The 55005-nt window shown below is 43.6% G+C and carries 53 protein-coding genes and 1 pseudogene (1 of these 54 cut by a window edge); 44 read left to right on the top strand and 10 right to left on the bottom strand.

Translation table 11 applies throughout. The features are described from left to right. A pseudogene (locus D8872_RS11125) lies at positions 1-533 on the bottom strand (hypothetical protein); the annotation flags it as partial. A 123-nt stretch (positions 534-656) separates the two neighbouring features. Further along, positions 657-2363, bottom strand: coding sequence for a hypothetical protein (locus D8872_RS11120; protein ID WP_312023919.1), 1707 nt, complete (start codon positions 2361-2363; stop codon positions 657-659). Positions 2364-4927: 2564 nt separating this feature from the next. Here D8872_RS11120 and D8872_RS11115 point away from each other — a divergent pair. The 6 genes from D8872_RS11115 (at position 4928) to D8872_RS06205 (ending at position 11483) form a co-directional block, all read left to right on the top strand. Then, a complete protein-coding gene (locus D8872_RS11115; RefSeq protein ID WP_312023918.1) occupies positions 4928-5467 on the top strand; it encodes an LPXTG cell wall anchor domain-containing protein in 540 nt (179 codons plus the stop codon). Positions 5468-5857: 390 nt separating this feature from the next. Further along, positions 5858-7489 (top strand): Na/Pi cotransporter family protein, encoded by a 1632-nt coding sequence (locus D8872_RS06235; protein ID WP_125390322.1) that lies wholly within the window; start codon positions 5858-5860, stop codon positions 7487-7489. A gap of 301 nt (positions 7490-7790) precedes the next feature. Then, a complete protein-coding gene (gene nagA, locus D8872_RS06225) occupies positions 7791-8957 on the top strand; it encodes an N-acetylglucosamine-6-phosphate deacetylase (protein WP_125390321.1) in 1167 nt (388 codons plus the stop codon). A 217-nt stretch (positions 8958-9174) separates the two neighbouring features. Then, positions 9175-9363, top strand: coding sequence for a hypothetical protein (locus tag D8872_RS06220; RefSeq protein ID WP_005591029.1), 189 nt, complete (start codon positions 9175-9177; stop codon positions 9361-9363). Between the two features lie 11 nt (positions 9364-9374). Beyond that, positions 9375-10220: an aldo/keto reductase gene (locus D8872_RS06215; protein WP_125390320.1), complete on the top strand. Its 846-nt coding sequence runs from the start codon at positions 9375-9377 to the stop codon at positions 10218-10220. Between the two features lie 510 nt (positions 10221-10730). After that, on the top strand, positions 10731-11483 hold the full coding sequence (locus tag D8872_RS06205) for a DUF6261 family protein (RefSeq protein WP_185761402.1): 753 nt from the start codon (positions 10731-10733) through the stop codon (positions 11481-11483). Positions 11484-11575: 92 nt separating this feature from the next. On the opposite strand, the gene D8872_RS06200 is transcribed toward D8872_RS06205, so the two are convergent. Further along, positions 11576-12118 carry a hypothetical protein gene (locus tag D8872_RS06200; protein ID WP_125390318.1) on the bottom strand — a complete coding sequence of 181 codons (543 nt, stop codon included), beginning with the start codon at positions 12116-12118 and terminating at the stop codon, positions 11576-11578. A 295-nt stretch (positions 12119-12413) separates the two neighbouring features. On the opposite strand from D8872_RS06200, the gene D8872_RS06195 reads away from it, so the two are divergent. Then, a complete protein-coding gene (locus D8872_RS06195; RefSeq protein WP_260471679.1) occupies positions 12414-13187 on the top strand; it encodes a hypothetical protein in 774 nt (257 codons plus the stop codon). A gap of 310 nt (positions 13188-13497) precedes the next feature. Here D8872_RS06195 and lctO read toward each other — a convergent pair whose 3' ends face one another. Further along, positions 13498-14634, bottom strand: a complete 1137-nt coding sequence (lctO, locus tag D8872_RS06190) for an L-lactate oxidase (RefSeq protein ID WP_061911041.1) — start codon at positions 14632-14634, stop codon at positions 13498-13500. 216 nt (positions 14635-14850) lie between these two features. On the opposite strand from lctO, the gene D8872_RS06185 reads away from it, so the two are divergent. From D8872_RS06185 to D8872_RS06170, 4 genes are read left to right on the top strand one after another with little or no spacing between them, the layout of a single operon-like run. Then, positions 14851-15531 carry an amino acid ABC transporter permease gene (locus tag D8872_RS06185; RefSeq protein ID WP_125390316.1) on the top strand — a complete coding sequence of 227 codons (681 nt, stop codon included), beginning with the start codon at positions 14851-14853 and terminating at the stop codon, positions 15529-15531. After that, entirely contained in the window at positions 15491-16168 is a 678-nt protein-coding gene (locus D8872_RS06180) for an amino acid ABC transporter permease (RefSeq protein WP_015605355.1), read from the top strand. The genes D8872_RS06185 and D8872_RS06180 overlap by 41 nt, the downstream gene beginning before the upstream one ends. After that, on the top strand, positions 16169-16927 hold the full coding sequence (locus D8872_RS06175) for an amino acid ABC transporter ATP-binding protein (protein WP_125390315.1): 759 nt from the start codon (positions 16169-16171) through the stop codon (positions 16925-16927). A gap of 11 nt (positions 16928-16938) precedes the next feature. Beyond that, entirely contained in the window at positions 16939-17805 is an 867-nt protein-coding gene (locus tag D8872_RS06170) for a cysteine ABC transporter substrate-binding protein (protein WP_125390314.1), read from the top strand. Positions 17806-17925: 120 nt separating this feature from the next. Here D8872_RS06170 and D8872_RS06165 read toward each other — a convergent pair whose 3' ends face one another. Next, positions 17926-18738, bottom strand: a complete 813-nt coding sequence (locus D8872_RS06165; RefSeq protein ID WP_061911031.1) for a Cof-type HAD-IIB family hydrolase — start codon at positions 18736-18738, stop codon at positions 17926-17928. Between the two features lie 164 nt (positions 18739-18902). Between D8872_RS06165 and D8872_RS06160 the strand changes: the two genes are divergently transcribed. The 5 genes from D8872_RS06160 (at position 18903) to lytR (ending at position 23511) form a co-directional block, all read left to right on the top strand. Next, on the top strand, positions 18903-19505 hold the full coding sequence (locus D8872_RS06160; RefSeq protein ID WP_125390313.1) for a DUF1361 domain-containing protein: 603 nt from the start codon (positions 18903-18905) through the stop codon (positions 19503-19505). A 164-nt stretch (positions 19506-19669) separates the two neighbouring features. Then, a complete protein-coding gene (locus D8872_RS06155) occupies positions 19670-21091 on the top strand; it encodes an NCS2 family permease (protein WP_125372029.1) in 1422 nt (473 codons plus the stop codon). Positions 21092-21296: 205 nt separating this feature from the next. Beyond that, a complete protein-coding gene (tsaE, locus tag D8872_RS06145; protein WP_125372032.1) occupies positions 21297-21737 on the top strand; it encodes a tRNA (adenosine(37)-N6)-threonylcarbamoyltransferase complex ATPase subunit type 1 TsaE in 441 nt (146 codons plus the stop codon). Further along, positions 21730-22251 carry a GNAT family N-acetyltransferase gene (locus D8872_RS06140; RefSeq protein ID WP_125390312.1) on the top strand — a complete coding sequence of 174 codons (522 nt, stop codon included), beginning with the start codon at positions 21730-21732 and terminating at the stop codon, positions 22249-22251. The genes tsaE and D8872_RS06140 overlap by 8 nt, the downstream gene beginning before the upstream one ends. Before the next feature lie 6 nt (positions 22252-22257). Further along, positions 22258-23511: a glycopolymer--peptidoglycan transferase LytR gene (gene lytR, locus D8872_RS06135; protein WP_125390311.1), complete on the top strand. Its 1254-nt coding sequence runs from the start codon at positions 22258-22260 to the stop codon at positions 23509-23511. A 50-nt stretch (positions 23512-23561) separates the two neighbouring features. Here lytR and D8872_RS06130 read toward each other — a convergent pair whose 3' ends face one another. Next, positions 23562-24188, bottom strand: coding sequence for a TVP38/TMEM64 family protein (locus tag D8872_RS06130; RefSeq protein ID WP_125390310.1), 627 nt, complete (start codon positions 24186-24188; stop codon positions 23562-23564). Positions 24189-24384: 196 nt separating this feature from the next. On the opposite strand from D8872_RS06130, the gene D8872_RS11020 reads away from it, so the two are divergent. From D8872_RS11020 to D8872_RS06070, 12 genes are all read left to right on the top strand, one after another. Continuing rightward, positions 24385-25077 carry a hypothetical protein gene (locus D8872_RS11020; RefSeq protein ID WP_260471678.1) on the top strand — a complete coding sequence of 231 codons (693 nt, stop codon included), beginning with the start codon at positions 24385-24387 and terminating at the stop codon, positions 25075-25077. Between the two features lie 43 nt (positions 25078-25120). After that, complete coding sequence (locus tag D8872_RS06120) at positions 25121-25783, top strand: hypothetical protein (RefSeq protein ID WP_260471677.1); 663 nt, start codon at positions 25121-25123, stop codon at positions 25781-25783. A 183-nt stretch (positions 25784-25966) separates the two neighbouring features. After that, positions 25967-26494 carry a YqeG family HAD IIIA-type phosphatase gene (locus D8872_RS06115; protein ID WP_164549600.1) on the top strand — a complete coding sequence of 176 codons (528 nt, stop codon included), beginning with the start codon at positions 25967-25969 and terminating at the stop codon, positions 26492-26494. Between the two features lie 6 nt (positions 26495-26500). Further along, a complete protein-coding gene (yqeH, locus tag D8872_RS06110; protein WP_125390309.1) occupies positions 26501-27607 on the top strand; it encodes a ribosome biogenesis GTPase YqeH in 1107 nt (368 codons plus the stop codon). A gap of 108 nt (positions 27608-27715) precedes the next feature. Beyond that, on the top strand, positions 27716-28027 hold the full coding sequence (gene yhbY / locus D8872_RS06105) for a ribosome assembly RNA-binding protein YhbY (RefSeq protein WP_125390308.1): 312 nt from the start codon (positions 27716-27718) through the stop codon (positions 28025-28027). A gap of 28 nt (positions 28028-28055) precedes the next feature. Next, the gene (locus tag D8872_RS06100; protein WP_009659864.1) at positions 28056-28688 is read left to right on the top strand and encodes a nicotinate-nucleotide adenylyltransferase; all 633 of its coding nucleotides are present in this window, start codon (positions 28056-28058) and stop codon (positions 28686-28688) included. Further along, entirely contained in the window at positions 28685-29278 is a 594-nt protein-coding gene (gene yqeK, locus D8872_RS06095) for a bis(5'-nucleosyl)-tetraphosphatase (symmetrical) YqeK (RefSeq protein ID WP_125390307.1), read from the top strand. The genes D8872_RS06100 and yqeK overlap by 4 nt, the downstream gene beginning before the upstream one ends. Then, entirely contained in the window at positions 29279-29782 is a 504-nt protein-coding gene (locus D8872_RS06090) for a cysteine hydrolase family protein (RefSeq protein WP_125390306.1), read from the top strand. It begins immediately after the preceding gene. Positions 29783-29791: 9 nt separating this feature from the next. Then, positions 29792-30157 (top strand): ribosome silencing factor, encoded by a 366-nt coding sequence (gene rsfS / locus D8872_RS06085; RefSeq protein WP_002915774.1) that lies wholly within the window; start codon positions 29792-29794, stop codon positions 30155-30157. A 74-nt stretch (positions 30158-30231) separates the two neighbouring features. Next, positions 30232-30966, top strand: a complete 735-nt coding sequence (locus D8872_RS06080; RefSeq protein ID WP_125390305.1) for a class I SAM-dependent DNA methyltransferase — start codon at positions 30232-30234, stop codon at positions 30964-30966. Positions 30967-30981: 15 nt separating this feature from the next. After that, positions 30982-31725, top strand: a complete 744-nt coding sequence (locus tag D8872_RS06075; protein ID WP_125390304.1) for a hypothetical protein — start codon at positions 30982-30984, stop codon at positions 31723-31725. A 55-nt stretch (positions 31726-31780) separates the two neighbouring features. Further along, a complete protein-coding gene (locus D8872_RS06070; protein WP_125390303.1) occupies positions 31781-32875 on the top strand; it encodes a nucleotidyltransferase in 1095 nt (364 codons plus the stop codon). A 352-nt stretch (positions 32876-33227) separates the two neighbouring features. On the opposite strand, the gene D8872_RS06060 is transcribed toward D8872_RS06070, so the two are convergent. The 3 genes from D8872_RS06060 to rsmG all read right to left on the bottom strand — a co-directional run bounded on the left by D8872_RS06060 (position 33228) and on the right by rsmG (position 35377). Then, the gene (locus tag D8872_RS06060) at positions 33228-33614 is read right to left on the bottom strand and encodes a bleomycin resistance protein (RefSeq protein ID WP_125390302.1); all 387 of its coding nucleotides are present in this window, start codon (positions 33612-33614) and stop codon (positions 33228-33230) included. Between the two features lie 11 nt (positions 33615-33625). Then, positions 33626-34453 carry an exodeoxyribonuclease III gene (locus D8872_RS06055; RefSeq protein WP_125390301.1) on the bottom strand — a complete coding sequence of 276 codons (828 nt, stop codon included), beginning with the start codon at positions 34451-34453 and terminating at the stop codon, positions 33626-33628. A gap of 210 nt (positions 34454-34663) precedes the next feature. Beyond that, on the bottom strand, positions 34664-35377 hold the full coding sequence (rsmG, locus tag D8872_RS06050; protein WP_125390300.1) for a 16S rRNA (guanine(527)-N(7))-methyltransferase RsmG: 714 nt from the start codon (positions 35375-35377) through the stop codon (positions 34664-34666). Between the two features lie 291 nt (positions 35378-35668). On the opposite strand from rsmG, the gene D8872_RS06045 reads away from it, so the two are divergent. Further along, positions 35669-36226 (top strand): LemA family protein, encoded by a 558-nt coding sequence (locus tag D8872_RS06045; RefSeq protein ID WP_045500951.1) that lies wholly within the window; start codon positions 35669-35671, stop codon positions 36224-36226. A 9-nt stretch (positions 36227-36235) separates the two neighbouring features. Continuing rightward, entirely contained in the window at positions 36236-37132 is an 897-nt protein-coding gene (htpX, locus tag D8872_RS06040; protein ID WP_125390299.1) for a zinc metalloprotease HtpX, read from the top strand. A gap of 53 nt (positions 37133-37185) precedes the next feature. Here htpX and D8872_RS06035 read toward each other — a convergent pair whose 3' ends face one another. Next, positions 37186-38409, bottom strand: coding sequence for an MFS transporter (locus tag D8872_RS06035; RefSeq protein WP_062122998.1), 1224 nt, complete (start codon positions 38407-38409; stop codon positions 37186-37188). Positions 38410-38656: 247 nt separating this feature from the next. On the opposite strand from D8872_RS06035, the gene rsmH reads away from it, so the two are divergent. The 14 genes from rsmH to D8872_RS05960 form a co-directional block, all read left to right on the top strand. Further along, positions 38657-39607: a 16S rRNA (cytosine(1402)-N(4))-methyltransferase RsmH gene (rsmH, locus tag D8872_RS06030; protein WP_062123001.1), complete on the top strand. Its 951-nt coding sequence runs from the start codon at positions 38657-38659 to the stop codon at positions 39605-39607. A 5-nt stretch (positions 39608-39612) separates the two neighbouring features. Then, entirely contained in the window at positions 39613-39933 is a 321-nt protein-coding gene (ftsL, locus tag D8872_RS06025) for a cell division protein FtsL (protein WP_005591835.1), read from the top strand. Then, positions 39926-42211, top strand: coding sequence for a penicillin-binding protein PBP2X (pbp2x, locus tag D8872_RS06020; protein ID WP_125390298.1), 2286 nt, complete (start codon positions 39926-39928; stop codon positions 42209-42211). Before ftsL ends, pbp2x begins: the two co-directional genes overlap by 8 nt. Position 42212: 1 nt before the next feature. Then, entirely contained in the window at positions 42213-43196 is a 984-nt protein-coding gene (mraY, locus tag D8872_RS06015) for a phospho-N-acetylmuramoyl-pentapeptide-transferase (RefSeq protein WP_125390297.1), read from the top strand. Between the two features lie 100 nt (positions 43197-43296). Then, on the top strand, positions 43297-44640 hold the full coding sequence (locus tag D8872_RS06010) for a DEAD/DEAH box helicase (protein ID WP_125390296.1): 1344 nt from the start codon (positions 43297-43299) through the stop codon (positions 44638-44640). A gap of 208 nt (positions 44641-44848) precedes the next feature. After that, on the top strand, positions 44849-45655 hold the full coding sequence (locus D8872_RS06005; RefSeq protein ID WP_125390324.1) for an amino acid ABC transporter permease: 807 nt from the start codon (positions 44849-44851) through the stop codon (positions 45653-45655). Then, positions 45655-46398, top strand: coding sequence for an amino acid ABC transporter ATP-binding protein (locus D8872_RS06000; RefSeq protein WP_048764972.1), 744 nt, complete (start codon positions 45655-45657; stop codon positions 46396-46398). The genes D8872_RS06005 and D8872_RS06000 overlap by 1 nt, the downstream gene beginning before the upstream one ends. A 94-nt stretch (positions 46399-46492) precedes the next feature. Continuing rightward, a complete protein-coding gene (locus D8872_RS05995; protein ID WP_045500825.1) occupies positions 46493-46717 on the top strand; it encodes a DUF4059 family protein in 225 nt (74 codons plus the stop codon). Between the two features lie 68 nt (positions 46718-46785). Then, on the top strand, positions 46786-47697 hold the full coding sequence (gene trxB, locus D8872_RS05990) for a thioredoxin-disulfide reductase (protein WP_125390323.1): 912 nt from the start codon (positions 46786-46788) through the stop codon (positions 47695-47697). A 207-nt stretch (positions 47698-47904) separates the two neighbouring features. Further along, positions 47905-51357 carry a GBS Bsp-like repeat-containing protein gene (locus tag D8872_RS05985; RefSeq protein ID WP_125390295.1) on the top strand — a complete coding sequence of 1151 codons (3453 nt, stop codon included), beginning with the start codon at positions 47905-47907 and terminating at the stop codon, positions 51355-51357. A 1104-nt stretch (positions 51358-52461) separates the two neighbouring features. Then, complete coding sequence (glmU, locus tag D8872_RS05975) at positions 52462-53841, top strand: bifunctional UDP-N-acetylglucosamine diphosphorylase/glucosamine-1-phosphate N-acetyltransferase GlmU (RefSeq protein WP_125390293.1); 1380 nt, start codon at positions 52462-52464, stop codon at positions 53839-53841. 8 nt (positions 53842-53849) lie between these two features. Continuing rightward, positions 53850-54401 carry an NUDIX hydrolase gene (locus D8872_RS05970; protein WP_125390292.1) on the top strand — a complete coding sequence of 184 codons (552 nt, stop codon included), beginning with the start codon at positions 53850-53852 and terminating at the stop codon, positions 54399-54401. A gap of 12 nt (positions 54402-54413) precedes the next feature. Beyond that, positions 54414-54725, top strand: coding sequence for a cell wall synthase accessory phosphoprotein MacP (gene macP, locus D8872_RS05965; protein WP_015605302.1), 312 nt, complete (start codon positions 54414-54416; stop codon positions 54723-54725). An 81-nt stretch (positions 54726-54806) separates the two neighbouring features. Then, positions 54807-55005 carry the 5' end (the start) of a 5'-methylthioadenosine/adenosylhomocysteine nucleosidase gene (locus D8872_RS05960; protein ID WP_125390291.1) on the top strand. It continues 494 nt past the right edge of the window, so 199 of the gene's 693 nt are visible here — the first part of the coding sequence; the start codon lies at positions 54807-54809; its stop codon lies beyond the right edge, outside the window.

Genomic DNA, 55005 nt, shown 5'->3' with positions numbered 1-55005 from the left:
AGCAAGCACAAGCACTTCAGCGTCAGTAAGCCTGAGTCAATCAGTCTCAACAAGCGCAAGTGCTTCAGCGTCCTTGAGCTTGAGCCAGTCAGTCTCAGTAAGTGCCAGTGCTTCAGCATCAGTAAGCTTGAGTCAATCTGTTTCAACAAGCGCAAGTGCCTCAGCGTCAATGAGCTTGAGCCAGTCAGTCTCAGCAAGTGCCAGTGCTTCAACTTCATTGAGCACCAGCCAGTCAGTCTCAGCAAGCGAGTCTGCTTCAGCGTCAATGAGCTTGAGCCAGTCAGTCTCAGTAAGTGCCAGTGCTTCAGCATCAGTAAGCCTGAGCCAATCCGTTTCAACAAGTGCAAGTGCCTCAGCATCAGTAAGCCTGAGCCAATCCGTTTCAACAAGTGCAAGTGCCTCAGCATCAGTAAGCCTGAGCCAGTCAGTTTCAACAAGTGAATCAGCTTCAACGTCATTGAGCACCAGCCAGTCTGTCTCAACAAGCGAGTCAGCTTCAGCGTCATTGAGCACCAGCCAGTCTGTCTCAACAAGCGAGTCTACTTCAGCTTCATTGAGCGCAAGCCAGTCAGTTTCAACAAGCGCAAGTGCCTCAGCGTCACTGAGCCTGAGTCAATCAGTTTCGGTAAGCGAATCTGCTTCAACTTCATTGAGCACTAGCCAGTCTGTATCAGCAAGTGCCAGTGCTTCAGCATCGTTGAGCTTGAGTCAGTCAGTCTCAGCAAGTGAATCAGCTTCAACCTCATTGAGCTTGAGCCAGTCTGTCTCAACAAGCGAGTCTGCTTCAGCGTCATTGAGCTTGAGTCAATCAGTTTCAACCAGCGAGTCTGCTTCAGCATCATTGAGCTTGAGTCAGTCAGTTTCAACAAGCGCAAGTGCTTCAGCGTCATTGAGCTTGAGCCAGTCAGTTTCAGTAAGTGAATCAGCTTCAGCGTCATTGAGCTTGAGTCAATCTGTCTCAACAAGCGCAAGTGCTTCAGCATCAGTAAGCCTGAGCCAGTCTGTCTCAGCAAGCGAGTCAGCTTCAACCTCATTGAGCACCAGCCAGTCAGTCTCAGTAAGTGCCAGTGCTTCAGCATCAGTAAGCCTGAGCCAGTCAGTTTCAACAAGTGAGTCAGCTTCAGCGTCATTGAGCTTGAGTCAGTCAGTCTCAACAAGTGCCAGTGCTTCAGCGTCATTGAGCGCAAGCCAGTCAGTCTCAGCAAGCACAAGCACTTCAGCATCAGTAAGTCTGAGCCAGTCTGTCTCAGCAAGTGCCAGTGCTTCAGCATCAGTAAGCTTGAGTCAGTCAGTTTCAACAAGCGATTCTGCTTCAGCGTCATTGAGTTTGAGTCAATCTGTCTCAGCAAGTGCCAGTGCCTCAGCTTCATTGAGCGCAAGCCAGTCTGTCTCAACAAGCGAGTCAGCTTCAGCGTCATTGAGTACCAGCCAGTCAGTCTCAGCAAGCGAGTCAGCTTCAGCGTCAATGAGCTTGAGCCAGTCAGTCTCAGTAAGTGCCAGTGCTTCAGCATCAGTAAGCTTGAGTCAATCAGTTTCAACAAGCGAGTCAGCTTCAACCTCATTGAGCACCAGCCAGTCAGTCTCAGTAAGTGCCAGTGCTTCAGCATCAGTAAGCTTGAGTCAATCAGTTTCAACAAGCGAGTCAGCTTCAGCGTCCTTGAGCTTGAGCCAGTCTGTCTCAGCAAGTGCAAGTGCCTCAGCTTCATTGAGCGCAAGCCAGTCAGTTTCAACAAGTGAATCAGCTTCAAGCTCATTGAGCACCAGCCAGTCTGTCTCAGTAAGTGCCAGTGCTTCAGCATCAGTAAGCCTGAGCCAGTCAGTTTCAACAAGTGAGTCAGCTTCAACGTCCTTGAGCTTGAGCCAGTCAGTTTCAACAAGCGAGTCAGCTTCAGCGTCAATGAGCTTGAGTCAATCAGTTTCAACAAGCGAGTCTGCTTCAGCGTCCTTGAGCTTGAGCCAGTCTGTCTCAGCAAGTGCCAGTGCCTCAGCTTCATTGAGCGCAAGCCAGTCTGTCTCAACAAGCGAGTCAGCTTCAGCGTCAATGAGCTTGAGCCAGTCAGTCTCAGTAAGTGCCAGTGCTTCAGCATCAGTAAGCTTGAGTCAATCAGTTTCAACAAGCGAGTCAGCTTCAACCTCATTGAGCACCAGCCAGTCAGTCTCAGTAAGTGCCAGTGCTTCAGCATCAGTAAGCTTGAGTCAATCAGTCTCAACAAGTGAATCAGCTTCAAGCTCATTGAGCTTGAGCCAGTCTGTCTCAGTAAGTGCCAGTGCTTCAGCTTCGTTGAGCTTGAGTCAGTCAATTTCAGCAAGTGCAAGTGAATCAGCATCGTTGAGCTTGAGTCAATCAGTTTCAACAAGCGCAAGTGCTTCAGATTCAGCCAGCACAAGTTTGAGCACAAGTCTCAGTGCCTCAATTAGCGCTTCAGATTCAACAAGCACCAGCTTGAGCACGAGCCTCAGTGCCTCAATTAGCGCCTCAGATTCAGCAAGTACAAGTTTGAGCACAAGTCTAAGTGCTTCACTCAGTGCCTCAGATTCAGCAAGCACCAGCTTGAGTACAAGCCTCAGTGCCTCAATTAGCNCATCAGATTCAGCAAGTACAAGTTTGAGCACAAGCCTCAGTGCATCAATTAGTGCCTCAGATTCAGCAAGTACAAGTTTGAGCACAAGCCTCAGTGCATCAATTAGTGCCTCAGATTCAGCAAGTACAAGTTTGAGCACAAGTCTAAGTGCTTCACTCAGTGCCTCAGATTCAGNAAGTACAAGTTTGAGCACGAGCCTCAGTGCCTCAATTAGTGCGTCAGATTCAGCCAGCACCAGCTTGAGTACAAGCCTCAGTGCCTCAATTAGCGCTTCAGATTCAGCAAGCACAAGTTTGAGCACAAGTCTCAGTGCCTCAATTAGTGCCTCAGATTCAGCCAGCACCAGCTTGAGTACAAGCCTCAGTGCATCAATCAGTGCCTCAGACTCAGCAAGCACCAGCTTGAGTACAAGCCTTAGTGCATCAATCAGTGCCTCAGACTCAGCAAGTACAAGTTTGAGCACAAGTCTCAGTGCTTCACTCAGTGCCTCAGATTCAGCCAGCACCAGCTTGAGTACAAGCCTCAGTGNCTCAATCAGTGCCTCAGATTCAGCAAGCACCAGCTTGAGCACGAGCCTCAGTGCCTCACTCAGTGCGTCAGATTCAGCCAGCACCAGCTTGAGCACGAGCCTCAGTACCTCAATTAGCGCTTCAGATTCAGCAAGCACAAGTTTGAGCACAAGTCTAAGTGCCTCAATTAGTGCTTCAGATTCAGCAAGCACCAGCTTGAGCACGAGCCTCAGTGCATCAATCAGTGCTTCAGATTCAGCAAGTACAAGTTTGAGCACAAGCCTCAGTGCTTCAATCAGTGCTTCAGATTCAGCAAGTACAAGTTTGAGCACAAGCCTCAGTGCCTCACTCAGTGCGTCAGATTCAGCAAGTACAAGCTTGAGCACGAGCCTCAGTGCCTCAATTAGCGCTTCAGATTCAGCAAGCACAAGTTTGAGCACAAGCCTCAGTGCCTCAATTAGTGCTTCAGATTCAGCAAGCACCAGCTTGAGCACGAGCCTCAGTGCCTCAATTAGCGCGTCAGACTCAGCAAGCACAAGTTTGAGTACAAGCCTCAGTGCCTCAATTAGCGCTTCAGATTCAGCAAGCACTAGCCTGAGCACGAGCCTCAGTGCATCAATCAGTGCCTCAGATTCAACAAGTACAAGTTTGAGTACTAGCCAAAGTGCTTCACTCAGTGCTTCAGACTCAACAAGCACAAGCTTGAGTACAAGCCTCAGTGCCTCAATTAGTGCCTCAGAGTCATCAAGTGCAAGCTTGAGTACAAGCCTCAGTGCCTCAATTAGCGCTTCAGATTCAGCAAGCACTAGCCTGAGCACGAGCCTCAGTGCATCAATCAGTGCCTCAGATTCAACAAGTACAAGTTTGAGTACTAGCCAAAGTGCTTCACTCAGTGCTTCAGACTCAACAAGCACCAGCTTGAGCACAAGCCTCAGTGCATCAATCAGTGCCTCAGATTCAACAAGTACAAGTTTGAGCACAAGTCTAAGTGCCTCAATCAGTGCGTCAGATTCAGCAAGCACAAGTTTGAGCACAAGTCTCAGTGCCTCAATTAGTGCCTCAGATTCAGCAAGCACCAGCTTGAGCACAAGCCTCAGTGCATCACTCAGTGCCTCAGATTCAGCAAGCACAAGTTTGAGCACAAGTCTCAGTGCCTCAATTAGCGCTTCAGATTCAGCAAGCACAAGCTTGAGCACAAGCCTCAGTGCATCAATCAGTGCCTCAGATTCAGCAAGCACAAGCTTGAGCACAAGTCTAAGTGCCTCAATCAGTGCGTCAGATTCAGCAAGCACCAGCTTGAGCACAAGCCTCAGTGCATCAATCAGTGCCTCAGATTCAGCAAGCACAAGTTTGAGCACAAGTCTCAGTGCCTCAATTAGCGCTTCAGATTCAGCAAGCACCAGCTTGAGCACAAGCCTCAGTGCATCAATCAGTGCCTCAGATTCAGCAAGCACAAGCTTGAGCACAAGTCTAAGTGCCTCAATCAGTGCGTCAGATTCAGCAAGCACCAGCTTGAGTACAAGCCTCAGTGCCTCAATTAGCGCATCAGATTCAGCAAGCACAAGTTTGAGCACAAGTCTAAGTGCCTCAATCAGTGCCTCAGATTCAGCAAGCACTAGCTTGAGTACAAGCCTCAGTGCTTCAATTAGCGCATCAGATTCAGCAAGCACCAGCTTGAGCACTAGCCTCAGTGCATCGCTTAGTGCTTCAGATTCAGCAAGCACCAGCTTGAGCACCAGTCTCAGTGCATCGCTTAGTGCTTCAGATTCAGCAAGCGTAAGTGTAAGTACCTCTACATCACTTAGCGATAGCCTTTCAAGTAGCTTGAGTACAAGTGTGTCACAAGAGTCAAATTCATTCAGCTACAGTAAGGGTGATCCAACCAGCGAGTCTAAGCCAGAGTTTAACCTGCCAAGCTACCTCGCATCTGTAAGTGCAAGTACTTCAGCTTCTGTAAGTGATAGTCAGTCTATCTCTACTTCATTGAGTACAAGTGCAAGCATTTCAGGTTCAATCAGTGCCAGTCATGCTATCGCTGACGACTCACTTTCAGCAAGTGCCTACTTGAGCATGAGTGTCTCTGCTTCATTGAGCACATCCGCGAGTGTGTCACTGAGTGATAGCGCAAGCATCTCTACTAGTCTGTTTGAAAGTGCATCTGTATCTAGTGCTACAAATCATTCTCAAGCACCTAAGCCACAGCCTGCACAACCAGAAAAAGTCAAAGTTACTCCAAATGCTAAAGCTTTACCAAATACAGGAACTGCCAATAATCCATTAGCAGCGCTTGGATTAGGAATAGCAACGTTGGCATCAGCCTTTCTCAAGAACAAAAAGAAGAAAGAATCAGCGTCTGATGTCAATTTGGAAGACTAGTCTTAAATCTCAGTTAAAATGATAAAAACATTTTAGTGATGAAAAGCAAATCCCAGATAGTCATAGGCTATCTGGGATTTTTAATCTTTGTATGCGTAGAATGTGAATCGTGCTGAAATAAACTGAGGTAATTTCTATCTTTTAACTCTGAGCCTATAAAGCGGTGAGCTAAGCTAAATATTTTGAAATTTTGCTTTTCCTGCTTGTCTTTTATTGTGGTGAGAGGACCTTGCCGCCTGTTCTAGTTTGCTCTTAAGTGTGAAGAAAATAAAAGTTTCAAAATGAGCAAAAATAATTCGATTCTTTTTCAGAAAAGGCTTGTGAGATTAGGCTGGATGTTTTAAAATAGTATAGGAGATTATCCGCTATTTATTTTTCGGAGGAAAAGAAATGTCCATTAATTGGCAAGAAATTATATTTAGCTTTTTAGGAGGCTTGGGGCTGTTCCTGTATAGTATTCGTATGATGGGTGACGGCTTGCAGCAGGCAGCTGGAGACCGCCTGCGCTATTTCATTGATAAATACACGAGCAATCCTTTTTTAGGTGTGCTAGTTGGGATTGGGATGACAGCCCTGATCCAGTCTAGTTCAGGTGTGACAGTGATCACAGTTGGTCTGGTGAGTGCAGGTCTGTTGACTCTGCGTCAGGCTATCGGGATTGTCATGGGGGCCAATATTGGTACGACCGTGACTTCCTTCATCATTGGTTTTAAGTTGGGTGATTACGCCCTGCCCTTGCTCTTTGTCGGTGCGGTTTGCCTCTTTTTCACTAAGAATCGCTCAGTGAACAATGTCGGGCGCATCCTCTTTGGTGTCGGCGGGATTTTTTTCGCCCTCAATCTTATGAGTGGAGCCATGGAGCCTCTTAAAGACTTGCAAGTCTTTCGAGATTACATGGTTCAGCTGAGTAAAAATCCAGTCTTGGGTGTCTTTGTCGGAACAGGCTTGACTCTGCTCATTCAAGCATCTTCGGCGACCATCGGGATTCTGCAAAATCTCTATGCCAGCAATCTCATTGATCTGCAAGGAGCTTTGCCAGTCCTCTTTGGTGACAATATCGGAACGACGATTACAGCGATTATTGCTTCCTTGGGAGCTAATATCGCAGCCAAGCGTGTCGCTGGAGCGCATGTGGCCTTTAACGTTGTGGGAACAGTCATCTGTATGCTCTTCCTGCTGCCTTTTACATCACTGATTCAGTGGTTTGAGACAGCCTTGCACTTGTCACCAGAAATGACCATTGCCTTTGCCCACGGAACTTTTAATATTACCAATACCATTATCCAATTTCCTTTTATTGGCTTTTTAGCTTTCTTGGTTACCAAGTTGATTCCGGGTGAGGATGAGACCGTTAAATACGAATCTCTCTACCTAGATACGATTTTGATCGACCAAGCGCCATCACTGGCTTTGGGAAATGCTAAAAAGGAACTCCTTCACTTGGGTGGCTACGCGGCTAAATCTTTCGAATTGGCCTATGATTATATTATTAATTACGAAGAAAAATCCGCTGAGAAGGGTCATAAGACTGAGGAAGCCATCAACGCTATTGATGATGAATTGACTCGCTATCTGATTGTCTTATCTGGTCAACAGCTCAATCCAAAAGAGAGTGAAGTTTTGACTAGCATTTTGGACTCTAGCCGTGATTTGGAGAGAATCGGCGACCACTCAGAAGCTTTGCTGAATTTGACAGACTACTTGCACCGCAAGAAGGTGGAATTTTCACCAGCTGCCTTGGAAGAATTGGAAAATATTTATCAATTGACCTTGGACTTTATCAAAGAAGCTTTGACTTCTGTGGAAACAAATAATGTGGACTTGGCCAATAGTTTGGAGGCCAAACATGCGGAGATTGACAAGCTAGAACGCAGCCTGCGCAAGACCCACATTGCTCGTCTCAACAAGGGAGAATGTACGCCTCAAGCTGGGGTCAACTTCATCGATATCATTTCTCACTATACCAGAGTTGCTGACCACGCCATGAATTTGGCTGAGAAAGTACAAATGGAACAAATTTAAGACAGAAAGAGGCTGGGACAAAAGTCCTAGCCTCTCAATTGTCTTTGCATTATCGAGCAAGACGCAGTGGTTGAGTGGGCTCTATTACGCTGATTTCATCAGCTTTTACAGCCCTACTCAACTGTGCGGAGGTGGGACGACGAAAGCGAATTCTAACGAATTACCGATTTCTGTCCCACTCTCTTTTCTTGATTTAAATAATATAATAAATTTTTCTAAAAAAGAGGTATAGACCATTTACAAATAAAATAGAAAGCGTTATAATAGAGTCAATAGAAATAGAACAAGGGGAGGCAGTCAGATGCCTAAATATATAAAAGCCGATCAGTTCTTCTATCCTCAAGGGATTCGCAAGGGTGGATTTTTGGAAGTGATTGATGGAAAATTTGGAAAATTAGTAGAGGAAGTCTCTGCGGATGCAGAAGTGGTGGATTATACAGGCTACTCTGTCGCACCGGGTCTGGTGGATACCCATATCCATGGTTTTGGTGGGGTTGATGTCATGGACAATAACATCGAAGGTACCCTCCATACCATGAGCGAAGGACTTTTGACGACTGGGGTGACCAGTTTCCTACCGACCACGCTGACATCATCTTACGAGCAACTCCTAGCTGTGACGGAAAATATTGGTGCGCGCTATCAAGAAGCAAGTGGTGCCAAGATTCGTGGTCTCTACTTTGAAGGGCCCTACTTCACTGAAAAGTACAAGGGTGCCCAAAACCCAGCTTACATGAAGGACCCTCGTATGGATGAATTTCGTGCTTGGCAAAAGGCAGCTAATGGTCTGCTTAATAAGATTGCTTTGGCACCTGAGCGTGAGGGCGTGGAAGAATTTGTCCGCACCATCACTGATGAAGGTGTGACAGTTGCTTTGGGGCATTCTAACGCAACCTATAATGAAGCCAAGACTGCGGTCGAAGCAGGTGCTAGTGTCTGGGTGCATGCCTACAATGGTATGCGGGGCCTGACCCACAGGGAGCTGGGCATGGTTGGGGCTATGTACGAGCTGCCTCACACTTATGCAGAGCTGATTTGTGATGGTCACCATGTGGATCCCAAGGCCTGTGATATTTTGCTTAAGCAAAAGGGCCATGAACATGTAGCCCTCATCACAGACTGTATGACTGCAGGTGGGCTGGAAGACGGCGACTATATGCTGGGAGAATTTCCAGTGGTGGTAGCCAATGGTACAGCTCGTCTCAAATCGACTGGTAACTTGGCAGGATCAATCCTGCAGCTCAAAGACGGCCTGAAAAATGTGGTTGAGTGGGGCATTGCAAATCCTCACCAAGCAGTCATGATGGCCAGTCTTATCCCAGCAAAATCCGTCCACATCGACGATGTCTGTGGCCAGATCAAGGAAGGCTACGATGCCGACTTTATCGTGCTGGACGAGGATTTGGAGCTGGTTGCTACTTATCTGGATGGCGAAAAACGCTTTGAAGCTGCCTCCAGTGTTCTTTAATTGAGTCTCCTTATATTTTTAGAAAGGATGGGGTAACCTGTCCTTTTTAATGTGGAGCTACTTCTTTTTCCCTAGGATTTGCTAGAGGGACTTAGGAAAAGCTAGAATAGTTGGCGCAACTAGAAAGTCTCTGAGATATTTTTCTTAACAGATGGTAGGGCTTTCTCAATGAAAGAGAAGATGTTATAATAGGGTTATCACAGACGAGGAGGACAGGATGAAAAAGATTGATTATAAATTTATGGGAATGGGCTTGGTGTTCCTCTTCTTTGGATTGCTACTGCATCGTTTCTTGATATTTATTGCTGGGTTGGCCTTTATCATTTACAGTTTTTTTAGCCGAGGCATGGCTCCAACCAAGGAAAATATCTTTAAGCCAAAATTAGCCAAAAGAAAGAAAAAATAAGGAGAATAGATATGAAAAATTATACTCTTAACAATGGTGTCAAGATCCCAGTCTTGGGTTTTGGTACTTGGAAGGCTCAGGACGGAGAAGAGGCTTATGAGGCAGTCTTAGCCGCTCTGAAGGCTGGCTATCGCCACATTGATACAGCAGCTATCTATAAGAATGAGGAGAGTGTTGGTCGAGCAATTAAAGATAGCGGCATTCCGCGTGAGGAGCTCTTCATCACTACCAAGCTCTGGAATAGCAAGCATACCTATGAAGCGGCCTTGGAAGCCTTTGACAGCTCCATGGAGCGGTTGGGGCTGGATTATCTGGATCTCTACCTCATCCATTGGCCAAATCCTAAGCCTGTACGAGAAGACGGGGCTTGGCAAAAGCGCAATGCAGAAGTTTGGCGGGCCATGGAAGACCTTTATCAAGCTGGTAAGATCCGAGCGATCGGCGTCAGCAATTTCCTGCCTCACCATCTAGAGGCTCTGCTGGAAACAGCGCGCGTCACACCAGCTGTCAATCAAATCCGCCTAGCGCCAGGTGTCTATCAGACAGAGGCGGTGGACTTCTGCCGTGCCCATGATATCCTACTTGAAGCTTGGGGACCATTTGGCCAGGGCGAGCTCTTCCAAAATTCAGCTGTGCAGGCGATAGCAGATAAGTATGGCAAGACCATTGCCCAAATCGCCCTAGCTTGGAGCTTACAAGAAGGCTTCCTGCCCCTGCCTAAGTCAGTCACTCCGAGTCGGATTGCTAGCAATCTGGACTGCTTTGACATCGAACTGAGTCCAGCTGATCTAGAAATTCTTAAAAATATCAGCGGTTTGGAAGGCGGAGCACCTAATCCAGATGGGATGGATTTTTAAACCTCTGGCGGATATCTTTTTAGTTGAAATCAAGCTACTTGGTATCTTAGTGATTAGTATTTAAGGAAGTTTTATAGTGACCTAGGCCTCGGCCGGCCACTTTTCCTATAGATTCGTGGCAACCTAGGCCTCGGCTAGTCACTTTTCCTATAGTTTCACGGTAATCTAGGTCTCGGCTGGTTATTTTTCCTATAGTTTCGTGGTAATCTAGACCTCGGCTGGTCACTTTTCCTATAGATGCATGGTAATCTAGACCTCGAACGCTCTTTTCATTTCTACTTATAAGTTCCATCGCCCCTCGGTCATTTGTCGTCAAAAACAAGTGCCAGATGAGGGGTGATTTTGTGTCTTTTTCTTTTAAAAGGGAAGAAAAGGAGCTGGCAAGAGACTCCGTTTTTTGATAAAAATGCCCCTTTCAGGGATAAAAAATGACATTTTAGGGCAAGAGACACCAAGCTTCATCTCTACATGCTATACTTGCTTTATCAAACATATTGGAGAGGTTTTATGATAAACACTACTTACACCATTCGCCCCTTGTCTTATAGCAATCTGACTCACCGTGAGTTTGAGAGTCTAATGGTTGATTCCTATCAGGTGCTCACGATTTTTACAAGCTCCTATAGAGATGAGGATATGTATAGCAAGCACCTAGAAAGCTTTCATAGCAAACTAGAGCAGTTTCAGGTTCAATTGGCCAACGTAGAAAAGAAAGACTCTATGAGTCTCGTAGAACTAGACAAGGAGCGAGATAACGCTCTGGTTGGTCTGTTTACCTTGCATAAGGGCTTTGCCAAAATCAAAGATAGAGACTTGAAAGAAGCCCATGAAGTCTTGCTGCCAGTCTTTAAAAAGTATAAGGATATCACCAAACATACCAATGCTGTCGCAACGGCTGAGATTAAGAGTCTGCTCAAAACATTGCAGGAAGAGCCCTATCAGGGAGCTGTGACGAGTCTAGGCCTTTTCCCTATGCTGACGGCTGTGATAGCAGCCCAAGCGGACTATGATAAGGTAGAAGCAGAAGCGCGTGCAGCCAAGTCAGCCAAGGAAGTTGGTAAAACCAAACAGCTACGCAGTGAAATCTCCCGTACTTACGACCTCTTTGTGCGCTACACAGCAGCCGTCGCAGAAGCCTATCCAGAGAGAGCCCACTTGGCTAAGCTCCTCAAAGACCTCAACACAATCCGAGACAGCAAGCGCCGTTTAGTTGGCACAAATAAGAAAACAAAAACGGAAGAAGCAGGAGAGAAAACAGCATAAAGAGAGCCCCCTTAGAAGGAAGATTCTGAGGGGGATTTCTGTGGTTTTGTGATAGTTTTTTAGTAAGTAGAGACAATAAATTAAAAAATAACTTATTTCAAATTGTCAATATCACGGATGAAAAGTGAGCGTAACATTGTATTCTCTGTTTTTTTAACTCCTAAATCAGTCCTCATATGGTTCATTATTTCTTCTGATTTATCAAGTAGTTTTTGTCTATCAGTATTTTCGAAAGAAAGCAATATAAACTCAGACCATGATTTTACAACGTTTTTAGACCCCCATAAAGAAAGACTTTGATTAAGAGTTAGTATATCACTTTCTAATTCATGGTAATTTTGATCTTTATTTTTTGCTATTTTATAGATTATCGCTACAAATTGTTCATAAGGTTCTTCTCGTTTTTGCGTTAAATATTCTCTTTTTTGTTGTTGTCGTTCCCAAATAAGTTTGGCAATAGTAGACGCAATTGAGATTGTACCAGACACTAGAGCTACAATAATAACAGTATCCAGTGTTGGTAGGTTATTAAAAAATGTGATTGAGAATAGTATTGCTTTTACTAGTGCCCAAAGGCTAAAAATGAGAATAGCAATTGCAATAATTTGACCAATACGATATGAAATTTTTTCCATTATAGCTCCTTTAAATTAAAGATACTCTTATTTTACAGTATTAAGATTAAGGAATCAATATTTTTTAGATAGTTGTACATCTCCTATTATACTGAAAGCATAAGCTGAAGAAATTAAATATTTTTAAATATAGAAATATCAAAATAGTGTTATTTTAGTATAAAAATACTTTATGGTTCGTTGAGAAACTGATAAAATAGTTCGAAGATAAGCCATAAAATTATAACTAGGGATTGAATAAGGGAATTCAATTGTTGATTAGATATAATTTAGAGTATAGGAGATGAGGATTGTTATGGATAAGTTAGCTATTTTTCAAATATTGGGTGAGTTTTTAAATTCACAGTTTATCAGTTCAATGCTCGGTGCTCTTTTGGGTGCTGGGGTAGCGGTGTATATTGCAAAGCTTCAAAATAAGCAACAACTTAAACAGTTGAAATATGAACATAAGCTACAACGAGAATTTTTTGAAAAACAAGAAGAGAACGAAAGGGAACGTATATTTTTACAATATACTATTGAGCGTGCAGAGCGTTCGTATGAGATATTGAGTGATTTAAGAAGTGCTAAAAAGTTATTTGTAGATGCAATATTTGAATTGATGAAGAGCCTCCCTAATGATTTAGAATTAGATGAAGATATTGAATTTGAAAAACATTTTTCCTTGTTATATGCAGAGTATCTGATTCCTAAATACGACTCTATTATAAAATTAAGAGATATGTTATTACTAACTCTGGTTATCCAGGATGATATTGAACTATCTAGGTTAAAAGAAGAAGTTCGTAAGGAAGTTGCAATCTTTGTAGACTATCACAAAAAAATAAGTCAAGTAAAGATTCTTGAAGAGTATAAAGAAGTAGCTGATGATTTTATGAGTAAGTCAAAACTGACTGAAAAATGTGACGAATTAAGGACTTATTTAACGAAGTATATAACAGAAACTACATTTAGGCTAGTTTCTCCTGAGAGAATGGCTGAGAAGGTACTAAAACAAACAAAAGGGGATTTAAATATTCGATTTAAAGTTGTAAGAAAGGAGAATATGAAAGGGGCAACTGAAGATTAGATTTGAAACTTTTAATAGAAATTGGAGAAAACTTAGACAATGTATACTTGTCCTCCAAAAACTACACAAATAATTTAAGAAAAAGATTTAGTTCTGTATTGGACAGGGCTAGGTCTTTTTTGTTTAAGTAGTTTGTTCCTCTGTATAGTACTTTCTCGTTAGTTTGCTCGTTTCAAGTTATCCATTATTTCACGGATGATAGTTATGAATTATGCCCATATAAGTTAATTTCCTATTAAAAACACCCCAATCGTTAGATTTAATGCCTAACTTTTGAGGTGTGCTTTTTTATTGCAATCTGCTTTATTTATCAATACAATTTCAAATCACGAGGGTCAACTGGGAAGGTTGGATTGTATGGGTTGTGACGTAGTTTGAAGTGTTTGACATCTTCGATGGTTTGAGTTCCAGATAGTTGCATGACTGTTTTCAATTCGGCATTTAGGTGTTCAAAGACTTGGCGTACACCGACGCTACCACCAAGGGCTAATCCATAAATGACAGGTCGTCCAATGGCTACCAAGTCTGCTCCTGAAGCTAAGGCTTTAAAGACGTGTTGGCCGCGGCGAATACCAGAGTCAAAGACAATTGGTACACGTTTATCAACTGCTTCAGCGACTTCTTGAAGCGAGTCAAATGCAGCTGGTCCACCGTCGATTTGGCGGCCACCGTGGTTGGTTACCCAGATTCCAGAAGCACCTGCGGCAAGTGAACGTTCAACGTCTTCACGGCATTGAGGGCCTTTGACATACACAGGGAGTCCTGAGTATTCAGCGATAAATTCTACATCTCGTGGCGACAGGCGTTGTTTAGCTGATTTGTAAACAAAGTCCATGGACTTACCAGCACCTTCTGGTAAATATTCTTCAACGATAGGCATGCCAACTGGGAAAACAAAGCCATTGCGCTTATCAACCTCACGATTGCCTCCTACAGTCGCATCCGCAGTTAGGACAATGGCTGTGTAGCCTTCTGCCTTGACACGATCCATGATATGGCGGTTAATCCCATCATCTTTACTGAAGTAAAATTGGAACCAGTGTGGTGTTCCTTGGAGGGCTTGAGAAATTTCTGGAAGATCAACAGTGGAGTAGGAGCTGGTTGTATAAAGAGAGCCAAACTCATGTACACCACGTGCAGTGGCTACTTCCCCTTGCTCATTTGCTAATTTATGGGCTGCAACAGGCGCCATGATAATTGGTGAAGACAGCTTTTCTCCAGCAAACTCAATCTCAGTGCTTGGATTTTCTACATCACAGAGTGTATGAGGAACAATGAGTTTATGGTTAAAGGCTCGAATGTTCTCGCGCAAAGTGAAAGTGTCCTCAGCACCACTTGCAATATAGCCAAAAGCAGCTTTGGGAATGACTTGCTGTGCCATAGGTTCCAGATCATAGGTGTTAATAAAATCCACAGGGCCTTCGGCATTGCTTGTTTTGTATGACATAAAATGTCCTCCTTGATAAAAGTAAACGTTTACTTTTTTGATTTACAGGAACATCTTAACTCTTTTTCATGTCATTTTCAAAAATTTTGTCTGGAAGTTTCAGATTGCAATAGAGACGATAAATATTTTTTATCATTGTGATAGAAAATACATATTATCCAAACATGTCTTTTAGTGCTACAATAGCTGTATTATTCCTAGATGGGAGGTTCTCTTTTGGATTGGTCCATTGTTGAACAATATCTACCATTATATCAAAAGGCATTTTTTCTAACCCTACATATCGCAGTTTGGGGCATTTTAGGAGCTTTTCTAGTTGGTTTACTTGTTAGTATCATCCGACATTATCGCATCCCTGTTTTGGCACAGCTAGCCACAGCTTATATTGAATTGTCGCGAAATACGCCTCTTTTGATTCAACTCTTCTTTCTCTACTTCGGGCTTCCCCGAATAGGGATTGTCCTTTCCTCGGAGGTCTGCGCCACACTTGGTCTTATCTTTTTGGGAGGCTCCTATATGGCAGAATCCTTCCGAAGCGGGCTAGAAGCAGTTAGTCAAACCCAGCATGAGATTGGCTTAGCGATCGGTCTGACACCCGTTCAAGTTTTTCGCTACGTAGTCTTGCCGCAAGCAACAGCAGTGGCTCTGCCGTCCTTCAGTGCCAACGTAATTTTCTTGATAAAGGAAACCTCAGTTTTCTCTGCCGTTGCCCTAGCCGACCTCATGTACGTTGCCAAGGACTTGATTGGGCTTTACTATGAGACAGACATCGCACTGGCTATGTTGGTAGTAGCCTATCTTATCATGCTCCTGCCTATATCATTGTTCTTTAGTTGGATAGAAAGGAGGCTCCGCCATGCAGGATTCGGGAATACAAGTACTCTTTCAGGGAAATAATCTTTTGCGGATCTTACAGGGATTGGGAGTCACGATTGGTATTTCCATCCTCTCTGTCCTCTTATCCATGATTTTCGGTACGGTGATGGGAATTATCATGACCTCTCATTCTAGAGTCGTTCGTTTCTTGACACGTTTTTATCTAGAATTTATCCGTATCATGCCCCAGCTGGTACTACTTTTCATCGTATATTTTGGTTTAGCCCGAAACTTTAATATCAATATATCGGGAGAGACTTCTGCCGTTATCGTTTTTACCCTCTGGGGAACGGCAGAGATGGGAGACTTGGTGCGTGGAGCCATCACTTCCCTTCCTAAACATCAGTTTGAAAGCGGACAGGCGCTGGGCTTAACGACCTTCCAACTTTACTACCACATCATCATCCCGCAGGTCTTGAGAAGACTGCTTCCGCAGGCCATCAACTTGGTCACTCGGATGATCAAAACGACTTCTCTGGTTGTTTTGATTGGGGTTGTTGAAGTTACCAAGGTGGGACAGCAAATCATCGATAGCAATCGCTTGACCATTCCAACCGCATCCTTTTGGATTTACGGCACCATACTGGTTCTGTATTTCGCAGTTTGCTTCCCTATCTCTAAACTATCCACTCACTTAGAAAAACACTGGAGGAACTAAATGTCTGATACTATATTAGAAATCAAGGATCTAAAAAAATCCTTCGGAGACAATCCCATCCTCCAAGGACTTTCCCTAGAAATCAAAAAAGGGGAAGTAGTGGTTATTCTAGGACCATCTGGTTGTGGGAAAAGCACCCTCCTTCGTTGCCTTAATGGCCTAGAAAGCATTCAGGGTGGAGATATTCTTCTGGATGGCCAGTCTATTATTGAAAACCAGAAAGACTTTCACTTGGTTCGTCAAAAGATTGGCATGGTCTTTCAAAGTTATGAACTCTTTCCCCATCTGGACGTCCTGCAGAACCTTATCTTAGGTCCTATCAAAGCACAAGGACGGGATAAGAAAGAAGTGACGGAAGAAGCCCTGCAATTACTGGAACGCGTCGGATTGCTCGATAAAAAACACAGCTTCGCTCGCCAATTGTCTGGTGGACAGAAGCAACGGGTTGCCATTGTCCGTGCCCTGCTCATGCATCCAGAAATTATCCTTTTTGACGAGGTGACGGCTTCGCTGGATCCAGAAATGGTGCGCGAGGTCCTCGAACTCATCAACGACCTAGCTCAAGAAGGTCGCACCATGATCTTGGTGACCCACGAAATGCAGTTTGCTCAAGCCATTGCGGACCGGATTATCTTCCTCGACCAAGGGAAGATTGCTGAAGAAGGAACGGCTCAGTCCTTCTTTACCAATCCACAAACCAAACGAGCACAAGAATTTTTAAACGTTTTTGACTTCAGCCAATTTGGCTCATATTTATAAAGGAGATTCTTATGAAACTACTCAAATCACTCTTAACTGTTTTGGCACTTGCCTTTGCCCTTATCTTTGTCACAGCTTGTGGCTCAGGCGGAAATGCTACTTCTTCATCTGGCAAAACTACTGCTAAAGCTCGCACTATTGAGGAAATCAAAAAAAGTGGTGAACTACGAATTGCTGTATTTGGGGACAAGAAACCTTTTGGTTATGTAGACAACGACGGCTCTTACCAAGGTTATGACATCGAACTGGGAAATCAGCTGGCTAAAGACCTCGGTGTTAAGGTGAAATACGTTTCTGTTGATGCTGCTAACCGTGCGGAATACTTGATTTCTAACAAGGTGGACATCACTCTTGCCAACTTTACAGTCACAGACGAGCGTAAGAAACAAGTCGACTTTGCCCTTCCATATATGAAGGTTTCACTGGGTGTTGTATCTCCTAAGAAAGCTGTCATTACAGATGTCAAACAGCTTGAAGGCAAGACTTTGATTGTCACAAAAGGAACTACCGCTGAAACATACTTTGAGAAAAATCACCCAGAAGTCAAACTTCAAAAATATGACCAATACAGTGATGCCTACCAAGCTCTTTTGGATGGACGTGGAGATGCCTTTTCAACTGACAATACCGAAGTATTAGCTTGGGCTCTTGAAAATAAAGGGTATGAAGTGGGGATTTCTTCTCTCGGTGACCCAGATACTATCGCACCAGCAGTCCAAAAAGGAAACCAAGAGTTGCTTGATTTCATCAATAAAGACATTGAAAAATTGGGCAAGGAAAACTTCTTCCACAAAGCTTATGAAAAGACTCTTCACCCAACCTACGGTGATGCTGCAAAAGCGGATGACCTCGTTGTTGAAGGTGGAAAAGTAGAATAGAAGCGTTGGTTAAGTAGAAAAATTTACCTTAAAAAATGAACCGCATCTCAACAGTTAGACAGAAAGAGTCTGGCAGTTGAGGTGCGGTTCAAATTGTGTTTGTTTGATTTGTTTTGATTTCTATAAGTAGAGCTCAGTTAGCTTGTGAGCTACACCGTCTTGGTCATTAGTGAGTTCAAGCTGTTGGTCAGCATAAGGCAGCAGGGTTTCGCTGGCATTCTTCATGGCATAGCCTGTTCCCGCAAATTCCAGCATTTCAGTATCATTGTGCTCGTCACCAAAAGCAATCAGGTCCTTGCGATCGACATTGAGGATATTGAGCAGGTACTGGAGGGCGAAGGCTTTGTTAACACCTTTAGGGCCGCACTCAAGGATATTGAGAGGACCGCCCCAGGTATTGATGGAGAGTTCATGCTGGTAAAAGGCATTCATCTCTTCGGCTAGAGCGTATTTGTCTGTGGCATGTGTTTGCAGCAAGATAGCATTTGGATTTTTAGTGACCAGCTGGGCCTGAAATTGATTTTCTGGCTTAAAGTTATCAATGCCAAAGAGCTTGGGATCTGCGATTTCTTCGTTGGTATTGGTGATGTAAAATTTCTTGCGGTATTCTCCAGCGATGAAGTCAGCTTCGATTTCTTCTTTTCGTTGGACCATATCCAGCAAGAAAGACTTGTCTACGGTCAAGGATTGCTCAAATTCCCACCTTTTCTCAGGGATATGGGTCAGAGAACCGTTGAAGTTTATCATGGGAGTATTCAGCTCTAATTCCTTATAGAAGTCCAGAGCCATGCGGTAAGGGCGGCCAGTGGTGATGATGACCTTGTGTCCTTTAGCCGATATTTTTTGGATAGTTTCTTTGGTAAAATCAGAAATCTTACTCTCAGAATTGAGCAAGGTTCCGTCCAAATCTACGGCAATTACTTTTTTTGTCATTCTTTTTCCTCGTATAGTCTCGCTAAGTATCGTAAAGACTATTATAACAGAATTAAGAATAAATGCCACAAGTTGTGGTATAATGTTTCCTCAATAGCTAAGACGAAAGATGTCTGCTGATAGTCTATGAGCGAAGAGAGTTAAAGTAAAGGGGAGGATCTTGTATGCGTAAACCAATTTTAATTCACATTTTTTTCCTACTAATTGCATTTGTTGTATATATTCAGGGGATTACGGCTCAGGGGCCAGACCTGATTTGGAATATGATTCTGGCCTTAATTGCCTATGATGCTGCCATCTTGACGACGATGTTTAAGAAGCAGAAGTGGCTTTATCCGCTTTTGCTGGTAGTTTGGCTGGCCTTTTATCCTAATGCTTTTTATATGCTGACAGACTTGGTGCACATGACTTGGGTGGGAGATACTCTGTGGAACCCTGTCAGCATGCGCCTATTTATGGCTTTCGTGCCGAGCATTCTATTTGGCGTCTACTGCGGGATTGAAAGCTGGAATATTTTGCGTGAGCGCTGGAAGTGGACTTGGTGGTTGGATATGCTTGTGGTTGCAGGGTTGTCTTATCTGTCGAGTTTAGCCATTTATATCGGTCGTTATGATCGCCTCAATTCTTGGGATCTGGTGACGCGGCCTCAGCTAGTTGTCCAAAAGCTACTGGAGACCTTTCAGAAGGATCGTCTGGTATTTATCCTTGGATTTACCTTTATCCAAATCATGACTTTACTCTTTTTAAGCAGAGAAAATAAAAAATAAGGCACTTTAAAGTATTTTTTGGAGCAATGGACTTGAAAAAGTGAATGTTTTTGAGTATAATCATAGTATTGTTCGTAAATAACGAATAAGCAGCACTGTTTTAAAGAAAATCAGGAGTTCTCTTTTAATCAGTTGCCATAAAACAATTTAGGAGATTATCTATAATGGATAAATTATTTAAACTCAAAGAGCACGGTACGGATGTTCGTACGGAAGTTCTCGCTGGGTTAACGACTTTCTTTGCTATGAGCTATATCCTCTTTGTCAATCCAGCCATGCTGTCGCAAACGGGTATGCCAGCTCAAGGTGTCTTTCTGGCTACGATCATCGGATCCGTTGCTGGAACACTCATGATGGCCTTTTATGCCAACCTCCCTTACGCACAGGCGCCGGGTATGGGTCTAAATGCTTTCTTTACTTTCACAGTTGTCTTTAGTTTGGGCTATACTTGGCAAGAGGCTCTGGGCATGGTCTTCATCTGTGGTCTGATCTCGCTCTTCATAACCCTGACTAAGATTCGGAAGGCTATTATCGAGTCTATTCCATCAGCTTTGCGTTCAGCTATTTCCGCTGGTATCGGTGTTTTCCTAGCTTATGTAGGGATTAAAAATGCCGGACTGTTGAAGTTTTCGATCGATCCAGGCAACTATGTAGTAGCTGGTAAAGGAGCTGACCAAGCGAAAGCTGCTCTAACAGCAAACTCAGCTGCAACTCCAGGATTAGTTGATTTTAATAATCCAGCAGTTTTACTCGCTTTACTTGGTCTAGCGATTACAGTTTTCTTTGTTATCAAGGGCATCAAAGGTGGCATTATCTTATCCATCTTTACAACAACAGTCGTAGCGATTGCTGTTGGCTTGGTAAACCTGTCTGCGATTGACTTTGGTCAGCACAATCTGTCAACAGCTCTGAAAGAACTTGGACAAGTGTTCGGGGTTGCGGTTGGTCCAGAAGGCTTGGGTGCTCTCTTTGCTGATACGGCGCGCCTGCCTCAGACATTTATGGCTATCCTAGCCTTCTCTCTGACGGATATCTTTGATACTATTGGTACCTTGATTGGAACTGGTGAAAAAGTTGGTATCGTCGCAAGCTCTGGTGAAAACCATGAGTCAGAAGGTTTGGACAAGGCTTTGTACTCAGACTTGATCGGAACGACTATCGGTGCAATCGCCGGAACGTCTAACGTTACTACTTACGTAGAGTCTGCAGCTGGTATTGGAGCTGGCGGACGGACTGGTTTGACAGCCTTGGTTGTAGCGGTCTGCTTTGCAGTATCTAGCTTCTTTAGCCCGCTTTTGGCAATCGTTCCAACAGCAGCAACTGCACCAATCTTGATTGTCGTTGGGATCATGATGCTTGGCAGTCTGAAAAATATCCAGTGGGATGATATGGCAGAAGCTGTCCCAGCTTTCTTCACCTCTATCTTCATGGGCTTCACTTACAGTATCACGAACGGGATTGCAGCAGGATTTATCATGTATGCTCTTGTGAAAGTTATCAAAGGTCAAGCTAAGGATGTGCATCCAATGATTTGGATCTTAAACCTGCTCTTCATCCTTAACTTTATCAGCCTGGCTCTTTCTTAAAAATTATTATTAAGAAGTTGGAAATCTTCCAGCTTCTTTCTTTATGCGAGAAAAAGATTTGTGGACGATCTTAGATTCTTTTTGATAGAAGTGAGTGGCTTGTCCTCAATAAAAGATTTGGAGGTCTATCTAATTTTTTTCAAATATTTTGCTTCCTCTATTAGAAAATTGAGCGCAAATGCAAATCTTCTGGTATAATAAAAGAATGTTTAGTCATAATGAAGAAGAATTAATCAAATGGGGCCAGCGTCTCGGAAGCCTCCTTCAGGAGCAAGATGTTTTGGTTTTGACAGGAGACTTGGGTGCGGGTAAGACGACTTTTACCAAGGGCTTAGCTCAAGGTCTGGGAATCAAGCAGATGATCAAAAGTCCGACCTATACCATTGTTCGGGAGTATGAAGGACGATTGCCACTGTACCACTTAGATGTCTATCGGATTGGTGAGGATCCGGACTCGATTGACTTGGATGATTTTCTCTTTGGTGAGGGAGTTACGGTCATCGAGTGGGGAGAATTGCTAGGTGAGAGTTTACCAGATGATTATCTGAAGCTGACTCTTCTAAAGAAAGACGACGGCCGTGAGTTAGTCTTTGAAAGTCAGGGACGCCGTTCTCAGGAACTGCTGGAGGAATTGCTGCATGGCTGAGTTTGAATTGGCCTTGCGGGAGGCAGAAAAGACAGATGCCGCTGACTTGATTCGCTTCTTAAATCAAGTCGGAGCCGAGTCAGACTACATGACCTTGGATGAGGCTGGGATTTTGATGGATGAAGAGCAGATGGGTCAGTTCATTCAGCGCCAAGCTGAGTCGGATAATCAGCTTTATCTCTTAGCCTTGCTTGATAATGAAATCGCTGGGATTGTCAGTATCGCAGCGGATTTTCATGAGCGGATTCGCCACATTGGGCAAGTCTTTATCGTTGTCAAAAAAGCCTTTTGGAATCAAGGTCTCGGTCGTATCTTGCTAGAAGAAGCTGTGGATTGGGCAGAAAATGGAAGCAGTCTTCGCCGTTTGGAGCTGACTGTCCAGGTCAGAAATGAACGAGCTGTTCATCTCTATAAAGAATTAGGATTTGAAATCGAAGGCCTGCAAAAAAGAGGGGCCTATTTAAGAGAAGGGATATTTCTAGATGTTTACCTGATGGGAAAACTGATAGATTGATGAAATATGTTTAAAAAAATTGTACGAATGTTTTTGAGCCTGTTGCTTGTCACAGCTATTGGAGTAGGAGGCTATGCTTGGACTATTTACAATCAGTCAACGGACACTTTGTCCCATACTTACAAAGGTTTTGGGAATGAAACGAACGTTATTGCGGAAACCAAGCCTTTGACGATTTTACTGATGGGGGTAGATACAGGAAGCGGCTCTCGGTCTGATACCTGGAAGGGAAATAGCGACTCCATGCTCCTCCTATCTGTCAATCCTCAGACTAAAAAGACGGTCATGATGAGTTTGGAGCGGGATATACTGACTCAAATCGATGAAAATGGCGAAACGACAGAAGCCAAACTCAATGCCGCCTATGCTTATGGCGGTGCAGAATTGGCCATTGCGACCATTGAGAAATTGATGAACATCCATATTGACCGCTATGTGATGATCAATATGCAAGGACTGGTTCAGCTAGTCGATGCAGTTGGCGGTATTGAAGTCAACAATACTTTTGATTTCCCAATTTCCATCGAAGAAAATGAACCAGAATACACTGCAACTGTCGAGCCAGGTAAGCATTTGATCAACGGAGACCAAGCTTTGGTCTATGCCCGCATGCGTTACCAGGATCCAGAGGGTGACTACGGTCGTCAGAAACGTCAGCGTGAGGTGATCCGAAAGGTCGTTGAGAAGGTGCTCAGTCTTAACAGTATTAGCCATTATCAAGCTATTTTGCGAGCAGTCAGCAAGAATATGCAGACCAATGTAGCGCTGGATGCGGGAAGTATCCCTCAGTTATTGGGCTACAAAGACGCCTTTAGAAGCATTCAGTCTGAACAATTGCGTGGGGAAGATGCTACCTTGGCTGATGGCGGTAGCTATCAGCTGGTTACGTCTGATCATTTGCTGGAAATGCAAAATCTCATTCGGAAAACGTTGGGCTTGTCTTCAGTTAAGACCCTGAAAACCAATGCCGTACTGTATGAAGACTTGATGGGAGGCAGGAGCCTACGTGCTTCTAGTTCAGAGAGTTCAAGCTCAGTCCAGAATGATCGAACTATTTATAGCCAACCTAGTGAGAGCACTTATGGTAGTAGCTATAGCAGTTATAGTAGTTATAGTAGTTATAGCAACTATAGTTCCTATACTCCTGAGCCTAGTGCTAGCAGTGAACCGCCAGCAAGTTCTGCGCCTGCATCTACGCCAGCTCCGACACCGTCAGCATCATCTGCCGATCATTCCACAACATCAGCATCTTCAGAATAAACAAATCGCCCAAGCTTACTAGCTTGAGCGATTTTTAATGTCCGTGGTTCTTATTTTGCGAGCCATTTCCAGAAGAAATCAATAATATAGGTCAGTCCGTAAGTGTAGATGATGAGGGTGATGGGTTTGCAGAGTACGATAATCAGCATGTACTTTTTGAAGGTCATCTTGGTCAAGGCGGCCAGCATACAGAGGAAATCAGCGGGACTGATAGGCCAAATCATCATAAAGATAAAGAAACGCTCAAAGCGATTGCCCTCATCCAGCCAGCCCACATACTTGTCATAGGTCCGCTTGCTGACGACGGACTGGACAAAGGCTGGTCCGTAGGTGCGAGCTAGATAGAAGATGATGGCACAGCCAATGACGATGCCAACATAGTTGTAGATGGTGCCGACGATATGCCCGTAGATAAAGATGCCTGCAACAGAGGTCAAGGCGCCAGGGATAATGGGCACGACCGTCTGCAAGATTTGCAGGAAGATAAAAAGAGGTGGTCCCCAGACGCCTGCTTGTCTGATAAAGGCAGACAAGGTTTCCTTGGACTGGAGGATTCCTGCATAGTAGGCCCAGATACAAAAGGCCACTGTCCCCACAGCTCCGATGATGGACGACCAGTTGATGATTTTTTGCAAAAAGGGAGAAACAGCTTTCATTTCTCGATCCTTGCTTGCCATAGGCACCTCCAAGAGAATTATTCTTATATCTACTATAGCATCTTTTGCCTTTTTTGTAAGCTTTGAAGCTATAGGTGCTAAAAAGTATGAAAGATGATATAATGATGTGACTAGCGAGCAATCATCTATGAGTATTCAAAAACCAAGGAGAGTGCTTGTGCTCGAACTAAAAAATCTATGAGTTAGGAGAGTTGTAGTGGAAGAATATTTAAACTTATATCATCAAAAAATGTGGGAGATTGCTTTCGGTAATGTCGTAACAGTATTTTTCAATCCTTATACAATTGTTTTCGTTCTACTCATTTATCCTTATTATATTTTGAGTGACCTATTGGCAAGGAGATGGAAACGTCTTTTGGTAATGATCTGTCCTCCTTTTATTTTGTTCCTTCTTTGTATGGTTGCGGAGTATGCCCACAGTTATGATAAAATTATGAATCCAGCTTCAATATACAACGATTCTTTAATGGTCGCTTCACTAAAGAGTGAAAGAGCTCTACCGATATTTAAGCATGTAGATGAAATCCCCTTAGCTAGTATTGATGGAGAGCTTAAGAGAGAAGATATTTTAGTATTTGCGGCATCTAATCCTACATATTATGATAGTTTATTTGGTGGTATAGCACCGTTTTTAGTAGACGAGTGGAGGGTAGGGACAAATTTTCTAGTTGCTTTAGTAGGCTACGAAGAGAGAAATGGTAAATGGCAATCTGTTGACATTCGCATTGCCCCAGGTGTTGAGGAGAAGGATTTTCAGAAATTTTCTAAGGTTCTTCATATTAAAAAAGATGAAGCAGAGGGTGCTACCAGTATTATTCTCGATCTTCAAGAATTTTATGAATTAAAATTACGGAAAGAAAAAGATGGTCACGGGCTGGACTATGAGTAAGCTTGAGCCCAGGCTAAAAATTCTATGAGTTAGGAGAGTTATAGTGGAAGAATATTTAAACTTATATCATCAAAAAATGTGGGAGATTGCCTATGAGAACCTCATAAGAACATTTTTCCACCTTAATACAATTATTCTCTTTGTACTATTCTTAAGTATTTGGTACTTCTTTTTCGGAAAAAAACGGATTTTACTATTTATAGCTAGTTATTTTTTCTTGTTCCTTTTGGGTGGAGCCGTGGAGTATGTGAATAGCTATGACAAAATTATGAGTCCAGATTCAATTTATAACAAAGACGTTCTTTACTATTCGTTAATTCCAGTAGAAATTCGCTTACCGATTGAGTATGTAGATGAGCAGCCCTTATCTAGTGTTGATGGAGAGCTTAAGAAAGAAGATGTTATACTGTTTGCACTATCTAATCCTTCATATTATGATGGTCTTTTTAGTGATACAGCATATTTGTTAACAGGTGAGCATAGACTAAGGGAATCATTTTTAGTTGCTTTAGTAGGATACGAAGAGAAAGATGGTGAATGGGAATCTGTTGACATTCGCATTGCCCCTGGTGTTAAGGAAAAGGATTTTCAGAAGTTTTCGAAGAAACTCCATATCAAAAAAGCTAAAGAATCGTCTTTTAATGGCGTTGTCAGTTATCTTCAAGAACTTCATGAAAAAAAGTTAGAGAGCGAAAAAAGTAAATAGTGGTCTTATGAGCATGAATATTGCCCATTTTAAAATGAAGCTTCCCGCTTGGGGAGCTGTTTTCATTTGTTTGGGAAATAGGAAGTGGGAATCTCCTAATGGCTCTTGGAAGAAATGGGGTTATAGGTGCCAAAAAGCCTATTTTATGCTATAATAGTGCGAATACGATTTTTGGAGAGAGATGTGGCAATTGAAGATTACATGCCGGACTTTGCGGTTGAGGCGGTTTACGATTTGACAGTAGAGAGTTTGAAAAGGCAGGGCATCAAAGCTGTTTTGGTGGATTTGGATAACACCCTGATTGCTTGGAATAATCCTGACGGAACCCCAGAGATGAAGAAGTGGCTCCATGATTTGCGGGATGCGGGTATTCGGATTATCGTGGTGTCCAATAATAACCAAAAACGGGTCAAGCGAGCTGTTGAAAAGTTTGAAATTGACTATGTCTACTGGGCTATGAAGCCTTTCACTTGGGGCATTGACCGAGCGCTCAAGCTTTTTCATTTTGAAAAAAAGGAAGTGGTCATGGTGGGGGACCAGCTCATGACGGATATTCGGGCTGCTCATCGGGCCGGGATTCGCTCGATTTTGGTCAAACCGCTGGTCGAGCACGACTCTATCAAGACCCAGATTAATCGGGCGCGTGAACGCCGTGTGCTCAAGAAAATCACTGAAAAATACGGCCCAATTCAATACAAAAAAGGAATTTAAGAAAGAATGGAAGAACTTCTCTGTATCGGCTGCGGAGCCCCTATTCAGACAGAAGATAAGAGCCAGCTAGGCTACACGCCCCAGTCGGCTCTAGAAAAAGGCTTGGAAACAGGCGAACTCTATTGCCAGCGCTGTTTCCGCCTGCGCCATTATAATGAAATTAGCGACGTCCAGCTGACGGATGATGACTTTCTGCGACTTCTCCACGAAGTTGGGGATAGCGACGCCTTGGTCGTCAATGTTGTCGATATTTTTGACTTTAATGGGTCAGTCATTCCTGGCCTGCCTCGCTTTGTTGCAGGAAATGATGTGCTCTTAGTCGGGAATAAAAAGGACATTCTGCCTAAGTCGGTCAAGGATGGTAAGGTGACCCAATGGCTGACGGAGCGGGCTCACGAAGAAGGTCTGCGTCCAGTTGATGTCATTCTGACCTCTGCTCAAAACAAGCAGGCCATCAAGGACTTGATTGATAAGATTGAGCACTGCCGCAAGGGACGTGATGTCTATGTGGTCGGTGTGACCAATGTGGGCAAGTCTACTCTGATTAACGCCATTATTCAGGAAATCACGGGTGATAAGGATATTATTACGACTTCGCGCTTCCCGGGTACAACTCTGGACAAAATCGAGATTCCTTTGGCGGACGGCAGTCATATCTATGATACACCGGGCATCATCCATCGGCACCAGATGGCTCACTATCTTTCTGCTAAGAATCTCAAATACATCAGTCCCAAAAAGGAAATCAAGCCCAAAACCTATCAGCTCAATCCAGAGCAAACCCTCTTTTTGGGTGGTTTAGGTCGCTTTGACTTTGTGGCAGGTGACAAGCAAGGCTTCACGGCTTATTTTGACAATGAGCTCAAGCTCCACCGGACTAAGTTGGAAGGCGCCAGTGACTTTTATGACAAGCATGTCGGCAGTCTCTTGGTTCCGCCAGTTGGCAAGGAAAGGGAAGAATTTCCAGCCTTGGTCAAGCATGAATTTACCATCAAGGACAAGACGGATATCGTCTTCTCTGGTCTGGGTTGGATTCGCGTCAGTGGACCTGCCCGCGTAGCCGGCTGGGCGCCAGAGGGTGTGGCGGTTGTCACTCGGAAAGCCATCATTTAATTATTTAAAAAACCAAGGGGGAAGAAATTCCCTTAAAATAAGGAAGGAAAAGGCGATGAGTAGTGGGGAAAAGCAGATCCCAACTGACCTCAAGCCTTATAGAAAAACATGACACTAACATCAAAACAACGGGCCTTTCTCAACAGTCAGGCACATAGTCTCAAACCCATCATTCAGATTGGGAAAAATGGACTCAATGACCAAATCAAAACCAGCATCCGTCAGGCGCTGGACGCGCGCGAGCTGATTAAGGTTACGCTCTTGCAAAATACGGATGAGAATATTCACGAGGTCGCGGAAATTCTGGAAGAGGAAATCGGAGTGGATACGGTGCAGAAGATTGGCCGGATCTTGATTCTCTACAAGCAGTCCAGGAAGAAGGAAAATCGCAAACTCTCTGTTAAAGTCAAGCAAATTTAAGGAAAAATTTCTGTGGAGATGTCAGCCTATGGCTATTGAATTACTGACCCCCTTTACCAAGGTGGATTTAGAACCAGAAGTTAAAGATAAAAAACGCAAGCAGATTGGCATTTTAGGTGGGAATTTCAATCCTGTCCACAATGCTCATTTGGTCGTGGCGGATCAGGTCCGGCAACAGTTAGGCTTGGATCAGGTTCTGCTTATGCCAGAGTATGAGCCGCCCCATGTGGACAAGAAAGAGACCATCGATGAAAAGCATCGGCTGAAAATGCTGGAGCTGGCTATTGAGGGTATTGAAGGCCTAGGAATTGAAACCATTGAGCTGGAGCGCAAGGGAATTTCCTATACCTACGACACTATGAAGCTGCTGACAGAGCAACATCCAGATACGGACTATTACTTTATCATCGGTGCGGATATGGTGGACTATCTTCCCAAGTGGTACCGGATTGATGAGCTGGTTGAGCTGGTTCAGTTTGTCGGTGTTCAGCGGCCGCGTTACAAGGCGGGGACTTCTTACCCTGTCATCTGGGTGGATGTGCCGCTTATGGATATTTCCTCCAGTATGGTGCGGGATTTTCTTGCTCAGGGACGGACTCCTAATTTCCTGTTACCTCAGCCAGTCTTAGACTATATTGAGAAAGAAGGGCTTTATCTATGACCTATGAAAGCTATATCAGCATGAGCCGTGAGGCCTTGCTGGCTAAGATGGAAACTGTTATGCCCGAGAAACGCCTGCGGCATTGTCTAGGTGTGGAAAAGGCTGCCCGAGAATTAGCGGAGCGCTTCGGTCTTGATGTTGAAAAAGCGGGTCTGGCAGGACTCCTACATGACTATGCTAAAAAAGTCTTGGATGAGGAATTCCTATCCTTGATTGACAAATACCGGCTAGATCCTGACCTAAAAAACTGGGGCAATAATGTCTGGCATGGAATGGTGGGCATTTACAAGATTCAGGAAGATTTAGTCATCGAAGATGCTGAGATTCTGCGAGCCATCGAGATTCATACAGTAGGGAGTGCCACCATGTCTGAGCTGGACAAGGTCGTCTATGTCGCCGACTATATTGAGCACAACCGGGATTTTCCGGGAGTAGACAAGGCTAGAGACTTGGCTCAGCGGTCGCTCAATCAAGCTGTGGCCTATGAAACAGCAAGGACTGTGGAGCATTTGGCTCGCAAAGGGATGCCCATCTACCCGCAGACCTTGGAGACTTATAATGCCTTTGTGCACTATTTGAAAGAGGACTAAATGAAGACGGCTTTTATAATCATTGATGTTCAGAATATTTTAGTGGAAACTGGTTTTCAGACAAAAAGTCTATTGGAAAAAATTTCTTATTTACAAAACCAGGCTAGAAGTAAGAATATCGAAATTATTTATATTCAACATATTGAGAACCCTGAAGCTCGAACAGCAGAAGATTGGCAGTTATCTGCACTTTTAAATCGAAAAACTGATGAGAAGGTCTTTCAAAAGAAGTATAATAGTATTTTCAAAGAAACTGGCTTAAAAGAATACTTGGATAAACAGGGGATTGAAAAATTAGTTTTATGTGGTATGCAGACTGAATATTGTGTGGATACCTCTGTCAAGGTTGCCTTTGAATATGGCTATAAGCTTATTGTTCCAGAAGGAACTTGCACAACGTTTGATAGTGATGACATTCCAGCAGAAACGATAAATGAATTTTATGAGGACATTTGGGACGGACGTTTTGCGGATGTTCGAGATTACAAAAACATTTTTAATTAAAGAGGAACTATGAAAGAACAAGAATTATTGGAACTGGTCGTGAAGGCGGCCGATGAAAAGCGTGCAGAAGATATTGTGGCTCTGGACTTGCAAGGTCTGACTACTGTGACAGACTACTTTGTCATCGTCAGCTCGATGAACAGCCGTCAGCTGGATGCAGTAGCTGAAAATATCCGTGAGAAAGCTGCTGCGGCTGGAGTTTCTGCTGGTCATGTTGAGGGAGACGCAGCTGGTGGCTGGGTTCTCCTTGACTTGGGCGGCATCGTTGTTCATGTCTTTTCTGAGGAAATGCGGGCGCATTACAATCTGGAAAAACTCTGGCACGAAGCAACTGGTGTGGATGTTGCTGCCTTATTGGAAGAAAAAAACAAGTGATTTTTTGCCCTTAGGCAGAAAGCAGAATTCGGCTCAGTCAGCCTGCTGGCTGGGCTATTTTTGAAAGGAAAAGTATGGCAACTTATGAAACCTTCGCGTCGGTTTACGATGCGATTATGGATGATTCTTTGTATGAGAAGTGGACGGATTTCAGCTTGCGTCATTTTCCCAAGGATAAGAAAAAGCTATTGGAGTTGGCCTGTGGTACGGGCATCCAGTCTATTTCTTTTAAGCAGGCTGGTTTTGATGTGACGGGGCTGGATCTGAGTCAGGAAATGCTGGATTTGGCAGAGAAGCGTAGCAGAGGGGCTGGTTTGGACATTCCCTTTATACAAGGAAATATGCTGGATTTGAGCGGTGTTGGTCAGTTTGATTTGGTGACTTGTTACTCGGACTCGATTTGCTATATGGAGGACGAAGTGGATGTCGGTCAGGTCTTCGCAGAAGTTTACCAGCATCTAAATGAGGGCGGTCGCTTTATCTTTGACGTACATTCGATTTACCAGATTGATGAGGTTTTTCCAGGCTATTCTTATCATGAAAATGCTGAAACCTTTGCCATGGTCTGGGATTCTTATGCGGACGAACCGCCTCATTCCATCGTGCATGAGCTGACCTTCTTTGTCCAAGACGAGGATGGGCGTTTCACGCGCCATGATGAGGTACATGAGGAGCGGACCTATGAAATTCTGACTTACGATATCTTGCTGGAGCAGGCTGGTTTTAAGAATGTCAAGGTTTACGCGGACTTTGAGGACAAGGAGCCGACCGACAAGAGCGCTCGCTGGTTCTTTGTGGCGGAGAAATAGGAGATGTAGTTTATAATGGTTTGGATGTTTTTGGGATATTTTTTATTTTATTTAGTGAAATTTTATTATAAAACATGGAATATGAAACAAATTAGTGTTTTTTTAAATTCAATAAAGAAAAATTTAAAGGAAATATATTCAAGCGACTGGGAATTTTTTAGTAATCAGTCATCGTCTGCAAAAACAATCAAAATTTTATTGTTCGTGCTAGGAGTGATAATTGTAGTCATCTTATGTAGTTTATACATAATCAGATTGTTATTGAAATATCCAATTTCATTTCTTAATAAGATATTAGATACAGAGAAAGAAAATGGTTTTGAGTTTTTAAAATACGTTATATTTCCAAGTCTTTCAGCTTTTTCTTTTGTAAAATACTTGCAATCAGTAAAAACTCATAGTAATGTATTGGAATTAATTATAAAATTTTATTGTGGAATTTCAAAAACAATATCGGATCATCAATTAATAATATTATTTATGATCTTATTTTTATTTGTTTCACCCTATCTGTTGAAGTTTATCACAAAGAGAGAACCTAAAATAACAAAAGATGTTTTAAATTATTTCTCTATATGGCTTCAATTTATTACAATTATGTTCTTATTTATTTTAATAGTTGGAACTTATTTTCTTTTATTAGAAGATTTAAACAATAGTCAGATTGATTCATATACAATCATCCCAATATTTATTGCAGGGTGTATGACTTGTTCAAAAATTATTATAAAATTTCTAACCACTATAAAGGGAATATAAACATTATCTGTATAGTGGAAGAAATTATTATCTACTATGAACGGAGGTGGTACAGATGACCATCACAGGTATTATCGCGGAGTTCAATCCTTTTCATAATGGGCATAAATACCTGCTGGATCAGGCAGAGGGACTGAAAATTGTTGCCATGTCAGGGAATTTCATGCAGCGTGGAGAGCCTGCTATCGTGGACAAGTGGACTCGGGCTCAGATGGCTTTGGAAGCTGGAGCGGATCTGGTTCTTGAGCTGCCTTTCTTGGTCAGCGTTCAGGCAGCGGATTTTTTCGCTAAGGGGGCAGTAGACATCTTAGAGAGACTGGGCATCGAACAGCTGACTTTTGGGACCGAGGAAGTGCTGGACTACGAGAGTATTTCCAAGGTCTATGGTGAAAAGGCAGAGCAGATGGAGGCTTATCTGGCTGGCTTGCCTGATTCCCTATCTTATCCTCAGAAGACTCAGGCTATGTGGCAGGAGTTTGCAGGGCTCAATTTCTCAGGCTCCACTCCCAATCATATCTTGGGCTTGGCCTATGCCAAGGCTGTGGCGGGAAAGGCGATAAAGCTGTGCCCGATTCAACGTCAGGGGGCTGGTTATCATTCCTTGTCAGCTGATCAAGAATTTGCCTCCGCAACTGCCCTTCGTCAGAAGTTGGATCAGCCAGACTTTATCAAAAAATTCACCCCAGCCTATCACTTGCTTGAAACGGCACCCAAGGTGACTTGGTCGGATCTCTTTCCTTATCTCCATTACCAGATAGTGACCTATCCTGATTTGACGGACTACTATCAGGTCAATCAGGAGTTGTCCGTTCGGATTAGGGAGGCTCTGAAAAGCAGTGAGACCATAGAAGAGCTAGTTGAACAGGTGGCGACCAAGCGCTATACCAAGGCTCGGGTCCGGCGTCTGCTGACCTATATCCTGGTCGGAGCTAGACAAGAAGAGCTTCCGTCTGGCATCCATATTTTAGGCTTTTCCGAGCAGGGACGTCAGCATTTGTCCAAGCTTAAGGGAAAAGTTGACTTGGCCAGCCGAATCGGCAAGGAGCCATGGGACGGTTTGACCCAGCAGGCTGACAAAGTTTATCAGCTGGGCAATCCTGCACTGGCGGAGCAGGATTTTGGACGCTTTCCACTACAAAATACCCTCTGATAGTATAGATAGATTTGAGAAATTTACTTGTAAATAGAGAGTGGGACAGAAATCGTTAATTCGTTAGAATTCGATTTCGTCGTCCCACCTCCGCACAGTTGAGTAGGGCTGTAAAAGCTGATGAAATCAGCGTAGTAGAGCCCACTCAACCACTGCGTCTTGCTCGACACTCCAGAGACAAGTGAGGAGTTTGGGACAAAAAGATTTCAATTTTTAAAAATCTTAATTATTAAGCCCTTCAAATCTATAATTAAATGCGAAAAGCGAACAAAGTAGAATTCTGATTACCAGAAAACTAGTTTTGTTCGCTTTTTATATTTGAGGTCGGACTTTTGTCCCAAACTCTTTTTTCTTATTCACTAAATCGTAGGAAATATCCATCTGGATCCAAAACCCCAAATTCATGGGGATAAATAAAGCTATCTCCTACTCGAAATTCTCTTTTGGTCAGCGGACGATGGATGGGATAGTCAGCTTCCAGCAGTTTTTGGTGGAGCTGAGGGACATCCTCGATGCCAAAGGAAATATTGACACCGCGTCCGAAAGGATAGGTCAGTTGGGCTAATTCTTCTGCGCTGCCTTCTTCTAGCATGAGTTGGCAGTCTTCAAGCGAAAGGAAGAGAAATTTCTCCTCGGGACGCTCGTATTCGACAGAGAAGCCCAGTAGGTCGCAGTAGAAGAGGCGCGATTTTTCGATGTCAGATACCATAAATTCGGGAATGACAGCTTGATAGTCCATCGGATTCCTCCTTAAAGTTCAATTTCCATGACAATCGGAGTGTGGTCTTGCCGTGCACCAGAGTCAATCATATCAGACTTGATCACCTTTTCAGCCACGCGATTGCTGGTCAGCCAGTAGTCGATTCTCCATCCTGTGTTGTTGATTTTAGAAGTCTTGCTGCGCTGTGCCCACCAAGTGTATTGGTTAGGGATATCGCCGTGCAAGTGGCGGAAGGTATCGGTAAAGCCTTTAGCCAGTAGGTTGGTGAAACCGGCGCGCTCTTCGTCGGTAAAGCCTGGTGAACGGCGGTTGCTGGCTGGATTGGCCAGATCGATTTCCTTGTGGGCTACATTATAGTCGCCGGTTGCGAGGACTGGTTTTTGTTCATCTAGTGAAGCCAAGTATTCAGCGTATTTGACATCCCAGACCTGACGTTCTTCCAAGCGTTTGAGGCCATCGCCAGCATTGGGCGTGTAGACCTGAGTGACGAAGAAGTCGTCAAACTCCAGCGTAATGATGCGGCCTTCGACATCCATGGTTGAAGGAGCTCCGATTTCTGGGAAGGTTACGATGGGTGTCAGCTCTTTTTTGTAGAGAAACATAGTTCCAGCATAGCCTTTGCGGGCTGGCTCTTGGGAGGAGCGCCAAGTATTTTCATAGCCTGGGAAGAGCTCTTCTAAAATCTCAAGATGTTTTTTAGTCGGGCCTTTAGCAGAAAGCTTTGTTTCCTGAATAGCGATGATATCCGCATTTTCTGCTTGCAAGGTCCGAAGGACAGCCTGAGAGAGTTGAGCGCGGGCAGAATCACTGGTCAAAGCAGCGTTGAGAGAGTCAATGTTCCAAGAGATGAGTTTCATAAAATGTCCTTTTCTAGTAGAAATTTCCTGAGTTTATTATACCAAAAGATAGAGTTGATTTATAGCAAAGTGATTGTGAGAGGCTTGAAAAGCATGAAAGATTTTCGATAATAGCTGGTGTATAAAATTTTAAATACTCGATCATCATAGATGGCATTGCCCAAATTGATGTCTTGGAAGTTATTGACAAGACTGACGAATGTTTTCTTCTTACAATGGCCTTTTATTTGGCATACCGGCCTTGCGGGGGTATTTGTTGGGCGTTTCTTTCTTCTTTTCAACCACTGTGATAAAGCGGGGATCACCGTTTGGTAGGGCATAACTGAGGTTGTCTTGGACCTTGCTAAAGAGTAAGTTGAGGGCATTTTTTGCTTCTTCCAGTTCTTCAGGAGCGTTGGAAGCCTTGAGTGCTAGGAGCTTCCCGCCAACTTTTAGATAGGGAATGGTCAGTTCAGATAGGACCTGCATCCGAGCGACTGCACGGGCAGTCACTCGGTCAAATTGAGCTCGAAAAGCCTTGTCCTGTGCAAAGTCTTCTGCACGACCGTGGTAGAAGTGAACCTTGTCCAACCCGAGCTCCTCTGCAAGTAGTTTTAGGAAGTTGATGCGTTTGTTGAGGGAGTCAATGATAGTCACATCTAGCTGGGGGCAGATGATTTTCATAGGGAGACTGGGAAAGCCGGCCCCAGCTCCGATATCCAGCAGCTTAAGCTCTTGATTGTCAATCAGACCTTGCAAAACGGGCGCAATTGAATCATAGAAATGTTTGAGATAGACTTCATTTTTCTCTGTGATAGCTGTCAGATTGATTTTTTCATTCCATTCGACCAGAAGTTCAAAATAACGCTCAAACTGGTCTTTCTGGCGGTCGGTCAGCTCGATTCCTTGCTGGCTCAATAGCTGGTAAAATTCTTGCGGTGTCATAGTTTCATCCTTGTTTGTCAGTATTCATTCTATTATATCATAAAACAGAGTAAGGTGCTTCTGACGATTGGCTTCTTGGGTACCCAAGGATTAGATACTGACTTGCCCTGACTTATAGAGTTTGTTTTCTAGAAAAGTGAAGAAGCCATTCCTAGATATTTGACCATTTTGGTGTTTGAATATTACTCAAGCTAAAGCTCTTTTACTAGATGACATGTCAAGAAAGACAGGTTGAGCTTTTTTTGTTATAATAGGTGAAATCAAATCATAAGGAGTATCTTTATTATGTCCATGTTTTTAATTATTATTGCAGTTGTGGCAGTTGTAGCTATTTTCGTGATTTCTGTTTACAATGGTCTTGTTAAAAGCCGTATGCAAACTCAAGAGGCTTGGAGTCAGATTGATGTCCAGCTCAAGCGCAGAAATGACCTGATTCCCAACCTTTTAGAGACGGTTAAAGGTTATGGGAAATATGAGAAATCAACCTTGGAAAATGTTACTCGACTGCGTAACCAAGTAGCTGCTGCCTCATCACCTGCCCAAGCTATGGAGGCTAGTGATGCCCTGACTCGTTCGATTTCTGGTATCTTTGCGGTTGCTGAGAATTACCCAGATCTTAAGGCAAATACAAACTACTTGAAACTTCAGGAAGAGTTGACAAATACAGAAAATAAGATTGCTTATTCTCGTCAGCTTTACAATTCAGTAACCAGCAACTACAATGTCAAAATGGAAACTTTCCCAAGCAATGTCATTGCAGGTATGTTTGGCTTCAAAGCAGCAGACTTTTTGAAGACACCAGAGGAAGAAAAGGCTGTTCCTAAAGTGGATTTTAGCGATTTGGGGTAGGTGGCCACTATGTTGTTTGACCAAATTGCCAGCAATAAAAGGCGCACTTGGGTTCTCCTCGTCGCCTTCTTTGCTCTTTTAGCTTTGATTGGGGCTGCTGTCGGCTATCTTTGGCTCGATTCTCCCTTTGGTGGGATGGCCATCGCCTTTATCATCGGTGGTATTTATGCTGTCAGTATGATTTTTCAGTCCACAGAGATTGTCATGTCGATGAACGGTGCGAGGGAAGTTTCCGAGGAAGAGGCGCCTGAACTCTATCACGTTGTACAGGATATGGCCATGGTGGCTCAGATTCCTATGCCTCGGGTCTTCATCGTAGAAGATGCCTCGCCCAATGCCTTTGCGACTGGCTCAAAGCCTGAGAATGCGGCTGTGGCTGCTACAACTGGCTTGCTTGCCCTCATGAATCGTGAAGAGCTTGAAGGTGTAATGGGGCATGAAGTCAGTCACATTCGTAATTATGATATTCGCATTTCGACGATTGCAGTGGCGCTTACAAGTGCTGTCACGATGCTATCTAGCATGGCTGGGCGCATGATGTGGTTTGGCGGTGGTGGCCGTCGAAGAAACGATCGGGACAATGACAATGGCTTAGGAATTGTTTTGATGATTGTCTCTCTACTAGCTCTTCTTTTGGCGCCGCTTGCTGCAACATTGGTGCAGTTGGCTATTTCCCGTCAACGTGAGTATCTGGCAGACGCTTCAAGTGTTGAGCTGACCCGTAATCCTAAGGGCATGATCAATGCCCTGTTGAAGTTAGACAATAGCCAGCCCATGGAGCACCATGTAGATGATGCTAGTGCAGCCCTCTATATCAATGATCCTAAGAAGAAGGGTGGCTTGCAAAAGCTCTTCTACACTCACCCACCAATTTCTGATCGGGTAGAAAGATTGAAAAATATGTAAGAAGGAAGTCTAGGCTTCCTTCTTTTTTGTATGGAATTGCGACGATTTTTACTCTAGTTGTTTTTGAGACTGAGTAGAAGGCAGACACCGCTAAGTAGAGAGAAGACCAACCAAGCGCTTCCCATATTCCAAAGGCCGAGACTAGTGAAAAGCATGCTTCCTAGCGGAATGGAAAAGGTAAAGAGCATGGTGAGAAAGTTGGAGGTTTGGGCTAATACTTCTGGAGGAAGTTTACTCAGCAGCATGCTGTTGATTTTAGGATTGATTTTTCCAGAGATATACATGAGAAAGGTCAGAAAGAAAATTCCCAAGAGAGCAGGAGCTTGGAGTAAATTGCTGATGCCTAAGAGGAGGAGAGCTAGCGAGCACCAAACGACGAGTCGCATCAGAGAGAGCTTGGAAAAATAATCATTTGAGAAGGCACTGGCAGAGATAATCCCAATCACTGTGCAGGACTCGATAATGAGCAGAGACTGGCTCAGGTTTAGTCCCCAAAATGGGTGATCCAATAAATAGAGATTGTAGAGTCCCATGATAGAGCCGGCCAGTGCATTTAAGAGGAGGACTTGAAGCAGCACTAGCAGGAAGTTTCCAATTTTTTCTTGTTCAAAAATCATTTGGACATTCTGGTAAAGGTCTTTCATCTGAGCCTTGAAAGGAAGCTTTTCCTCTGTAACAGCAGGGGCATCATGGGTGAGTTTTTGGCGAATCAGATAAAGAGTGCTTGAGGAAAGTAGGAAGCAGAGGGCATTAATGAGGGCAACCATAGCGAAATTCTGCTGGCTGATACTAAGTAACCAGACACCCAAGGCTTGCCCAGCAAAATTTCCTAAAAAAGTGAGAAGTTGAGTGAAGGAGTAAGCTTCCATAAAATCTTTCTCTTCAATATTTTTCTGTAAGATAGGCATCTGTAGGCCACTGCGATAGTCGCTGATAATGTCAGAAAAGATATTGAGAAAGCAGACGGTAGCAAAGGCTAGGTAGGAGGCGGACTTGGTTAGGAGGGCGACTAGGGTGAAGAGGAAGGCCTGCAAATAACCTAGATGAATAAGCCAGCGGGCCTTTTGAATGGTTTTGTCAGCTTTCATCCCGACAAAGACTGTGAAAAAGGTAGGAACAAGAACGATAAAATTGGCAATACCAACGGCAAACTTGGGTTGGGGCATGCTAGAAGCAAATACGATAAAGACGATATTATAGATAGAAGAGCCTAGGATATTAAAGATCCGTGACAGACTGATAAAGGCAAATAGTCTATTTCTTAAAGCAAGTTTCATAATAAATCTCCTTTGGGGACGAATCAATTTCGGAATGGTAAGAAATTCCAACTCGCAATGCATTGGTAGTTATGATTATAGCAAAATGTGGCATGCCCGCAAGGCCTTTTCGCTGACTGGTAGAAGCTCGTAGGCCAAGTGGTAAATATCTGAAAGTGACTTGCAAAAGCTATAAGGTAGCCTATCAAAAGCTGATATATTCTTTTAGATTTTTTTTTATACATGAATGTGATATAATAGATAGGATATGACAAAAGAATTTCATCACATTACTGTACTTCTTCACGAAACGATTGACCAGCTTGATGTTCAGCCAGATGGCATCTATGTTGATGCGACCTTGGGCGGAGCTGGTCACAGCGAGTATCTTTTGAGCAAGCTGGGAGACAAGGGGCATTTGTATGCTTTTGACCAAGATCAGACTGCGATTGACAATGCCAAAAAACGTCTGGCTCCCTACATTGAGCGGGGCATGGTGACCTTTATCAAGGATAATTTCCGCAATCTCAAGACTCGTTTGAATGAAGTAGGGGTCGAGAAGATTGATGGAATTTGTTATGACTTGGGCGTATCTAGTCCGCAGCTGGATGAACGGGAGCGCGGTTTTTCTTATAAGCAGGACGCTCCTTTGGATATGCGGATGAATCAAGAAGCTGCCTTGACAGCTTACCAAGTTGTGAATCACTATCCTTACAACGATCTAGTCCGTATTTTTTTCAAATATGGCGAAGATAAGTTTTCCAAGCAGATTGCCCGTAAGATCGAGCAGGCGAGAGAAATCAAGCCTATCGAAACGACGACGGAGCTGGCGGAGATTATCAAATCAGCCAAACCTGCTAAGGAACTGAAGAAAAAAGGTCATCCAGCTAAGCAGATTTTTCAGGCTATTCGGATTGAGGTCAATGACGAGTTGGGAGCGGCCGATGAATCCATTCAGCAGGCTATTGATTTGTTGGCAGTGGGGGGGCGCATTTCAGTGATTACTTTTCATTCGCTGGAAGATCGCCTGACCAAGCAACTGTTTAAAGAAGCTTCAACCGTAGATGTTCCCAAAGGTCTGCCTTTCATTCCAGATGATTTGCAGCCCAAGCTGGAGTTAGTTTCACGCAAACCCATTTTACCAAGCAAAGAAGAATTAGAAGCCAATAATCGCGCCCATTCTGCGAAATTGCGCGTGGCTAGGAAGGTGCATGAGTAAGTTTCATGGCAGAAAGAAAGCAACACCCTATTCAAAAACGGATTCGGAAATTTTCTCGAGTCGAAAAAGCCTTCTATGGCTCCATTATTTTAACAGCGATTATCCTTGCAGTTAGTATTGTGTTTATGCAGACCAAACTGTTGCAGGTCAATCATGATTTGACTGAAGTTAATGCTCAGATTGAGTCAGAGCAGGCTGAATTGGATAATATTAAGCAAGAAGTGAATGAATTGACACGTTATGAAAGGCTGTCCCAGTTGGCCAGCTCTCAGGATATGAAACTCCAAAAGGGAAATCGTAAGACAGTGAGTACAACCAATGAGTAATAGATTTTTAAAAAACATCCAGCGATATGCTTTAAAAAACAGACAGACACCCGAATACAATCGAAGAAGAGTGGGAAAAAGCATGAGTGCTTTAGCTGTCTTTCTTTTTTTCATTTTCTTAATTAATTTTGCGACGATTATCGGGACAGATCAAAAATTCGGTGTTAATTTGTCAAAAGGTGCCAAGCAAGTGCACCAAAAGACAGTCGTCGTCGCTGCCAAGCGAGGAACGATCTATGATCGCAACGGTGTCCCGATCGCTGAAGATGCAACGACCTATAATATTTATGCTGTTATTGATAAAAATTACAAATCCGCCGCTGGCAAGGTCCTCTATGTAGAGGAGTCCCAGTATGAAAAGGTTGCTGAGATTCTTAATCAACATTTAGGAATGGATAAGGACTATGTTAAGCAGCAACTTGCGCAAAAGGATTTAAAACAGGTTTCTTTTGGTTCTCAAGGAAATGGGATCACCTATAGTACTATGAGCTCTATCCGGCAGGCGATGGAGAAGGAAAAGATAGAGGGAATTGATTTCACAACCAGCCCTAACCGCAGTTATAGTAACGGTATCTTTGCTTCGCAATTTATCGGTCAGGCTCAGATGCAAGAGGATAAGGACGGCAATAAGACGCTTGTAGGGAAATCCGGGATGGAGCAGTCGCTAGACCGTATCTTAGGTGGTCAGAATGGCCTGGTTACCTATGAAAAAGACAGTAAAGGGAACATCATCCCAGGTTCAGAGGAAGTTTCTGTTAAGACAGAAGACGGAAAAGATGTGTATACAACCCTCTCTGCCCAGCTACAGACATACTTGGAAACGCGGATGGATGCCTTCCAAGAAACAGCTAAAGGAAAATTTGTCAGTGCGACTTTGGTCAGTGCCAAGACAGGCGAGATTTTAGCAACAACCCAGCGTCCGACTTATAATGCGGATACCAAAGAGGGCCTGAATGTAGATCATTTGAAAACTTGGAATAGCTTCCTTTACCAGACGCAGTATGAGCCTGGTTCAACGATGAAAGTTATGACCTTGGCTTCAGCGATTGATAATGGAAGCTTTAACCCAAATGGAACATTCGATAGCTCAGAATATAAGATTGCAGATGCTACCATCCGCGACTGGGATGTGAACATGGGGTTAGCAACAGGACAAGTCCTGACCTATGCTCAAGGCTTTATTTTCTCAAGTAACGTTGGTATGACACGCATTGAGCAGGATATGGGCAATGCCAAGTGGATCGATTATCTATCGAAGTTCAAATTTGGCTTACCGACTCGTTTTGGGATGGGCTATGAAGAATATGGTGCCCTGCCGGCAGATAATGCTGTAACCATTGCCATGAGTTCCTTCGGACAAGGGATTGGGGTAACCCAAGTACAGATGCTACGTGCCTTTTCAGCTGTGTCAAATGATGGTGTCATGTTAGAGCCGAAATTTATCTCTGCCATCTATGACTCAAAAACGGGTAGCGCTCGTAAATCTCAGCCAGAAATTGTCGGTCATCCAGTTTCAGAAAAAGCAGCGAAAACGACTCGAAATTATATGATTCAGGTCGGTACAGTTCCTTATTATGGAACCCTGAATATCGGTGGTGAGCCGGTTATCCAAGTTGCTGGGCAAGATGTGGCCGTGAAATCCGGAACAGCCCAAATTGCGACAGATAAGGGCTATTTGGAAGGGGAGAATAATAACATTTACTCCGTAGTAGCCATGACGCCGGCAGAAAGTCCAGATTTCATTATGTATGTCACTGTTCAGCAGCCCGAAGAGAAATTCTCCCCTCTTTTCTGGCAGGAAGTTGTCAATCCAGTCTTGGAAGAAGCTGTGGCGCTTAAAGACAGTTTAAATCTGACTGGAGATAGTCCTGCTTTGGAATTGGTTGAAAAAGAAACAACCTATAAAATGCCATCTATCGATGGTTTGACCAAGCAACTGAAGCTGAAAAATCAAATCAGCCCAGGAGGCTTGGCTGATGAACTTCGCCGCAATCTGGTACAGCCAGTCATCCTAGGAACAGGCAGTGAAATCAAGAAGGTTTCTGTAAAAGAAGGACAAGAACTGAAAGCCAATCAACAGATTTTGATTTTAAGTGATAACTTTGAAGATTTGCCAGATATGTATGGCTGGACCAAGGAAAATGTAGAGCAATTTGCTGAATGGCAAGGGCTGGAAGTCAATTTTAAAGGCAAAGGCTCAAAAGTTGTCAAGCAGAAGGAGAAGGTCAATACAGACCTGAAAAAATTGAAAAAAATAACCGTTACATTGGGAGACTAGCATGTTAACAGCAATTATTGCAGGAATTCTGACCTTTATCCTAACGCTTGTTGGGATTCCTGCCTTTATCCGTTTTTACCACAAGGCTCATATTTCAGGCCAGCAAATGCACGAGGATGTCAAGCAGCATCAGGCTAAGGCTGGAACGCCGACGATGGGGGGAACCGTCTTTCTGGTTGCTTCTGTTTTGGCTAGTTTTGTGACAGCTTTGTTTTCCCAACAACTGTCCAACGGCTTGATTATGATTCTCTTTATCTTGGTTCTCTACGGCATTGTTGGCTTTTTGGATGATTTCCTCAAGGTCTTCCGTAAGATCAACGAAGGCCTGAATCCTAAACAGAAACTAGCTCTGCAGCTGGTAGGGGGAGTTATCTTTTACTTCTTCTACAATCAGCACGGGGCAGGAGACTCTCTCAATGTCTTTACGATTCCAGTGCAGCTAGGCTTCCTCTATATCTTCTTCGTCCTCTTTTGGCTGGTTGGTTTCTCCAACGCTGTCAATCTGACCGATGGAATTGATGGCTTGGCTAGTATCTCCGTTGCGATTAGCTTGGTGGCTTACGGAGTCATTGCTCTGGAGCAGAAGCGCTTTGACCTTCTGATTGTCATTATCAGCATGATTGGTGGTTTGCTAGGCTTCTTTGTCTTTAACCATAAGCCAGCTAAAATCTTTATGGGGGACGTGGGAAGCCTTGCCTTGGGTGGTATGCTTGCAGCCCTCTCCATTGCCTTGCACCAAGAGTGGACCTTGCTTCTCATCGGAATCGTCTATGTCTTTGAAACGACTTCTGTTATGATGCAGGTGACTTATTTCAAGTTGACGGGTGGCAAGCGGATTTTCCGTATGACACCAGTCCATCACCACTTTGAACTGGGTGGCTTTTCTGGGCATGGTCAGCCTTGGAGCGAATGGAAGGTTGATTTCTTCTTCTGGGGCGTAGGCCTCTTAGCCAGCTTGCTGACTTTGGCCATTCTATATTTGTGATATGAAGGTGGGTGTAAGCCCGCCTTTTCTTGTCCTGAGCCGAGCAGAAAAGATATTTTTTTGGTATAATAGATAAGATTAAGAGTAAACAGAGGAAAAAATGAAATTTACAGAATTTAACTTTAAAGATTATATCCAGGAAGCCCTCAAGGATCTGAACTTTGTGGAGGCGACAGAGGTTCAAGAAAAGCTGATTCCAGTGGTATTATCTGGCCGAGACTTGGTCGGGGAGTCCAAAACCGGATCAGGTAAAACTCACACCTTCTTGCTGCCTATCTTCCAGCAATTAGATGAAGAGGCGGACAGTGTCCAAGCGGTGATTACAGCACCCAGCCGAGAATTAGCGACCCAGATCTATCAGGCAGCCCGTCAGCTAGCTAGCTTTTCAGAGCAAGAGATTCGAGTAGCCAACTATGTCGGCGGAACTGACAAGGCTCGTCAGATTGGCAAGCTAGAGTCCAGCCAGCCCCATATCGTCATTGGGACGCCAGGGCGGATTTATGACTTGGTTGAGTCAGGCGATTTGGCTATCCACAAGGCCCACACCTTTGTTGTGGATGAGGCTGATATGACGCTTGATATGGGATTTTTGGAGACGGTAGACCGGATTGCGGCTCGCTTGCCTAAAGACCTGCAGTTTTTGGTTTTCTCAGCTACTATTCCGCAGAAGCTTCAACCTTTCTTGAAAAAATACCTGTCTAATCCGGTCATGGAGCAGATTAAGACCAAGACGGTGATTGCCGATACCATTGATAACTGGCTCCTGTCAACCAAAGGGCGAGATAAGAATGCCCAGATTTATGAGATCAGTCAGATCCTTCAGCCTTATCTGGCGATGATTTTCGTCAATACCAAGACTCGTGCGGATGAATTGCAGGCTTATCTGACTGCGCAAGGGCTAAAAGTGGCCAAGATTCACGGTGATATCCCGCCGCGGGAGCGCAAGCGTATTATGAATCAGGTCAAGAATCTGGATTTTGAATACATCGTAGCGACAGACTTGGCAGCTCGAGGGATTGATATTGAAGGTGTCAGCCATGTCATCAATGATGCCATTCCGCAGGATTTGTCTTTCTTTGTCCACCGCGTTGGTCGGACGGGACGAAATGGTCTTCCCGGCACAGCCATTACCCTTTATCAACCGAGTGACGATTCAGATATTCGAGAGTTGGAAAAGCTGGGTATCAAGTTTACTCCTAAGATGATCAAAAATGGTGAATTTCAAGATACCTACGACCGAGATCGCCGTGCTAATCGGGAGAAGACCAAGGAGAAGCTGGACACAGAAATGATTGGTCTGGTCAAGAAGAAAAAGAAAAAAATCAAGCCAGGCTATAAGAAGAAAATCCAATGGGCGGTTAATGAGAAGCGCCGCAAGACCAAGAGAGCTGAAAATCGTGCACGTGGTCGGGCAGAACGCAAGGCTAAGCGCCAGACATTCTAGCCATAAATTCTTTTTATGGCAGATATAGAAAAATTATATTTTAAAGACCAGTGAAACTATGATAGACTAGGATTACTGGTCTATTTTATTGTCATTTCCCACTTAGCTATTAAAGGTTTAAAGATTATTTATTCTTGATGCCAAATAGTTTGCATCTGGGTCAAATTATGATAAAATAATGCATTATCGAGAAAGAGAAGTAATTGAAATGTTTACAACTTATATCCTAGCTGCAAACTGGTATGAAGAGCTTTTGAAGCTCCTTCCAGACGGTAAATTATTTAGTTTACGGGCTGTTTTTGATGCCATTCCAGCGATTCTGAAAACCTTACCTGTCACACTTTTGTTGACGCTGGGTGGAGCATTTTTCGGCATCATCTTGGCCATGATTTTCGCAGTGGTCAAGATTAACCGCACGAGAATCCTGTATCCTATTCAGTCTGTCTTTGTGAGCTTCCTCCGTGGGACGCCCCTTTTAGTTCAGCTCATGTTGACTTATTTTGGGATTCCGCTCCTGCTGAAAGCTATCAATCAAAAATATGGGACGGCCTTTAATATCAATGCCATTCCTGCCTCAGTCTTTGCAATTATTGCCTTTGCTTTCAATGAAGCGGCCTATGCCAGTGAGACGATTCGGGCAGCCATTCTTTCGGTAGATCCGGGTGAGATTGAAGCAGCTCGCAGTCTGGGAATGACCAATCGCCAAGTTTATCTGCGGGTCATCATTCCTAATGCAGCAGTTGTGGCAACACCGACTCTGATCAACTCCCTCATTGGCTTGACCAAAGGAACATCTCTGGCCTTTAGTGCGGGTGTCGTAGAAGTCTTTGCCAAAGCTCAGGCTATCGGTGGCTCCGATTATCGTTATTTTGAGCGCTTTATTTCCGTTTCCATTATTTACTGGATTGTCAATATCGTGATTGAGCAAATCGGTCGTGCGATTGAAAAAACTATGGATATCAAGGCGCCAGCCAATCTGGACAAAATGGAGCAAGCGCAAGGAGGTAGGATTTGATGATTAAAATTTCCCAGTTAAGTAAGGAATTTTCTGGCCAAAAGGTCTTGGATAACCTGAGTTTGGAAATTCAAAAAGGCGAAGTCATTGCTCTAATAGGCTCCTCAGGTGCTGGCAAATCAACCTTCCTGCGCAGTCTTAATTATCTGGAACGGCCAGACAGCGGAAGGATTGAAATTGATAACTTCAAGGTGGATTTTTCAACCATTTCACCAGATGAAATCTTGACTCTGCGTCGAAAATTGGCCATGGTTTTCCAACAGTTCAATTTATTTTCCCGTCGAACGGCTCTGGAAAATGTCAAGGAAGGTCTGCTGGTAGTTAAAAACTTGTCTGACCAAGAGGCGACTAAAATTGCCAAGGAAGAGTTGGCAAAGGTGGGCTTGTCTGATCGTGAGAATCATTATCCCAAGCATTTATCAGGCGGTCAAAAACAGCGGGTGGCTTTAGCGCGGGCCTTGGCCATGAAGCCAGATGTTCTTTTGCTAGATGAGCCGACCTCAGCCCTTGACCCAGAGCTAGTCGGTGAGGTAGAGAAATCCATTGCTGACGCTGCCAAAGCAGGACAAACCATGATTCTGGTCAGCCATGATATATCTTTTGTTTCTCAGGTAGCAGATCGAGTACTTTTCTTGGATAAGGGCCATATTATCGAGTCAGGTAGTCCAGAGGAGATTATCAATCATCCCAAGGAAGCGAGAACCAAAGAATTCTTTGCTAGTTACAAACGGACTTATATTTGATATAATAGAAAAAGTGAAAGCTCAGTTGGCTAGACCAGCTGGGTTTGTTTTCGACTAGAACCTTTTTAAGGCAACTGATTATTTAGGAGCTGACATGTTAATTAAAATTTTTTCTCTCTATATCCAAAGTCTCATTTATACGACGATTCTGGTAGGACTTGCCGATGGTTTGTGGCTTTTATTGCAGCGGCTCGGTCGCAAGGATCGGACGCTTGCGGTAGGTCAAAGCCAAATTTACGATCTTCTTTTGATTACAATTATGACGATTCCAATCTTGTCTTTTGCGATTTTTGGCTTACTGGTTGTTCTCAAAGCTTAAATACTTGTAAAAGATTAGTTGGTTTGTTAGAATAATAGTAGTTACAACAAAGAGAAAGGAAAAAGATGATGTACGATACAATGATTATTGGAGCTGGTCCTGCGGGAATGACAGCAGCCCTCTATGCTGCTAGAAGTAATCTTAAAGTGGCCCTGCTGGAACGCGGTATTTACGGCGGGCAGATGAATAATACTGCGGAGATTGAAAATTATCCCGGTTATGCTCGTATCAGCGGACCAGAGCTGGCTGAGAAAATGTTTGAACCCTTAGAAAATCTAGGTGTAGAGCATCTATTTGGTCAGGTTGAAAAGATTGAAGACCATGGTGACTATAAGAAAATCATTACTGAGGATGAAGTCTTTGAGACCAAAACAGTGATTTTAGCTTCTGGTGCCAACCATCGTCATCTAGGAGTTCCTGGCGAGGAAGAATACAATAGCCGCGGTGTGTCCTACTGTGCGGTCTGCGATGGTGCCTTTTTCCGTGATGAGGATCTCTTAGTGGTCGGAGGCGGCGATTCTGCCGTTGAAGAAGCAATTTTCCTCACGCGCTTTGCAAAGTCTGTGACCATTGTTCACCGTCGTGACCAACTGCGGGCGCAAAAGCTCTTGCAGGAGCGGGCCTTTGCCAATGAAAAAATCAGCTTTATCTGGGATTCCGTCGTAAAAGAAATCAAAGGGGACGATCGCAGGGTAACTAGTGTCGTTTTTGAAAATGTAAAAACGGGGCAAATCAGCGAGTCAGACTTTGGTGGCGTCTTTGTTTATGTCGGACTAGACCCTGTTAGCGATTTTGTCAAAGACTTAGGGATTTGTGATGAAGCTGGCTGGATTGTGACGGATCAACATATGAAAACGTCTATTGCTGGCATTTATGCCATTGGTGATGTCCGTCAGAAAGACCTGCGCCAAATCACCACAGCGGTTGGAGACGGAGCAGTCGCAGGCCAAGAAGTTTATAAATACATCACAGAACATTAAAGAGGAAGAGGTTGGGATAAGATCAAAAATGAATCATTTTTTGGTCTTTCCCAGCTCTTTTTATTTTTGTTTACGAATTACATAATAGAAAGAATAGGTTTCGATTCAGTTTTGGATTAAACGATACAAATCTGTTACCAATTTGTAATAATTGTCCTATTATGCTACAATAAAGGTGTGCAACTCTAAAAAGGATGGAGAAAGCGTATGAAAACAAAAGGATTAGTTTATCTAGCTAGTACAGCTATTTTATTAGCAGCCAGTGCTAATAGCGTTTTTGCTGACGAAACAAATCAAGCAGCAAATGATAGACAGCAAACGGAGCCTTCGGTTGCTGTGACCAATCGAGATGCTGGCAAACAGTCTGATCTAGCTAGCAAGCCTTTAGAAGTAGATTCTGAGACAAAGAAAGATAGTGGTGTATCTGAGGCTTCTTTAGGCAAAGACGAAAAAGTCGCTTCAAGTTCCTCTGAAAAGGAGGATAACTCGTCAATTGAACAGCCTAAGAACGATTTGGCACCAGTCCCTTCTGAAAACATTTCTTCAGGGAGATCTTCATTTAGATCTGTGACAGCTTCTTCTGATAAGCCACAAGAGGCAGAAACAAGAGCAGAATCTGAGCCAAAAGCGAGAGTTTCTCGGGCAGCTGATGACAAGCCTCAAGGCACTATCAATATTACAAATGTGGATCCAAATGCTGGTACTTTCGATGTGCATGTAACCAATATCTCATCCCCTAAGCCTATTAAAAAAGTCGCCCTACCAACTTGGTCCAGCGTGAATGGTCAGGATGATATTATCTGGTACGATGCTAAACGACAAGTGGATGGCACCTATAAAATTAGCGTTACAGCTCGTGACCATAAGATGTCCACAGGTGAGTACAATATCCACCTCTATTATCTGTTGGAAGATAATCAGTTGGTCGGTGTAGGCGGTACAAAAACAACGGTTACCATCGGCAAACCACAAGGAAAAATTGATATTGTCAATAATAATCCAGACACAGGTAGTTTCGATGTTGTTGTCTCAGGAGTTTCTAATCCTTATGGTGTGAAAAAAGTTGTTGTTCCTGTTTGGTCTAGTGTCAATGGTCAAGACGATCTAGTTTGGTACGAGGCGCAGCGCCAGACCAATGGCAACTACACTGTCACAGTCAAAGCTTCCCACCACAAGAACTCTCTAGGTGAGTACAATATCCATCTCTATTATGTTCAGGATAATGGCCAGTTGGTCGGTGTAGGTGGTACAAGGACTACAGTTTCTAAGGCTCAGCCTAAAGGAACGCTGAAAATTGAAAACAATAATCCGGATACGGGCAGCTTTGATGTTGTTGTTTCTGGTGTTTCTAGTCCTTATGGCGTCAAGGAAGTCAAGTTACCGACCTGGTCCAGTGATAAAGGTCAAGATGACCTGATCTGGTACACAGCAGTCAAGCAGGCGGATGGTACTTATCGAGCAACCGTCAAAGCAGTGAATCATAAGAAATCAACAGGCGAATACAATGTCCATCTCTACTATATTCAAGATGACGGTCAGCTGGTTGGTGTAGGTGGCACTCGAACAACAGTTAGCCTATCTCAACCTAAAGGAACCTTGAAAATTGAAAACAACGATCCAGCTACTGGTAGCTTTGATGTCGTTGTCTCTAACGTTTCCAATCCTTTTGGTGTTAAGGAAGTCAAGCTACCGACTTGGTCTAACGATAAAGGTCAAGATGATCTAGTCTGGCATACAGCAATCAAACAGTCTGATGGCACCTATAGGGCTCGTATCCAGGCTCGGGATCACAAATATTCTTTGGGGGACTACACTGTTCATCTTTACTATATCCAAGATGACGGTCAATTAGTCGGTGTAGCAGGCACCCAGTTCAGTTTAGCAGCCAAGCCTAAAGGGACTTTGAAAATTGAGAACAATAATCCGGATACGGGCAGCTTCGATGTTGTTGTGTCTGATGTTGTCAGTCCTTTTGGCGTCAAGAGCGTGCATCTGCCGATTTGGTCTAGTGATAAAGGCCAAGATGATATTGTTTGGTATACAGCCACCAAGCAGTCCGATGGCACTTACAGGGCTAGCATTCAAGCCCGCAACCATAAGATGTCCACTGGTGAGTATCATATCCACCTCTACTATCTTCAAGATAATGGCCAGATGATTGGGGTTAGTGGCACAACAACTACTGTTTCTGTTGCTAAACCAAAGGGAACTCTCACGATTGCCAATAATAATTCAACAACAGGTAGTTTTGATGTTGTCGTGAGCGGAGTGAGCAGTCCAGAGGGAGTTCGTGAAGTGCTTCTGCCAACTTGGTCTAGCACTAATGGTCAGGATGATATTATCTGGTATCGAGCTGTCAAGCAGTCTGATGGTACCTACAAGATGAATATTAAGGCGAGCGACCATAAATATTCTACAGGTGAGTATAATGTCCATCTCTATTATGTAGGGAATAATGGCCAGTTGGTCGGAGTTGGAGGAACCAAGACGACCGTATCTCTAGGAACTCCCAAAGGTAAGCTGACCATCCAGAACAACAATCAACAGACAGGTACCTTTGAAGTGGTGGTTTCTGAAGTTGAGAATGCTTATGGTGTCAAGGAAGTCAAATTGCCAACTTGGTCAAGTGCTAACGGTCAGGACGACATTATTTGGTACACAGCAGTCAAGCAAGCCGATGGTACTTACAAGGCACAGGTCAATCTACGTGACCACAAGTATTCTACAGGCGAATACAATATCCACCTCTACTATGTTCAGAATGATGGCCGTATGGTCGGGGTCGGAGGCACGAAGACAACAGCGAATGTAGCTTCAGAACAAATTAAGCCAACGGGTCAAATCACCATTAAAAATAATAATCCTCGATTAGGCACGTTCGAAGTTGTAGTGACCAATGTTTATAGTCCAAAAGGAGTCAAGGAAGTCAAATTGCCAACTTGGTCAAGTGTCAATGGTCAGGATGACATTGTTTGGTATCGGGCTCAAAAGCAAGCCGATGGTAGTTATAAGGCCCTAGTACGCACCTCTAGTCATAAATATTCTACTGGGGAATACAATATTCACCTCTATTATGTTCAAAATGATGGTAGTTTGGTAGGCGTTGGTGGAACGACTACAACAGTCAGCAGAGGAGTTTATGATACGCCATATTATTCACAACGTGATCCTAGATGGGCTGGTTTATATTATGGAAAATATAATTTAGCAGCTACTGGCTGTGTTCCTACCACATTAGCGATGACTATTTCTGGTATTACAGGTCAAACTGTTTTACCAACAACCGTAGCGGACTTCCTTTATCATCATACGGACTCCTTTAACAAAAATGGTCTATTTGGAACGTCAAGTAAGGGTATTGTCCAAGGAGCACAGAACTGGGGACTGACCACAGATGTCTTGCATTCATCAGCAGCGCTTAAAGAAGCTTTGGCAGCAGGTCATCATGTCATGGCGGCTGTTGGTAATAGCGTCTTTGCTAGCTATCCTGTTACCCATGAGATAGTCTTGAGAGGCTATCAAAATGGCCAAACCCAGGTCTATGATCCTTATAATGCTAATAATAACGGTTGGTACTCAGTGGATTATATCTTTGGTTCAAAGAGCGGAGCGCCTGAAGATAATACAGAAGGTTCACCGTTTATCTCTGTGAGAGCTTAGATTGTAGCTGGTCACAAAACAATTTATATGGGACTTTAGCACATTTTAGTATGCTAACAGTACCTACATTCAGGAGGTTGGGACAAAAGAGTCCTAACCTCTTTTTTATGGCTAGATTGTAAATATCGTACAAGAAAAAAACTCACAGAGCCTCAACTAGTGTGAACTGTAAGTTGCTAGACTAACAGCCCTACTTTGAGATTCTATGAGTTTTTATCGTCTTATCATATTGGAAGATGATTTGCGTATTCATCTTGAATGCTTTCAAAAGTGCCAGTTGCAACTTATGCCCTAACGAATGAGCACACTTCCCCAATAATATTTCCATCTTGTTTTTTCAAGGTATTTTTTGAATGCGATCAATTCGTTAGACTTATTCTTGAGCACCTCGTCACATACAAAAGGGTACAACTTAAATGCTAAATAACTAATTTGGTCCCCCTTCTGTAGCCCTTTGGCACTACTTAAGAGCTCTTCCCGTAACTTTGAGCTAATGACAATACTATCGTTATTATAGATCCTGTCAATCTGTTGGTAGTATTCGTCTCTCTTCTTGCGATTTTTAGTAAACATCATAACCAAGATCTCCTTACAACTTTAAATTTATAAATTGGCTAGTTAAAAACAATAAAACTATAAAATGGGGCTCTCAATTCTTGAATAGTATCATCCCAAAATGGGCCACATAATAATAGTATTGTCCTAGTAGATTTGAGAGTTTCCTGCACTTTATAAGACAGGGGTGAACATTTGATTTTATGTCATTATAGCAAATATTTCTTTACTTATCAATTTTAAATGTGTAATCGTCAACCAAATTTTGATAATAGAAGTATTAGACATATAGTGTGTTTAAGGAGAACAATTTGCTGATCATTCGCTGCTATCAAAAGCTAGTATAAACGAAGGAAAAAACGTTTTTAAGCTCCGCTAGAAGAAGTTTAAAGAATTGGTCTGGATGGAGTAGATTGCGAATTGAGCAGAGTGATTTGGTCCATAAACCTTTTTCTCTAAGTGCGATTTCCTGCTTCTGCAATTAGCATTTTAAAAAATTATCTTTTAGTGGTATAATAAGGGTAATATCTTAGAGAAAAGAGTTCATTTATGACAAATTATGCCGTTATTTTGGCTGCGGGTAAGGGTACTCGCATGAAATCAGATTTACCAAAGGTATTGCACAAGGTGGCAGGAATTTCCATGCTAGAGCACGTTTTCCGCAGTGTTAGTGCGATTGAGCCTGAGAAGACTGTTACTGTTATCGGGCACAAGGCCGAGCTGGTCGAGCAAGTCTTGGCTGGTCAGACAGAGTTTGTCCGTCAGACTGAGCAGCTGGGAACGGGGCACGCGGTTATGATGGCAGAGCCTGTTTTGGAAAATCTAACTGGTCAAACCTTGGTCATTGCTGGCGACACCCCACTGATTACGGGAGAAAGTCTGAAAAATCTGATTGATTTTCATATCAATCACAAGAATGTTGCGACAATCCTGACAGCAGAAGCGGACAATCCATTTGGTTATGGCCGGATCGTGCGCAATCAGCACGGAGAAGTCATCAAAATTGTCGAGCAGAAGGATGCTTCTGACTTTGAGCAACAAATCAAGGAAATCAATACAGGGACTTATGTCTTTGACAATGCCCGTCTCTTTGAGGCCCTCAAAAATATCAATACCAACAATGCGCAGGGGGAATACTATATCACAGATGTGATTGGTATTTTCCGCGAGAATGGCGAAAAAGTCGGTGCTTATACACTGAAAGACTTTGACGAAAGTCTCGGTGTCAACGACCGCGTGGCTTTGGCGACAGCTGAAAGAGTTATGCGCCGTCGGATTAACCAGCAGCACATGATTAACGGTGTCAGCTTTGTCAATCCAGATGCGACCTATATCGATGTGGATGTAGAAATCGCACCTGAAGTTCAAATCGAAGCCAATGTGACTCTGAAAGGTCAAACCAAGATTGGGGCAGAGACGATCCTGACCAATGGGACTTATATTGTAGACTCAGAAATTGGTCAGCGAGCGGTCATTACAAATTCGATGATTGAAGAGTCTAGCTTGGCAGATGGCGTGACGGTCGGGCCTTACGCTCACATTCGTCCAGGTTCTAGTCTGGCCAAGGATGTCCATGTCGGTAATTTCGTTGAAGTCAAGGCGTCTTCGCTAGGTGAAAACACTAAAGCTGGCCATTTAGCCTATCTGGGAAACGCTGATTTAGGAGCCAATGTCAATATTGGGGCTGGTACAATTACGGCCAATTACGATGGTCAGAATAAGTATAAGACGCTGATTGGGAATAATGTTTTTGTTGGCTCAAATTCAACTATCGTTGCTCCAGTAGAGTTGGGTGACAATTCATTGGTTGGTGCAGGCTCGACTATTACAAAGAGTGTTCCAGCAGATGCTATCGCTCTAGGACGTGGTCGCCAGACCAACATGGCAGAATACGCCAAGCGTCTCCCTCATCACCCTCAAAATAAGTAGGTGTAGTCATGGAATTTGAAGAAAAAACCGTCCAACGGACGGAGATTTATCAAGGACCGATTTTCAAAGTGGTTCAGGATCAGGTGGAACTGCCAGATGGTAAGGGTCAAGCTCAACGAGATTTGATTTTCCATAATGGCGCGGTGGCTGTGATTGCCATCACTCCGGAAAACAAAATGATTTTGGTTAAGCAGTACCGCAAGGCCATTGAAGCGACTTCTTATGAGATTCCAGCTGGTAAGCTAGAGGTAGGAGAGAATGCAGATCCTCAAGCGGCTGCCCTGCGCGAATTGGAAGAAGAGACGGGCTATACTGGCCAGTTGGAGCTGGTTTATGATTTTTACTCTGCTATCGGTTTTTGCAATGAGAAAATCAAACTCTACAGCGCTAGCCATTTGACAAAGGTCGAAAACCCTCGTCCCCAAGACGAGGATGAAACCTTGGAACTTTTTGAAGTCAGTCTGGAGGAGGCGGAGCAGTTGCTGCAAAATGGTGACATCTGCGATGCCAAGACTATTATGGCTCTTCAGTACTGGCAACAAAAAAATCTGAATAAATAGGAACGTAGATCAATGGGAAAAGCTTTATTAACAGATGAAATCATTGAGCGGGCCAATCGTGGAGAACATATCGATGGTCCCTTGCTGATGGACGATGAAGAAACTAAGGTCATTTCTATTGCTAGAAAAGGAACTTTCGGCTATGCTGCTCCACGGCAAGCTGTCACTCAGGACACTCTGCAGATTGAAGTTGAACCGACAGTTATCAAAAGTCGTCGAATCGAAAATCAAAAACGAAGTATTTTTCAGGCTAAATTAAACAAAATCCTATTCTGGATTGTGCTTCTCTTGATTGGACTAATTGCGGCCATTATCTGGCTATGATAAAGAGGGGAGTAAGGGAGACGAGAAGATGAAACTCTGCTTCCTCTCCCTCTTTTTAATGTAAAAAGGAAAGAATAAATCATGAAAATCGGAATTATCGCGGCTATGCCTGAGGAGTTGAAGCTACTGGTAGAGCATCTGGAAATGGCTGAAAAACACCAGCGCCTAGGGCATGTTTACTATACTGGTCGTATCAAGCATCATGAGGTTGTACTGGTAGAAAGTGGAATCGGCAAAGTTATGTCGGCCATGAGTGTGGCTGTCCTAGTCAATGACTTTG

It is taken from the genome of Streptococcus cristatus (assembly GCF_003943815.1).
GTDB lineage: Bacteria > Bacillota > Bacilli > Lactobacillales > Streptococcaceae > Streptococcus > Streptococcus cristatus_F.
Note: the sequence above shows the minus strand (reverse complement) of the source record. Positions and strands in the feature narration are given on the sequence as shown.

What these genes read in the sequence shown, in the direction of transcription:
- D8872_RS06170 (WP_125390314.1), top strand. Translation starts at nt 16,939, where the DNA reads ATGAAACTACTCAAATCACTCTTAACTGTTTTGGCACTTGCCTTTGCC.
- yhbY (WP_125390308.1), top strand. Translation starts at nt 27,716, where the DNA reads ATGACACTAACATCAAAACAACGGGCCTTTCTCAACAGTCAGGCACAT.
- D8872_RS06220 (WP_005591029.1), top strand. Translation starts at nt 9,175, where the DNA reads ATGAAAAAGATTGATTATAAATTTATGGGAATGGGCTTGGTGTTCCTC.
- D8872_RS06045 (WP_045500951.1), top strand. Translation starts at nt 35,669, where the DNA reads ATGTTTTTAATTATTATTGCAGTTGTGGCAGTTGTAGCTATTTTCGTG.
- D8872_RS06215 (WP_125390320.1), top strand. Translation starts at nt 9,375, where the DNA reads ATGAAAAATTATACTCTTAACAATGGTGTCAAGATCCCAGTCTTGGGT.
- nagA (WP_125390321.1), top strand. Translation starts at nt 7,791, where the DNA reads ATGCCTAAATATATAAAAGCCGATCAGTTCTTCTATCCTCAAGGGATT.
- D8872_RS06195 (WP_260471679.1), top strand. Translation starts at nt 12,414, where the DNA reads ATGGATAAGTTAGCTATTTTTCAAATATTGGGTGAGTTTTTAAATTCA.
- D8872_RS05995 (WP_045500825.1), top strand. Translation starts at nt 46,493, where the DNA reads ATGTTAATTAAAATTTTTTCTCTCTATATCCAAAGTCTCATTTATACG.
- D8872_RS06155 (WP_125372029.1), top strand. Translation starts at nt 19,670, where the DNA reads ATGGATAAATTATTTAAACTCAAAGAGCACGGTACGGATGTTCGTACG.
- trxB (WP_125390323.1), top strand. Translation starts at nt 46,786, where the DNA reads ATGTACGATACAATGATTATTGGAGCTGGTCCTGCGGGAATGACAGCA.
- yqeK (WP_125390307.1), top strand. Translation starts at nt 28,685, where the DNA reads ATGACCTATGAAAGCTATATCAGCATGAGCCGTGAGGCCTTGCTGGCT.
- rsmG (WP_125390300.1), bottom strand. Translation starts at nt 35,377, where the DNA reads ATGACACCGCAAGAATTTTACCAGCTATTGAGCCAGCAAGGAATCGAG.
- glmU (WP_125390293.1), top strand. Translation starts at nt 52,462, where the DNA reads ATGACAAATTATGCCGTTATTTTGGCTGCGGGTAAGGGTACTCGCATG.
- D8872_RS06055 (WP_125390301.1), bottom strand. Translation starts at nt 34,453, where the DNA reads ATGAAACTCATCTCTTGGAACATTGACTCTCTCAACGCTGCTTTGACC.
- D8872_RS06140 (WP_125390312.1), top strand. Translation starts at nt 21,730, where the DNA reads ATGGCTGAGTTTGAATTGGCCTTGCGGGAGGCAGAAAAGACAGATGCC.
- lytR (WP_125390311.1), top strand. Translation starts at nt 22,258, where the DNA reads ATGTTTAAAAAAATTGTACGAATGTTTTTGAGCCTGTTGCTTGTCACA.
- D8872_RS06075 (WP_125390304.1), top strand. Translation starts at nt 30,982, where the DNA reads ATGGTTTGGATGTTTTTGGGATATTTTTTATTTTATTTAGTGAAATTT.
- D8872_RS06060 (WP_125390302.1), bottom strand. Translation starts at nt 33,614, where the DNA reads ATGGACTATCAAGCTGTCATTCCCGAATTTATGGTATCTGACATCGAA.
- D8872_RS06035 (WP_062122998.1), bottom strand. Translation starts at nt 38,409, where the DNA reads ATGAAACTTGCTTTAAGAAATAGACTATTTGCCTTTATCAGTCTGTCA.
- D8872_RS06175 (WP_125390315.1), top strand. Translation starts at nt 16,169, where the DNA reads ATGTCTGATACTATATTAGAAATCAAGGATCTAAAAAAATCCTTCGGA.
- yqeH (WP_125390309.1), top strand. Translation starts at nt 26,501, where the DNA reads ATGGAAGAACTTCTCTGTATCGGCTGCGGAGCCCCTATTCAGACAGAA.
- rsmH (WP_062123001.1), top strand. Translation starts at nt 38,657, where the DNA reads ATGACAAAAGAATTTCATCACATTACTGTACTTCTTCACGAAACGATT.
- D8872_RS06080 (WP_125390305.1), top strand. Translation starts at nt 30,232, where the DNA reads ATGGCAACTTATGAAACCTTCGCGTCGGTTTACGATGCGATTATGGAT.
- ftsL (WP_005591835.1), top strand. Translation starts at nt 39,613, where the DNA reads ATGGCAGAAAGAAAGCAACACCCTATTCAAAAACGGATTCGGAAATTT.
- pbp2x (WP_125390298.1), top strand. Translation starts at nt 39,926, where the DNA reads ATGAGTAATAGATTTTTAAAAAACATCCAGCGATATGCTTTAAAAAAC.
- D8872_RS06070 (WP_125390303.1), top strand. Translation starts at nt 31,781, where the DNA reads ATGACCATCACAGGTATTATCGCGGAGTTCAATCCTTTTCATAATGGG.
- D8872_RS06200 (WP_125390318.1), bottom strand. Translation starts at nt 12,118, where the DNA reads ATGGAAAAAATTTCATATCGTATTGGTCAAATTATTGCAATTGCTATT.
- D8872_RS06235 (WP_125390322.1), top strand. Translation starts at nt 5,858, where the DNA reads ATGTCCATTAATTGGCAAGAAATTATATTTAGCTTTTTAGGAGGCTTG.
- D8872_RS06180 (WP_015605355.1), top strand. Translation starts at nt 15,491, where the DNA reads ATGCAGGATTCGGGAATACAAGTACTCTTTCAGGGAAATAATCTTTTG.
- D8872_RS06000 (WP_048764972.1), top strand. Translation starts at nt 45,655, where the DNA reads ATGATTAAAATTTCCCAGTTAAGTAAGGAATTTTCTGGCCAAAAGGTC.
- D8872_RS06130 (WP_125390310.1), bottom strand. Translation starts at nt 24,188, where the DNA reads ATGGCAAGCAAGGATCGAGAAATGAAAGCTGTTTCTCCCTTTTTGCAA.
- lctO (WP_061911041.1), bottom strand. Translation starts at nt 14,634, where the DNA reads ATGTCATACAAAACAAGCAATGCCGAAGGCCCTGTGGATTTTATTAAC.
- D8872_RS06100 (WP_009659864.1), top strand. Translation starts at nt 28,056, where the DNA reads ATGGCTATTGAATTACTGACCCCCTTTACCAAGGTGGATTTAGAACCA.
- rsfS (WP_002915774.1), top strand. Translation starts at nt 29,792, where the DNA reads ATGAAAGAACAAGAATTATTGGAACTGGTCGTGAAGGCGGCCGATGAA.
- D8872_RS06160 (WP_125390313.1), top strand. Translation starts at nt 18,903, where the DNA reads ATGCGTAAACCAATTTTAATTCACATTTTTTTCCTACTAATTGCATTT.
- D8872_RS05985 (WP_125390295.1), top strand. Translation starts at nt 47,905, where the DNA reads ATGAAAACAAAAGGATTAGTTTATCTAGCTAGTACAGCTATTTTATTA.
- D8872_RS05970 (WP_125390292.1), top strand. Translation starts at nt 53,850, where the DNA reads ATGGAATTTGAAGAAAAAACCGTCCAACGGACGGAGATTTATCAAGGA.
- htpX (WP_125390299.1), top strand. Translation starts at nt 36,236, where the DNA reads ATGTTGTTTGACCAAATTGCCAGCAATAAAAGGCGCACTTGGGTTCTC.
- D8872_RS06010 (WP_125390296.1), top strand. Translation starts at nt 43,297, where the DNA reads ATGAAATTTACAGAATTTAACTTTAAAGATTATATCCAGGAAGCCCTC.
- D8872_RS06165 (WP_061911031.1), bottom strand. Translation starts at nt 18,738, where the DNA reads ATGACAAAAAAAGTAATTGCCGTAGATTTGGACGGAACCTTGCTCAAT.
- tsaE (WP_125372032.1), top strand. Translation starts at nt 21,297, where the DNA reads ATGTTTAGTCATAATGAAGAAGAATTAATCAAATGGGGCCAGCGTCTC.
- D8872_RS06005 (WP_125390324.1), top strand. Translation starts at nt 44,849, where the DNA reads ATGTTTACAACTTATATCCTAGCTGCAAACTGGTATGAAGAGCTTTTG.
- macP (WP_015605302.1), top strand. Translation starts at nt 54,414, where the DNA reads ATGGGAAAAGCTTTATTAACAGATGAAATCATTGAGCGGGCCAATCGT.
- D8872_RS06090 (WP_125390306.1), top strand. Translation starts at nt 29,279, where the DNA reads ATGAAGACGGCTTTTATAATCATTGATGTTCAGAATATTTTAGTGGAA.
- mraY (WP_125390297.1), top strand. Translation starts at nt 42,213, where the DNA reads ATGTTAACAGCAATTATTGCAGGAATTCTGACCTTTATCCTAACGCTT.